A 57671-nucleotide genomic window follows, 5' to 3' on the forward strand; every position below is an offset into this window, starting at 1 on the left:
TTGACTTTTAGGTGCTTGCATCTTAAATGGAAACCAAAGTTCATTAGCCGTTGAATAACCATTGGATAGTTTGAAACGTTCTTGATTTGATGTGCCAATCCAAGTAACTGGTGGCTGCCAACAAAAGTCAGCATATTCAAGCAAGTCAGTTTTACGTAATTGGTCAATTGGTTTTTTCTTTTCAATAAACGACCATAAAATAAAACGTTCTACGTCATTTCTAAATCTGTCATAGGTATGGTTAGATTTATTTCTACCGATATAAGTAAGGAATATTTTACCCCAGTTAAATTGCTCAAGCCACCAAGGCTCATTTGCAGAAAATATTTTATCTAGCTGTGGATAATCTTCAAGATCGAAATCACACAAATCAAGGTATGGTGGATATAAAGGTACCGGTTTAGAAAAGGTGCTGGTCGAGGTTTTAGTTAATGACATTTATTTGAATACCAAAATTTTAATTCTAACGAGGGAAACATAGGTTAAAGCCAGTTTAAACCACTATACCCACTATGTCCAATACTGAAGAGTATCGGACATAGTGGGTATCTATATCTGTGCTCTGCTGCTATTTACTTTATTACATGCTTTGTTCTAGCCTTGGTATTCTAGGCTTACTACTGAATTGCTCCAGCTATGACTTTAGTTATGTTTGTTAATATAGTTACTAATTTTATTACTGTTCGTTTTAGATATCTTCATTATTGTTTACTGTTTTCACTTTCAACAATATGTTTTACATCTCTCACTTTACAACTAATACTTTCAACCAGCACTTTTAATATAAAATTATAAATCAACTTATGTCTGACACTCTGTTTTTATCAGCTATTGAAAATGTTAAGTCATGACCATTGCCATTTTAATAACCGTGCAGATGGCTGAAATTATTTTTACTTAACGTAGCCTAACTGATTTTAGCTAGCTTCAGCTTTGTTTATTTTACTGAATGTTATTTGTCATTTATTTTTAATAAAGCTAACTCAAGTTTATGTTTGAGCATGTGCTCTTGCTTAAGCGTCTTTTTATGATGCTGTAGTATGTCAAAGCTATATTGCCATGGCTGTTTTTCTTCATTAGTCTTTTCTTGCTTTAGTAAAAAATCAATGGCAGATTTTTGTTTATACCATTCTTGTTCACTACCTAGTAATGCCATAGCAACTTCATGGGTATTTTTAAGGGTTAACCAAAAATCAGCCTGGCTAGTGAGCGCAATTTCGATGCCTTTAGGATCGAGATCACTAAAACAGATTAGTGGAATTTTCCCCTTAAAGCGTCGAAAAAATTGATAACTGGTATTGGTAGTTTGTTGCGGCTTAACATCACCACGATAAAGCCAAAGTGCTTTAGTTAAATCAATCGGCAAATCAATTTCATCACATAGTGCTGTTAAATTTATCAGCTTGAGATTCGCCATCACGGCAAGGTTCTCAACTAAAACAATGACACTATGTTCAACCGATTGAATTTCATCTGCCTTTATATAGTTACCTAATGAAGTAAACGGCGATGATTTATAAATTGTTTTATTAATTTTCAGATCAGATAAGCTATTAATCAAGATGAAATCTTTGCTAACCGCATAGCTGTTTTCTTTTTCACTTCGATTAACACCCGCATTAGTTACTCTGCTGGTTTTATTAGGATATGAATCATTTCTAATCTCAACACCAAGCGTTCTTTGTATTTCTTTGCTTAGTGCCAAAATATCAGTCAGGTTAAACGTTAAGTGTTTTTTACTCAAATCAAATTGGCCAAAATGATAATCTTTATGCAACCTTATTGCTAAGGCGCTATTTTTTATCTGACCGCCCTGCCTATTTTTTTGCAGTTTATCTTGAGTGAAATTATAAAGTTGTTTGTTCATAATACTGTTTTATATATTATACCTATGACTTTATGTTTAGTTAGGCACTAGCTTTGATTTCAGGTTTAAGTTCGATAACGACATCACTATAACTATAGTTATGGGTAGTGCCGGTAACTACAATACCTTTCATTTTGATATTAAGGGCATTTTGCTGTGCGTTGGTTAATTTGCAGTAGCAACTAAACACTAATTCTATCCATTCTTTTGGCGCGATAACGTGTGATTTTTCCAGCCAAATATTTTGGAATTCTTGATAAAAACCTAAAGCGGAAACCGCACAGTTATTGATGATCACCCGTTCAAACAACAGTTCTGTTTGATCTTCAAAAAAATCTTCTTCGGCGGCAATTTTTTCAATTGGCTCGAAACTGACCTCGCTGGTTGTTCTTACTTTAATGGGGCTAACGACGGCTTGTTTACGTAATGACTGTACCAACTCAAGTAAGGCTTGTTCAATGTCGGTTTGCTTGGTATCGACATAGCTGCGCAGTGGCATTGGTGGCGAATATTTCAGCTGTTCAGGTAAATTTGGTAGCTCAAATAACTGCTCATCAAGGTCAAATTCAGGATGTTTCCGTAAAAAACGCGCCATATTTCGTAATTGGCTGGCCTGTTTTTCATCTCGACGTAAGCGAAACAAACTAATACGCATGTTATCAATAATCAAACGTAGCTTGGGCAATATTTGGTTATACCAGTAAACAAAGTTAGAAATTTTACGGGCAAACTCATTAGGACAGAGCCAATCTAGCCACTCGTAACAATCTTGCGGATCAATTTGCTGCAACTCATTCAGTAGCTTTTGCGCATGGGATAAGTAACGTTCATTTTGGCGTATCTTGTTAGACAAGCTACTAACAAAACCAAATTGACTAACAATAGCAAAGTGCATATTCTCTAAATTGTTGTTTAAACTGTCTTTAGTTTCATAAAGTAAATCATCGAGTTGATCTAAATAATACTCGGCATCTTCTTGCTCTTTGGCTATGGTTGCCAGTTGATAATCTTTTACTACTTCTTCAATCGCTTCAATCACTTTACCCATGTCGGTAAGTTGCCGATAGCTGGTTTGCTTACGCATTAAGCGGTTTAACATGCGTTTAAGATCGGTAGTTACTCTATACTCACCTGGAGAATCATCAGGTCTGATCAAGCCAGATTTATGCAACAAATTCAAGGTGTTGACATCTTGTTCATCACTCGCTATCGAGCCATAAACATAGGCATTGGCGAGTAAGTCATTGTAGGCACCAATTTGTCTTAGTAACGTTGCGACTTGCGAAGAATCAAAACCAGCCATTAGAAAAGCAACTCATCTTGTTGGCTTTTTTCTTGCTCGGGTAACGTTACTAGCTCGGCATCATTCAAAAACTCTATCAGTAAGTAAATTAGGTCAAAACGCGCCGTGGCATAATATCTACTGCTGCCAGCATTTTTACGGACAAAATAATGCATTTCTTCCAGCTTTTGAAATACCATCACCAGTTGCTCACGCGTTTCAGTTTTATTTGTTTTGAAAGGCTTGATGGTGGTTAAGCGCCGTAATTGCTCACTCAAGGTTTGATCATGTTCAAAGGGCTCGAATAATTCATTGATATTCAACACCGATTTAGCACGTATAGGTAAATCTGCTTGCGTTGCCGTTAACAGTAAATCTAAAAACTCTACCAGTGGTCTAAAAGTGCTACGCATATCACTAAATAAAACACTGAGCTCAGCATGGTTACTGTCATCAACCTGATTAAAGGTACAGTAATAGGCATCGGCGCTTTCAAGGTAGGTCAATTTTCTATCTAAATTAGCTAAAAAATCATTCACTTTATCGCTATGACTTTCTGCTTTTAAATACAAATATTCGGCTTCATAAGCCGTTTGACAAATAACAGTGCCACAAAGCAGCTTTTGAATACTTTCTTTAAACATTATTTACCACCTCGGCTTTCTTTTTCTCTGTACTGGCCTCTGCTGTGACTTCAGTACTTTCGTCAGCTGTTATTGCTGTATTATCCTCAGCTATTACCTTGGTACTTTCATCAGTAATATCCGGTACTTTATTACGTTGTGCCAGTAATTCATCCAATCGAGATTGCGGGATTTCGGCATGATAAATCTTATTATCTTTTAATTTATAATGGCGGTTATACAAGGATAAAATATGACGGTCAGTTGAGGGTGATGCTGATAACATACTGATATTATTGTCGTTAAACATTTGTAATAACAGATCGATATTTTCTGCAGCCAGTTCACCTAGTTCATCAACCGGTAAAATTATTTGGCTGGCATGTTTACTATCACCACGTAACATGCCTAAAAGACCGGCAAATAATGACAACATGGCTAAATAAGATAAACCGGTTGAACTGACTTTTTTCAGCTGCTTGGCATTACGGGCGTATTTTATTTGGCCTTTTTCTACAATGGTAAATTCTAAATCAAACAAATTATTGTGTACTAAGACAAAGCCTTCACTGGGCAAATAATTAGCCAATTTTTGCATAGCGAAAACCAAATCATCGGGTACCTCACCAATACCATCACGTAATTGATCTTTATGTAGTTCAAACACTTCGGCAAAACTTTTCAAAGGTCCCCAGTACTCTAGCTCTTCTTGCTTCATTACCGTAGTCACATTGATGTCGGCTAAGGCTTCAAAGTGTGCCAAAGCGGTAACCTTAGCGGATAAAAGTTTACCTATGCGCTTTATATTCCGACCAAAATTTTCGATGTGCTGATAAAATTCGTTGATCATGGTGGCGTTAACGGTAACCAGTTGATAAGTACTTTGCTGCTTTTGCTCGGCACTATTTAATAACGCGCTAATGGGCTCACGATATTTAAACAGTGCTTGAGCGCCAGAGTAGTTATCGTTTTCAACTAATAGATTTTGCCAGTTTTCATAAAGCTCACTGCCAGAGTGATCTTTTCTAAAACGCTCACTAAAGGTATTCAGCTGACTAGCCAAGCGTTTCTCAATGGTTTTAAATTGTTGGTAAAAGTCATGACAAAAGCTAACGGTTAAATCGGCTTGGTTGGCCGGCTCTTGCTCAGCAAGTTTACTGTCAATGGCAGACATTTCACACAAACGCTTATTATCATTCAGTTGTATTAATAAATCATCGGTGGCCTGTTTTTCTAGATTGGTTTTCTTAATTAGCTGTCTTAATTCACTAATTTTAGTTGTCAGTTCAATGCTAATATCTTCATGATTTGACTCTAGATTACGCTTGGTGATTTTTCTGTTCTGGTTTTCTTCAACCAAAGCATCACGGTGACAATAACGTTCATTAAGAAAACTTTGATAGTCACGCGCCTTTTGGGCGAACAGCGAACATTGCTGTAAGTCTTGCTCTAGCGTCACGCGCTTAGCAATGCGTTTGTCTACTTCCCCTTCGGGGTCAAGGTGTTTAATATCACTGGCTTGTTGTTTTTTAAGCTCGGTAGAGCGCTGCTTGGCATTAGTTTTTAAGGTGATAAGTTGCTCGGCTAATAGTGTTAACTGATTATCTCTATCACTTTCAACTACCATGCATTTTTCTAATTTATCATTGGTTAAATCATGCAATTGCTCGGTTTTATCTTCTTCAAAGCTGTGTTGCTTTTTATCCAGCATTTTTATTTGCTGATTGAAACTTTGTAATTGTGTCTCGATGCTTTGACGGTGTGCCTTAATGGCCAACTGTTTTTTAATCACTAGGCTTTCTTGCTGCGTTTGCAATTGTCCTAAGGTTAATTTTTGTTGGTTTAAGTTCTGTGTCTGCTCCGTCACATTGACTTTAAGCTGATTAAGCGCTTTGACTAAGCCTTTTAAATGCTCATCAAGCTGGCTAATTTTATCAGTTTGGTTTTGTAACTTAGTTTCGATAACTTGACGTTTTTCACGCAGTTGCGCTTCATCTAAAAATAATGAATCGTCACAAGGCAGTTGTTGTAAATCTATGGATAAGCCATAAAGACTGGCTGTGGCACTATCGCTTGCTAGCCACTGTGGATTTAAATCAGACCGTGATAATTGCTCGCTAGTAAGTAAGCGGCCAATATCATTTTGCCAATTACCCGCTTGTGGCTCGTTAATAAGGTAATGATGTAAAGAGCCTGCTTGTGGCAGCAGTTGTAATTCTACTTGCTGATAATCTTGACGTAACTGTTCCAGATAGCGATTAGCGTCACTACGTTGCGCTAATTGTTGGTCTTGTTGTTTCTCTAATTGATATTGCTGCTTTTGCAACTCTGACTCTTGCTGCAGTAGTTGATTATAACTTTGCTGAGCGAGAGTTAACGCTTGCATGTTATCGTCAATATCGCGAGTTAATTGCTGCGGTATTATTGGCTGGGTTAACTGTTGGTTAGCATGGTCTAATTGATATTGGATTTGTTGCCGATCTTTTTGCAGCTTAAGCTCTTCTTTATGTAGTTGAGCATTAAGAGCGTACTCTTGTTGATGAAAAACATCATTTATATGGGTTAACTGCTCATTGGTCGTGGCAGTAATAAGCGCCGATTTTTCATTATTACTACTGACTGCTTTAAGTTTTTCAACTTCAATTTTTTGAATCAGTTTATCAAATTTTTGCCCTATTTTAGTGATATTACCTTCAAAGGCATCAATAACGGCAATCACTTCATTTAATTCTTGCTGAATGTGTGGCGCTTGCTCGGCCTTAATTTGATAACTACTGGCATCATCATCTTCATAGTTAAGTTTGTCTGCATCAAGTAAGTCTATTTTACTTAAATCGGCATCAATCTTAGCGTTTAAATCAAATAAGGCTTTTTGATAGTGCTCTGTGGCATTGGCTAACTCGGTATCGAGTGTATTGCGTGTTACGATACTGGTTTTTTTAAGCTCGTCTCTATCTTGCTGCTTTATTTCAAGGCGCTGTTGATGCGCGATCACTTCAGCATGTAGATGTTGTAACTTATTTAATAAACTGGCAAAGGCACTAAAGTCGTTTTGCCAAACAGAGATTTTATCGGCAACTTTTTTAATGGCGCGACTGGCCTGAATATCAGCCAACCAGCCAGTAATATCGGCTTTATTTAAACTTAGCTGCTCTTTTTCTTCGTTGGTATCACGGGCAAGATGATCACTGGCAATAGCCACTAACATACGTTTGACCGCTTCAAAATCTAGATTTTTTTCTATGGTGCCGTTAATCACTTTATCAATATGTGGGCAGGGTTGTTCACTAAAAGAAAAGCGATTTTGCAGCAGTCTTATTTCTTTGTGTTGACGACCGCTGCGCAAATTTTGAATCACTTGCCGGTATTTATCTATGCCGAGGAATTTTGAACTTTCTGCATTGATACTACGGTAGTTTTTTTCTATTTCACTGATGGTAAAAGGCTTGGCTTTGCTGCCTTGGTTATTGGCGATAAAGTGTTGTGCGTCGTAAGGGGCATCAATAAATTTAAATTGCACACCTCTACCATCACTGGTCGCTAACACCTGGCATATTTGTCCATAGGGTCGGCAGTATTCGTACACTAAAATACTGGATTCACGAGGTAAGTAAAAATCGGCAAAGTTTTTCGCCTGATCAACCTTGCTAACAATATCACTGGGTCGCATGCCATAAAAAAGTGGCAACAGTCGCATTAATGACGTTTTGCCTGCGCCGTTGGTGCCTTCAAGTTGCGTGTGACCCGTCAAATCAAGTTCGTTGACTTGACCCTGCCAAAAACTATCGATAATAATAATGCGGAGCAGCGAATAGCCGTGTTCTGCCATAGTGTGACCTTAAGGGAAAATTAATGAAGAGGTTGTAATTTCAATACTAGCGCGGGGTCAATTTTTACACCGAACCAGTTAATGCGCCAGTCTAAATGAGGGCCGGTTGCTCTGCCGCTTTTACCTACTGCGGCGACTACCTGCCCTTGTTTAACTTTATCACCTTGTTTTACATAAGAATGACTTAAATGTAAAAAGGTAGAGCTGACGCCTTGACCATGATCAATAATCATGGTGCCACCAGAGTAAAACATATCAGGAACCCAAAGTAATACCGTACCCGAAGCTGGAGCTTTGACCGGATCGCCGGTTTTACCGGCGTAATCTAAACCAAAATGTGGGTTTTTAGGCACGCCGTTATAAACACGTTGGCTACCATAAACACCGGTAATGCGGCCTTTTATTGGCGCAATAAAGCCTTGAGCAAAATAATTAAGGCTACTGGCAACTTTTCGGGCAGTTTTTACCTGTTTGCTATCTTGTTGCGCTCGGGCAACCGACTTAGGATTTGGCTGCATGATGCTTTTCTTAATGCCTTCAATACGCTGAATATTATAACTACGTATTGAAGGTGTTAGGGTTTTTGTTGCCCGATCACCATTAATTGAGGTAATGACTAATTGATAACTTTTCTTGTCATCACGGGAAAAACCAAAGGTGTAATCCCCCTGACTAGAAACTGTGATTACCTTGCCATTTAAGCTGACGGTATTGTCCGGCCGTGTTTTACCGACAATTAAACCGCCTTGCTTGATTTCACCGCTTAACACTATTTTTGGGCTGGTAATATTAACCGCGCTAACAGAAAAGCTAGCGGCAAGTGCAAAAGCAACTAAGCTTTTGCTTAAGGTATTAGGTAATATTTTAGCTAAGCCATGAGTTAAAGCGCTAACCATGAACAATTGCCCCTTTAGCGACACCTTCGTAAGCAACAACTTTCACCTCATTATTAGCGAGTTCCGCATGTTCAGCTTTTATTTGTCTTAAAATAAAATCGGCTAATAACTCTACCGTAGAATCACAATCAACCACATCAAGTACCTTGCTATCAACGGCGATATCAAATCGACCTTGTGGTGCATGGTAACTAAAATATTGATGATCGGGGGTTAAATTGTTCATTGCGTGAGCAGATAACTCGATATCATCGCGTGAAATTCTATCGGCTTCACTGGCAATATAGATGTCTTGCCAACGCTGACACCAAGCGGCTTCTAACTTAGCGTCTCTTTTATCATCAACATACACTTTAATTTTTGAGCGGTGACCATGGGCAATACGCTGACAATTGCCATCGTGTAACTTCAAACCATGAGTGTAATGATAATAATCGCTCGAAATAACTTCCGGGCGCAATACTAAGGACAAACCTTGCACATTATCGGGCAAATGCGCCAAAATAATAGCCGTTAAATGTGTCGTTACCGCGGCTACTGTAATGCTTAAACAGTCTATAGTCGCAAAAGCACAGGCAGGAGATTGTAAATAGTAATCTGCTACATCGCTATTAAAGTCAATGGTTTGATGACCTTGGTTATGTGGTGAGTCTGCCAAGGTTATTGCTTGCTCTTGCGCAGGTAATAACAGTTTATGGTCAACGGCATCATCAATAATGGCCTTGATTTGCTTTTTCACAATAGCAAAATCCAATACCATACTTTGCTCGTTTAACGAGCCATCGAGTAAGACGTCAACAATCCAGCTCTCACCGACAATACCGCGCTGTTTACACAGGTATGAAAAATCAATAACGGTAAGATTATCTACAAATAATTGCATTTTTTTCCTTAATTTACTTAGGGCTCTCTACTTTTTATTCGGGCTTAACTCGTTCAGCCAGCGTTATCTACTTTAAACTTCGTTAGATAAAGCTGCGTTTAGCTTAAGTTAGTCTGCTACTGTCCACAAAATTTCTTCATTGGCACGCACTGGTACCACAACATCGCCGCCAAAAGTCATGGTTGCTGGTACTTGCCAGGCCTTTTTAACTAGGGTGATGGTGTCGGTATTTACTGGTAATTGGTAAAAATTGGCGCCGTTAATGCTGGCAAAGGCTTCTAATTTATCTAAAGCATTTTCTTGTTCAAACACTTCCGCATACAACTCAATGGCAGCAAAAGAGGAATACACACCAGCACAACCACATGCTGACTCTTTAGCATGTTGTGCATGTGGTGCAGAATCAGTGCCTAAGAAGAACTTTGTACTGCCACTTGTTGCGGCAGCCCTTAACGCTTGTTGATGAGTATTGCGTTTTAAAATAGGTAAACAGTAATAATGTGGTTTGATACCACCCACTAACATGTCGTTACGGTTATAGAGTAAATGATGCGCAGTAATAGTAGCGGCAACATTATCACCAGCTGCACTAACAAAATCTACCGCATTTTTAGTGGTGATATGTTCTAACACTATTTTAAGGTTAGGATAGTTAGCTACCAAGGGCTGTAAAATGGTATCAATGAATACTTGCTCTCTATCGAAAATATCGATATCAGCGGTTGTTACTTCACCGTGTACTAATAGTGGCATATCAACTGCTTGCATGGCGGCAAAAACGTCCGTTAAATTGGCAACATCCGTTACACCCGATGAAGAATTGGTTGTTGCGCCAGCAGGATATAATTTTGCCGCATACACCACACCAGATTCTTTCGCATCAATAATATCTTGAGCCGTGGTTTTATCGGTTAAATATAAAGTCATTAGTGGTTTAAAGTGGCTATTTTTCACCTCGGCCAAAATGCGTTTGTGATAACTTTTTGCTAACGCTGCAGTGGTTATTGGTGGTACTAAATTTGGCATGACTATGGCGCGGCCAATATAACGACTAATGTCGGCAACGGTATTTTTTAAGACTTCACCGTCACGTAAATGTACGTGCCAATCATCAGGGCGAGAGATGGTTAAGGTGTTATTTGAGTGATTAGTTGCGCTATTGCGTTCATTTGTCATGTTCATTTCCAATTTTTTGATGATTACAGTCAATTTATTACATGTAGTTGTAACTGGCTGATTTTTAATATTTACTTTGGTAAAAACACCTTTTATAAATGGTAACGCGGTACCTTTGTGGTTATGCGTTACCGATATTTCGGCGGTATCGTTACTCTTCTGGGACTTTTTCAGCCTCGACTTTTTCACTATCCAGAAGTGCCATTAATTGTTCTTTTAAATTCGGTGGCACTTTATATATGGTTATTGAATCATTATGTGGATTATAAATCACGTCTTCGCCAAAGTGACTACGTTCAAAACTCAAGCTTATACCATTACCATAGCCTGAATATTTAGTGATTTTATTAACCACTGCTTGCTCGTGTGGAAACGATTCTTCCATAGCATACGATTGTGTTTGGCAGAACTGATAAAAGTCTTGTTCTGCACCGGCACTTTCAATTACTTTACCAATCTCTTGCAGTGACACATCTTGAGAACTCGCTTTTTGCTCTTTACAGTAGCTCAGTAAATCTTTACGTGTTTTTTGCTTTTCACTTGGGTCTAGTTGATTAACGGCAACATAATCTTCAACCGCTTGTACCAGTGTTTGCGTTTGTTCTTTGGCGTTTAAGCCTTCTTCACAACCTAAAAAGTCTAAAAAGAAGTCTGATACCTTACGGCCCGCTCTACCCTTAATAAAAGAAATATAGCGATTGCCCTGGGCATTGTCTTTATAATCGAATAAATCAATACGCGCTGCTAGTTGTATTTTATTGATATCTAGATGCTGCGCGGCTGAAATATTCAACTCACCATCAACGCTGTAATGCTCTGACACCGGTATAACCGCTATTATTAAGTAACGTCCACCCATGTATTCATAATGACAGATAACAAAATAGCCAGTCTCGTCTATGTCATATTTTTCAATTTCATTTTTTAATACATTGGCCGCTTGGGTACTAAAGTCATAGAAACTTTGCTGTTCTGTTAAATAGCTTGCCATCAAATCAACAAAGCGCGCGGCATCCCCTTCACTGGGCATGTCGGAAAAGCTGCCATACGCTTTATTACCTTTGGCATTATAAATGGTGTGTAAACCATCAACAAAGTTAGTTGTTTTGGCACTTTCTTGGGTAAAATCAATATTTTCCGGACCAAGGCGTAAGACAACTTCACCGGTGTCTTCTTTTTTAGACAGGTAATGTAGTGCTATGTTTGTAATTATTAAGCTCATAGGATTTTAGGTTCAGTTACTAATGTAAGTTAATGTTGGTGTTTTATATCTGCTATATATTAAATTGTGCAGGCATTTGATAAACTAGAGAAATTAAATTTATCATTAACGAAAACACTTATTATGCCTATTGTATCTAAATATTCGAACGAACGTGTAGAAAAAATTATCCAAGATTTACTTGATGTACTTATAAAAGAAGAAACAACCCCTGATTTAGCCTTAATGTGTTTAGGCAATGCCGTGACACACGTTGTTAGCCAAGTACCCGAAAGCAAACGTACTGCCGTGGTAGACAACTTTACCAGCGCATTAAAAAAATCAGTTTAAAGACGCGACATTAATTTCACCTGCAAGAAGAATTATTATCAATGGTTTCTTTTGATACAAAAAGCTACAGCAAAAAACTATTACATTTGATCAGTTGGAGCCATTGGTTCACCTTTTTCAATATTTTAGCAGCAATTGCCCTCTCCTCTTACTATTTATTTAGTGATCCTGCACCAACAACCCTCTTTGGCCAAGTCTACTTAATAACGACCTGGGTCAGTCATATTGCCTTTTTGACTTTTATGAGTTTTGTCTTGGTGTTGTTTCCTTTAACACTAGTTTTTCCTAATACCAAGTTCATCAGAACCATTGGCTCCATTATTTTTACCCTGGGTTTATTACTACTGGTATTAGATGCCTTTATCTATAGTCGCTTGGGTTATCATTTAAATGCCTCTTCAAGTACGCAAATTATTAGCTTGTTACAAGACATCGCCAAGGAAAATAGCCTGTTTTATAGCCTCAGTGGTGCCTTGGCTATCGTTATTTTAGCGTTTGAATTTACCGTAAGTAACTATGCTTGGAAGCACTTAAAGAAATTGCAAAAAACAATCTTTGCCCGTTTTGTTATTTTCGCCTTGGTTTTATCATTTTTCTTTAGTCATGTAAGCCATATTTGGGCCGATGCCAATCTTAATTATGATATTTTACGCCAAGACACTGTTTTACCTTTGTCTTATCCAGCCACGGCAAAAACGCTGTTAACCAAATATGGCTTATTTAACATAGAAGATTATATCGAGCGTAAAAATAGCCCGCTATCGTTTAGTCAGGCTATTCCCAATTACCCAACTATTACGGCAGAGCTTTGTCCTAGTGAAACAGCAAATAAAACTCCGACTAACTCGGTATTTTTAATTCTTACCGAGCAACAAGTATCAATCAGTCAGCTGAATCAATTTAGCCGCCGAGCAAGTGTTAGCAGCTTACTTTTAACCAATAATATTGATACCGGTATAAGTGATGATGCGTGGTTTAACCTGCTTTATGCTCTACCGAGCATTTATCAACAAGATATTTTAAAGCAAGGTATTAAACCGCTACTGTTTCAACGTATCGACCAACAAGCCCTGGCAACGAGCTTAACGGTTATCTCTGCTGAGTTTACCGTTAACTCAGTGACAGGTCATGGTGCAGATGAAAATATCGACATCACTGAACCTCGCTGGTTTGAAGCGCTATTCAGTAAAAAAACTGAACTGAGCAATGTCTCAAGTTTATTGTTTGCAGAGAAGTTAAATAATAAAACCCCGGGGTTGCATATTATTTACTTTAAAAATAGCCATGGCATTAAGGCCAATAAAGCCGAACAAAACAATAACCAATATCAATTTGAATTATTTGTTGATGCACTACTGTTAGCACAAAAGCAAAAATCCGCTAAAGATATCATTTGGATCAGCTCTATCGGCAATCAAAGTAATGAAACACGTTTAAACACTAAACCGGCGTTATTTATATATCCTCAGGGCACAGCAGTAAGCCATAAGGATGTAAGCTTTAATACCAGTAACATGGACTTACAACCAACGCTAATGAGTCAGTGGTTAGGCTGTAAGGTGAGCAAGCACAGTAATGGTACTGATTTACCGAGATTAAATAAAGACCGAGTTATTGCTAATACGACCGATAAAGGCATTATTATCTTTAATAAAGATAAATCAGTGTTTGTCGATCAAAATGGCAACTTTCAAAGTTACTCACGTAAATTTTCATCGCCAATTACCGTCAATGAGGATTTCCCCTTAATGATTGATGGTGTGCACTTTATTAAGCAGTTTACTCAGCAGGAAAAACAGTAAGCGCCCTTTATTTAGGCAAAGGTGAGTGGAATTGCGCATAAGTTAGCCACTTAGGCACTATGAAGCAAGTATTACGCGAATTGTCATTGCAATACGTTGATAAATCATTATGATACAGGCGGTAAACTCGTGAAGCCCAAGAGTTTACCTTGTCGGGGTATAGCGCAGCTTGGTAGCGCGTGCGTCTGGGGGACGTGAGGTCGCAAGTTCGAATCTTGCTACTCCGACCACATTTAGTACAATAAAAAAGCCACTTAAAAAGTTGATTAAACTGTTCAAGTGGCTTTTTTGTGTCTGGGTAACTCATAGGTAGCAGTCAACCTCAATACAATATTAGCTCCCTAACTATTAAGCTAAGAGTACGGGCAAACATTCTTCATGATTACCCGTTAATATCGCCGCCATCATTGCCGTCATACTAAGCAAACCATTCGATGACTTTACGATGTCTATTACTAACTTCTCGGGATAACCTACGGCATGACGCTGTAATGCATGAACACCAGCATGAACGTAGAATTAAACTTAAATAATAAAAATGAAAGCAACAATAACAATCTTGTTAATAACAAACTTCATCACCACGACAACCTTAGCGGCCAACCAAGAAGTTCAATCGTTTAGTAAAGCTAAAAAACTCTTAGAAAAGCAGGTTTACAACAATCACCGTAAAACACTTTATTGCGGAGCGACGTTTGACGCTAAGAAAAAGGTAACGCCACCAAAAGGCTTCACTACGACTAAATATGTCAAACGCGCTAAAAAGATAGAGTGGGAACATGTTGTACCGGCAGAGAATTTCGGTCGTACCTTTATTGAATGGCGTGATGGCCATAAGCAGTGTGTAAGTAGTAAAGGAAAAGTATTTAAAGGCCGTAGGTGCGCTGAGAAAGTAAATACAGAATATCGTTACATGCAAGCTGACATGTTTAACCTATTCCCTGCCATTGGCGCTGTGAACGCCCTAAGAAGTAATTACAACTTCACTATGTTACCTGCCGTGAAAAGTGACTTTGGTAGTTGTGCCATGAAAATTGATAATCGTAAAGCAGAGCCACCTGAAATTGCTAGAGGTCAAATAGCTCGAACATACCTCTACATGGTTGGGGCTTACCAGCGCTATAGCATGAGTAAATCACAGCGCCAGCTTATGAGTGCTTGGGATAAGATGTACCCCGTAGATGCTTGGGAGTGCTCGAGAGCGAAGAAGATTACTAGCTTGCAGCAAAGCGAGAATGAGATTGTTAAAAGTCGCTGTCAGTCTGCTGGTGTTTGGTAATGAACCGCCCCTGATAGCACTTAATATAAGCTATTACAGTCACTAGCTAAAGGCTAGTGATACCACAATAATGGATGGATATTCAAAGTAGCAATTGCCTACGCAGCCACTTTGCACGCCAGTGGCGAAAAAGAAAAAGCTATGCCACTCACCCAGCGTATACTAAAAATATTACCATTTAAAAGCCGTTATCGTTGGGACGGTATTGAATATTTAGATGCCTGGCTGTACCTGTCAATGGGAGCGGAAACTAAGGCTATGAGCGCGTTATATCAATGGCGCGAACTTGGTGGCTGTGTCGATCTCACTAAAAACCCTGTGTTGGCTCCGCTGTTCAACAACCCAGAATTTAAAGCCTTGAATAACGGCATTTTGCAGCAACTTGCCGAGCAGCGAGCTAATTTAGTCCGTATGGAAGCCAACGGTGAACTCTCACCTATCCCTGTTATCCCCTAGGTGATAGCAATCGTAAGATTCACCTAGGCAGTTTTATCGTCAAAAGAAGGGTTAGCAATGGACATTAATACACCTAGAGAACCGCTAATTTAAACGATTGCTATCAATTGATCGTCCATAAGACCATACTAGTGTTATTACGCATCGCCATGGAAGTTTGAATGGAAGTCACTGCGTTGCCATAGTCATTAGGTTGGCTCAAACTGACTTTAGTTTTAAGACAATACCTCAAGAGGAAAGTATCATGAGTAAAGGACAAGACAGTAAAAAAAATACCAAAAAGAAACCACTTTTAACAGCAAAAGAGAAAAAAGCCGCAAAGGCAGCCAAGAAAACCACAACCAATGCTTTAGGTAATTAAGCACGGAATGGTCATCGAGTTTTTAGATGGCCTATATTTTTGTGAGTCAAAATAGCGCTAGAATCACTTTAGTCAAACCGCAATGCACGCCAAGGTAGTAAAACGGAATCAGTAACAGAATGGCATTTGAATAGCGACTTTTACAATGTACATGACAACACTGCTGAATCTGTATTCAGCAACTTATATGCTGCCAATACGCTTCCAAATTGATCACTCAGCTCAACAATTTCAAACTGCTTTCCTTCAAGGTCTTCGTACGTTACTCATCAATAAATAGCACCAAATGGCTGTGGTTACTCCCGCTCAAATAGACAAAACATACCCACAGACATTAATCGCAACAACATCACTTAACGGATGTGATTTATCTGCACCCCCACCACGCCAATGCTCATAACTGTGAGCTTATCTTCACCATAAAGAAAGGCAGGTCTAACGCATCGTGAGATGAGGTGATATTTGTCGTCTAGCTGAAAACCTTTAGTTGGCTAATTTATGCCTGTCTTTATCTGTTTTTTGTTTTTGTTCTTGCTCTTGGTCTATTTGTTTTTTTAACCTTTTTCTTGACTTGTGTAGGCGTTTTTGAAAACTCTTTATGAAAAGGCTGTTCTGTAACAACAGCAATGATTTGCCCTATGCTATTTTCAATATTATTTAATTGCCTTATATCATTTTCTACCACAAATGAAATGGCCATGCCACTTTTCCCGGCACGAGCAGTTCGTCCTATACGGTGTATGTAGTTTCTTGGATCTTCAGGAAGGTTATAATTAATGACTAAACTAATATTATCAACATCAATGCCACGAGCAGCAACATCAGTGGCAACTAATACTCTTAAATTAGAATCTTTAAAGTTTTGTAACGCTTCCTCTCTTACGGCTTGTGTTTTACCACTGTGCAGGCTAGCGGCAGTTATTGATGCTTTTTCTAGTGCTTTAACAATGATGTCAGTGCCATACTTTGTTTTACAAAAGATGAGAACTTTTTCATAGTCAGGTTTTTGCAGGATATTAAAGAGCAAAGGTACTTTATCCGATTTTTCAAGATGGTATACACTTTGATTAACCAAGTCGATAGTAACCGTTTCAGCCGTAATTTGAACTTTTGTTGGCTCCGTTAATATTGCTTCTGCAAGTATCTCTATTTCAGCAGGCATAGTAGCTGAAAACAATAGTGTTTGTCGGTTCTTTGGCAGTTTAGATATGATGTTTTGCACATCATTAAAGAAGCCCATATCAAGCATTGTATCGGCTTCATCTAATACAAATACCTCTAACGCCTTAAAATTTATATCGCCCGTTTCAATTAAATCCAATAACCTTCCAGGGGTGGCCACTAAAATATCGAGTCCAAGTGCGATAGAGTCAACTTGAGCTTGTCTTCCGACACCACCATAAACAACCTTAGTTTTAAGCTCTAAACCATCCGCGTAGTCATCAATGCTTTGCATTATTTGCGAGGCAAGCTCTCTCGTGGGCGTTAGTATGAGCGAACGTGTACTCTTCGCTTTGATCTCTATTTTATTTCGTGCAAAATTATTAATAATAGGCAATGAAAAGGCCGCCGTTTTTCCTGTTCCCGTTTGCGCTATACCAAGAAGATCCTTGCCATTAATAAGCGCGGGGATGCATTCTTTTTGGATCGGTGTCGGCTGTTTATAGCCTTTAAGACTAATGCGGTCAATAATTGACTCTAAAAGTGAAAATGCTTGGAATTCTGACATGTTACCTCGGTATTCTTTAATCAATAGCCTATTATTCTAACAGAATGCTTTAACATATTTAAGATGTATTCAGGATGGCTGTTGCTGACAAATTTCCACAAAACAGAGTTCAGTAATCAAGTGTTCTGACCCCTTGATTTTAATCTTCGAGATTACTCATAAACTTCCTTGTAAATATAACAGCTTGTTATGTGTTGATTAGCACAAAAGCAACTACGAAACATAATGTTGAGAGTAGAATGCCTAAAAATGGAATTTTAAACCAGTAATTTTTTGCTAAAAGTAAATATGAAATACCAACAATAGAAGGCAACACTGCAAACCAGCTATTATTAGCAATAAATTGAATGTGTGAGAAAGCTAAAGGAATGTAAATGGCTGCAAAAAGTATTGCGCCTAGACTATGACTAGCATTGAAACCTATCCAAGCACGCCAAACAGTTGTTTCTTTAGTGAGGATAGGAGAAGTACTTTTCATTGCTTCGATTACATCAGAGTTATACGGATTAAACTTGTCAGTAAAGAAAGTATAAACAAGATGTACAAAGCCAAGTAAGCCGAATATTGAAGCACCTATTATGAATAGTATTTGTGAAATCACGTCTAACTCCTTTTAAACACATAACGAGCTTGTAGAATAACTCGTTTATTATGAATTACCCCCTAAAATTGGGGTGGTAAATGCATTACCTATATCGAGTTAATCATCTACAGTTCGATACAGGAGCAAAAAATTTTAGTAGTTTTGGCGGAATTAGTTATTCTACAGCCTCAACGCCCAAATAACGGGCTAAGTAATGCTTGCTAAAATGTGCAGCGTAGCGGAACCGAGCAAGCGTTACGTGTCCTTGTTGATTTTCTTATGTTTTGGTTTACACCCAGACTTGTATTCCAACCAATGTACAGTATTACCTATAACTACAATGCTACCAGACACAACTATAGTTGCAGTAGCTATAACACCATTAAACACCATACATACTATAGGGTCATCAAGAAACTCTTTACCACTGCATAATGAATACTCTTTTCTTACTTTAGGCTTCAAAGTTAGCTTTTTAGTAAGCATCTCACATTTATTATAATAATTTTGTGTTTCAGAGGTTGTTGGTACAAAGACACATGCACTAATTGAAAAATATAAAATGATAAATAATATACTACGTGGCAAGACAAAATCCTTTTAAAAACATAACGAGCTTGTAGAATAACTCGTTTATTATGAGTTACCCCCTAAAATCGGGGTGGTAAATGCATTACCTATATCGAGTTAATCGTCTACAGTTCGATATAGGAGCACAAAATTTTAGTAGTTTTGGCTGAATTAGTTATTCTACAGCCTCAACGCCCAAATAATGGGCAAATAATAGTTGGTTAAAATAAGCGACGCAGGAGCAAAAACCAACTGTTATTTGTCCTGATTAATTTGCTTATAAAGCCGGATTACATAAACCATACGCATAATCATCTCTGTATTGATTATTCATTAAGGTGTTTTGTTTTAAACAGCTCTCACGGGAAAAGTCTTCTTTCTCTAGCAAGCTATATGAGCCAACATTATGTACAGAACAAAAAGCAACGAGCTTATTTAGCATTAATGTATCGAATGCATACTGCTTCATAAGTTTAAGCGCTTTACTACCTAGCCCCTTACCCTGAGCACTAGCCTTAATCATGAAACCTACTTCAGCAATTTTAGCTTCATGATTGACTATTCTAAGAGATATATACCCCAACTTATCACCATTTATAATTTCAGTGATAATAAAAGAACGCCAGTTATCACTTTCAAATTTCCATGGTGGTAATCTTCCTTCAAAAGAAGATTTAGCCTCATCATAAGTCAAAGGATCATAAACATGCTCCATCATCTGTGGACAAGTAATAATTTTTTGAAAAAACTCAAAATCAGAATCTTTAAATGGTACAAGTTCGATTCTTTCATCTGCAAGTTGCATGACAATTCCTTAGGCTTTATAACGCCCTGTTAAAAGCCAACTGTATTTTGTCCTTGTTTAACAGCTTGTTATGCATTACCACTGATAAGCAAGCTTCAGAGCTACACCACTTGAACTTTCTTCAAATATATATTCATTTTTTGAAGTTACACCACTATAAATAGAACCACCGATAACAAATGAACTGTTATTAAACCCGGAAAAGTAATAATTGTAAGTTCCGGATAATCCGTGATACAAAGCGACCTTTCCATGACTGATTTGAGCTGATACAGCTCCAGCGAAAAGACCTAAGGAGTGGTTATTACCTCCTATTTTATGATCCCAACCTACGCCATAGCCAAATCCTGTGCCACCATCACTTGAATGTACACGAACACCTAAAGAAGCATAATATTTTGAATCGTTGCTATTAATTGAATATTTTGCGCCAATACCACCATGGTCGGTTCCTAAACCTAAAGAAAAATTTGAATCATCCGCAGCAAAACAAAATGATGACGCAGACATGGCTAAAAAAGATAATATATATTTCATGCGAAACTCGACTTAAATGCATAACAGCTTATTATGGATACGGCTCAGTAATGTCCGCTCCATAGCTTTAATTTAATACATATTAATATCCCATATTTTCAGTACCTTATAAACTAAAAGTATAGGTTTTGGTTAAGACTTGGATATTACTTAGATTTCTCAGTAATATCCAACAAAGAACTAAATACTATTTAATATAATATCAACGACTTAGTGTTTATATAGATTGGTTTGGGCTTATTACTGAGAAGTATCAGTAATAAGCCCGCAATAATTCATTACAAAATATATCGCAAATACTTTGAAGCTACCTTCCGCTTAGCGCACCTCAATGTCATTAACTTACATGCCTATGCACTTGGATCAGGATTGTCATCCCCGTGGTGTTTTAATCGGGGATCCAGTGTATAAAGAACAATAGATCTTCGATCAGAAACTTCGAAGATGACGTTTACAAAGAGTTCCTGAGTAAACTACATAGGCATGTTAACTTAAGGATTTAGCACATACGTTTATAATTCATAGGATATTTACTTGTCTTGTTTCTACGGTCTTGTCGAACAAACTTACGATTGGGTCGAATCACACTTAAACTCTTTGATATTTTACTTATCAGTAGTTCGTATAACTCAAGCTCAGCTAGCTTCATTGTGAACCGAACAATATTGTCGTTAAGCTGATTTCTCGCAAAGGTGAAATTGATTTTATAATCATAGAGTCTCTTGTTTTTAGGCTTCTTTATTTTTCGTTTTGCATCATGGATTGCAGAAGCTGCAAGGTTTTTAGTCAATAGCTTAGCGTGTAAGTCTTGTAAAATACCTTCAACAGAAGCACTAGAGTAATTCTCAATATTGAGACGACTTTTCAATACTTTGTAATCTTCTTCAACTCCCCAACGTTGGTGATATAAATCAGCGAAAAGAGCAGTAGGATAAGCTTTTAAGTCTGTTAATGATGAAACCAAAATCTCTGGCTCACCTGATGGCAGGTCAACTCGCACTAACCTTAAACGTAGTGATTCAGTCGATATTTTATCTTTTCTACATCATTGAAGAGACTTCTCAATACAAGGGAAATCGACGATATCACTATATTTCCCACTTGCTAAGAAGGCTTTAACAACATTCGAGCTTTTAACAATGCGCATGCAAAAATCAACATTCTTTAGCCTATGGTATTTATAAAACCAAACAGCAGGATAGCCTCTGTCAAAAATTATTAAGTCACCTGCTTGGGTTTTATTTAAGTACCTTAGTACCATTTCACGCTCTTCTGTTGAATGGCTTTCACCCTGTAAGTCTAGGGTAATATTATTCTTAACATCATAAAGTTGAGAAAGACGAACATGAGGCATAGCGGCATGTGGACGATCTTTTCCAAAATGCTCAAGTAGTTCGTTAGCGAGTGATAATTGTGTGACTGACCCATCAACAGCTAACAGCCTGAATTGAACCATTGAGCGCATTCAACATAAACTCATTAAACGAGGCAAAGTAAGGGTGCGATTTCGAGTGAAATCAGTAGATTTTTCCCGGTGAATTTCTAAAAATTCAGTTGAGTGAATTTTGTTGGTTAACTTTTGTACTATTTGAATTAAATACTGAACAGCTCATTGGTAATTTCTCTATATTTTTAATTCATAGCTAGGTTATCAACTAGGTAACTTATTGTAAACGTGTAAATTAACCTTACTAGTACCAATCCAGCAAGGTATCGTTTATTAATGCGCTAAGTGCTCGAGCAAATCAGTAAGTGGCGAATACCATTTATAAGGGATAAGTTCTTCGTCCGAGGCTTTAACCTCATTAGCATCCAAAGTTTCAAGTTTTACCTGGTCATTGCTGACTTTCAGTGCTGAAATACTTGTATCGTCACAGATAACAATGGATTGATTTTCTTCACGTCCTTGAATTAACATTGTTTGTCCTTATTTTGATTGCGTCATATAAAGATAGTACAAAAATCTTTATATGGGCAATTACTCAATAACATTTTATTATGGTGTTATTCAGACTAAAATCACTATATAGCGGACAACATGGTCCTGGGGGCTAAACAAGCAACTATTATTCAACTTAAGAGTTGTTAACTACTCCGAGCAACTTTTAAATCAAAAAGTTCTTGAGACTCAAGCGTTTATTTATGACTGCTATTTAACAAACCTTGCTAAGCGCACCAACAATGACATTACTGGCGCATTTACATGGCGATTAGCTTTGGCTTACCCGCACGTCTCTCACTGTATCTGTCGAGAAAAAAGTCACTTTTATCTCTGGTTAAATAAGTGAAACGCATCAACTCTTCCATAACATCAACAATTCGGTCTCTATAGGGTGAAGCTTTCATGATGTCATGGTCATCAAACTCGTTATAAGCTTTTGCCACAGAGGATTGATTGGGGATTGTTAACATTCTCATCCAACGGCCTAGAATCCTCATGTTGTTGATTGCGTTAAAACTTTGTGAGCCGCCAGTGACTTGCATAACCGCTAAGACTTTTCCTTGTGTTGGCCTAACTGCGCCCATTGACAAAGGGATCCAGTCTACTTGGGTCTTCATTACACCGGACATATTGCCGTGTATCTCCGGTGACGACCAAACTTGTGCTTCGGACCATTGTACCAACTCTCTAAGCTCTATTACCTTAAGATGGTCAGCTGAGTCATTGTTATCAAATAATGGCAGTCCTTTAGGATTAAAGAATTTAACTTCAGCGCCCATTGCTGTCAAAATACGCCCTGCTTCTTCAGCGGTTAATCTACTATATGAAGTTGCGCGCAAAGAGCCATATAACATTAATACTCTTGGCTTATGCATACTGACTTTGTTAACGCTAGGCTTTAGCTTAAATTGTTCGTTTTGTAAGAAGTTCATAAAACTCTCTAGTTAGTTCATTTACCCATAAGACGCTTGGCCGTACAAAAAGACGAAAAATCAAGGTGAAATCGTAAATATAATAATGTTTATGTGTTTTTTTCGTCTTTTCAACTTGCTGTTCGTCTAATATAGAAACAGAGTTATATTGAATAGAGCTTCTCCGCTTGCAAGCCTAGTCGGAGTACTGGAGATGGTTAGTCCAATGAATATAGAAGATATATGGTTAGCATACCGAGCAGAGTTAAAGCGGTTCTTACATGCTAAGATCTCAAATGAAGCGGATGTAGAAGATTTGTTGCAAGACATTTTGATAAAAATCTATAACAAGTTGAGTGCAGTAAAAACACAAAAAAGCGTTAAGTCTTGGTTGTTTCAAATAGCCAATAATACCATCATTGATTACTATCGGAAGAAAGGCCGTGCCCAAGAAAATAAGCTCGAGGGCCACTGGCCCCTAGAAGAATCTCAAGAGAGCAATATTGACTTATTAAACTGTATCTCACCCTTTATTAATGCCCTGCCAGATGAGCATGCAAACTTACTTATCGCTATTGATATGAATAATCAATCACAAAAAGAATATGCTGAGCAATTAGGGGTAAGTTATTCAACACTTAAATCCCGTGTACAAAAAAGTCGCGGCTTACTTAAAAAGGTATTTGACGATTGTTGCCATTTTAAAATTGATAAAATCGGCAATGTTTATGATTATGAAGTGAAGACCAAGAGATAAGAGAGTTGTGCCTAATTGTTATTATCCTCGGTTTGTGATGGTTAAGGTGTTGAATGTAATAACACCTTCACTTTCACCTTCATTCACCATCACAATAAATAGCTTAGGTAAACTGAGCCTACCTCAATAAGGTAATCAAATCATTAGGCATTGGTGCTTCAATGGTTAGTCGATCACCTTTTGGTCGAGTAATGGTTAAGCGTTGTGCATGAAGTCCCATACGAGCTCCGTCATTACCATAACGCGGATCACCGACGATGGGATAACCTAACCAAGATAAATGCGCACGTATTTGATGTTGACGACCAGTATCAAGTTTAACTTCCAATAAAGAGCGCTGATTAACACTGCGCACCGTACTAAAATGAGTGATGGCATTTTTAGCGTCTTCATGGGCGCCAACATGCATCTTATATTGTTTATCGTCTAGGCGAAGCGGTTGGTTTATCGTACCGCTCTTAGGCTCTGGCACACCTTCTACCACGGCCAGGTACACTTTATCGGCTTCGGCCCACTTGGCATTAATAGCCTCGCGCATTTCCCGTGAAGTAGCAAACATCAATACGCCGGAGGTATCTCGGTCGAGTCGGTGTACAGGCCACAATTTAACTGCCTTCTTCGCCTTTGATAGCTGATTACGTAAAATTGCCAGTGCAGTCACTTTATTCTCCTGCGCCGTGGCAACAGACAATAAACCCGCTGGTTTATTAATGACAATGAGATCATGGTCACTAAACAGTATTTCTAATTTTGCACTAGCAGACTTAGTTTTACTGGCGTCAAAACGTTTACCTTGTGCCAATACCTCAACATCATCACCGGCATTCAGTGGATGATCATGTTTAACAACAGACTCACCATTTACTAGCACGCAACCTAGTTGCAGGCGCTGTTTAATTTTCTTTTTAGACCAACCTTGCAACTTGGCATTTAGAAAAATCAACAGGCTGCCGGCCTCGCTTACTCGTAATTTGTCTGACATTAAGGGTATATCCTCATAACAATTCTGCTATTAACCGGGAATAATCGCACGGTTAGCACTATTTACAATATTGGCAGGCAGTGTACCTCTGAATAGGGCGACTAGCTAGATTACTAACCGCTTTGGCGTTTTTTATTTTATCCATTGCTGTTAATATGTGGCTTTCATAAAAGTTCAACCAAACACCGCCTCTTTAGCGAAGCTGTAATGAGATACCAAACGGATTAATAAATTAGTCCGATTGGTATAAGTGTTTTGGTCGACAACAGTATTAAAGGGTTAAACCGTGGACGCTTTTACCGCCAAGCAAACCGAACACACCGAGGGTCGATCTCATCCTTGGACGTCGATGACAACAGACGAAACCAGTATTTATATGGATTTTAAGAAAAATCCTAAATTGATACGTAGTTCACTGGAAGATTTTCAGCCCTTTAATCATTGGCCTTTTGCCGATACTTTCTATTCGTTGGTAGAATGGCTCAATAGCCCATCGTCATTACTAGAAAGTAATGACTGCACCTTTAATGCCGCAGAAGAAAATCCCGATGAGCAATATCCCTATGCAATAAAATGCAGTGCCCGGTTAATGATACTGTTCCGCGATATTGAAGAAAACTGTCAGCAGCGCAGCATCGACTGGTTAATGCAAAATATCCTGCAAAACGTTAGCAGTACCAAACTAGGCTTTCGTGCTGGCGCCATTTGTTTATCTCAATCGGCCACTTGTTATCTTGCGCTTGGCGATAAAGAAGATACCGGCGGCATGGGCCAGCAAGTGGTACTGACCTTTTTTGCCTACGGAAAAAACCAACGTCGTTGCTATGAAAACATGCAGCAAGTGATCAGCCATGCACACCAGTGTTTAAAAACAGTGAATAAAAAACTTAAAAATGGCGAGTTGGATGATATTTATCGTTAAAAAAACAGCGAACGATAGGTATTATAATGGTAACCGATGATGGTAATAATAAAGTGATATCGTCTGATAAAGTAGCAAATAAACAGCTGTACACATATACTGAAAAGTTACGCGTTGCGCATTGAGAGTTATGCGTTACGTGCTAAGCTATTGTTAATTTGATAGATATAGTTTATATGGTCCATTTTTACACCCTCGTATCGAATAGGCGGATTTTGCTACCCGCCCCATGAAGACTTGATAAAAACCTTAACAAATATAAGTCATACTAGAAAATCCTGTAGTGAATTCTACAGGATTTTCTATTTTCTAAAAACAGACTTGCATAGCAGCAATAAAAGTAAACATGCCTATCTAGTTTACTCAGCAACTCGTTGTAAACGTCATCCCCGATTAAAACACTTCGGGGATGACGATCTTATGCACTTGGCTTAGGCATGAAAGCTAATGATATTCACTCTGAATATTAAAAAATCATGCAGCTACAGGTTTACCTAAGCTCTGACAAACTTCGCATTAAATTCCCGGCTTCATCTAAGACGAAAGAATGACTGTTCAGATGAAAGTTTTCATTGTATGTTACTTAGGTAACAAAAATTTGCGCTTTATTACCTAAAAGCAATAATTAATAACAAATAAAATCAAAGTAGTAGTGTTACCGCATAGCTAATTTAATAATTATAATTATGGAATTTACAATATGAAAAGACGCTTTAATTACAGTACTATCGCTTTATCTGTTTGCTTATCACTAGCCAGCACTTCAAGTTTTTCCGCAGAAACAAAGAGCTCTGACAGCGCTAAATACTCCGACATTGAGCGAATTATCAGTATAGGCACACGAATATCTAACCGAACTGTTGCTGATAGCCCTTCACCCATTGATATTATCTCGTCAGAAGCAATTAAAAACTCAGGTGCAACCAGTATACCTGATATGTTACGAAAACTAGCGCCCTCCTTTAACATGAATAATACTACTACCTCAGATGGCCAAGATTTAATGCGTCCGGCAACATTACGTAGTTTAGGTCCAGATCAAGTCTTAGTACTAATCAATGGTAAACGTCGCCATCAACAAGCGGTAGTTGCCGTACAAGAAAATGTTGGTCGAGGAAGTGCGGGTACTGATTTAAGCTCAATCCCAATGACCGCTATTTCACATATTGAAATACTACGCGATGGTGCTGCTGCCCAATATGGCTCTGACGCAATTGCGGGTGTTATTAATATCGTTTTAAAAGGCGATGAAGGCGGCACTGTTTGGGCACAATATGGTCAAACTAGTGAAGGTGATGGCGAATCAACTGAATTTGGTGGTAATTATGGTTTAGCCCTTGGTACTAAAGGTATGTTAAACCTAACCTTCGAATATTCAGATAGTGGTGAGATAAATAGAGCAACACCTACAGATTGGTTTGGCTCTATTGATGAACCGCGCCAACTGTTACTTGTTGGTGAAGCCGCCACTGAAATGACCAGTCTTTGGGCTAACTTTTCTTATGATATAGGTGAGAGTAGTGAGTTCTATGCATTTGGTGGCTATACCACCAAAGAGGGTGAATCATTAGGTTTTTATCGCCCCGCTGCGGATGACCGTGTATGGAGCGCGTTATTTCCACAAGGCATTACCCCAAGACTTGGCTCAAAATCAGAAGATTTTTCTTTAGCCGCTGGTTTTAAAACACAAATCGGTAAATGGGACTTTGATGCTAGCCTAGTAACGGGTGAAAATAGGTTTGAATTCAGTAATTTAGACTCTTTAAACGCCAGTTATGGCCCAGACAGCCCAACATCCGCTTATGATGGCGCGCTAGTTTACAGTCAAACTACCTTTAATGTTGATGCGGTAACAGAAGTAGATTTAGGTTTTTATTATGATACCTCTATTGCTTTTGGTTTTGAATATCGCATTGATGGTTTCGCCCAAGAAGCGGGTGATATGGTCACCTATGCTCGTGGAGATACTTTATGTGCGGAGTCGGTCAACCCAATGGGTGATCCAGCCATGACAAATTGTACTGGCGATGACATTACCGTTCCTGGCATGCAAGGTTTCCAAGGATATAGCCCCGCAATGGAGATAGATACCGACAGAGATAGCTTTGCTTTCTATTTTGATACCGAAACATCAGTGACCGAAGATTGGTTAATTACGGGTGCGGTTCGTTATGAAAACTACGATGATTTTGGTAGTACGGTTATTGGTAAGCTATCAACCAATTTAAGTTTGACCGATAGTTTAGCCATAAGGGCTTCTGCCTCTACCGGTTATAGAGCGCCTGGCATGCAGCAAGCTAATTTCACCCAACGTTCGATTTCTTTAGATAATGGTGAACTTGCTGATTTAGTGACTTTACGCCCGAATGAAGCACTAGCAGGTGAACTCGGCTTTAGTGACTTACAAGAAGAAAACTCAACCAATATATCTTTTGGTGTGATTTATAATGCCGGTAATTACTCTTCAACACTTGATATTTACCAAATCAATATTGATGATCGTATTGTTTACTCTGGTAATATTTCCCGTGGTATTAATGCTGACATCGATGCGTTTTTTGACCGCCATTCTGGTGCAAACCAGGCTTTAGACGGAGTGAAAAATGTTTCCATTTTCACTAATGCTATTGATACTGAAACCTTTGGTCTTGATTGGGTTAACCAATATACACAAACGCTAAGTAATATGGATGTAGTCTATGAGCTTTCTTATCACCATAATAATACCCAAGTAAGTAACATCAACACCTCTTCTGCTATGGTGCCTGATGAAATTATTTTCAATCATGCCCAAGAATTGTTAGTGGAGAAAGCACAACCACAAGACAAAGCGGCCTTATCAGCCATGTTTGATATGGATAACTGGTCGGTAACAGCCCGAATGACCTATTATGGTGAAGTTACTTCAGCATCTTATGGCACAGAAGAAACGACATGGGGTGCAAAAAGTTTATTTGATGTTACCGCGCAATGGCATGTCACCGATAACGTCAGCATCAGCGGCGGTATCTTAAACTTAACCGATGAGTACCCTGATGAATGGGGCGATAACGGCGGAATTTTCCCTCAAATTGGTTTTAAATATGGCTGGACAAGTTTCCCCTTCTCTCTTTCCGGACGGGAATATTATATGAGAGCCTCGTATAACTTCTAATCAAGTAATCTTTAGCTGATAAATAGTCCAATAACGATTAAGTTTTTTGGCGGTATTTATAAAAAAAGCACCAGTTTTTAGCTGGTGCTTTTTATTAGAGCTAACATTTTACCCAATTCAAAGCAGATATAAGCTGAATGCTCTGACACTGCGATAAAACTTCGTCAGTCTAATCTTTATTAACGAAGGTGATTTTATGCGAATACATCTGCAAAAAATAATGAATACGGTTAGAACGTCTTTTCGATAACATCACTCTGATATTGCCAGCAAGCAATGCCTCACTGCGCTTGACCTTAATTAATGGCACAAAAGGTTTATTATCAATGCTGATGGTAGTCATATGATTACATACAGCTTTTATTCTCGCTTGTTCGATATCCAATGAGCCAATCCTAATATAAGTTATGTGCGCATATCATAGCGGGCAAAAAAACTATAAATGCTATAAGTTGTGCTAAAAATGTGTTCAATTGTTTTTAGTTACCAAATAGAGCATATCCATAACGATACGTTAACAAGCTATTTACACCAGACTTTACCACCGATCATTTTAAAAGCGGGCGTGCCTCGAATTAAACATTCTCGGGCAAATACTTTATCGCATTGCGGGCAGGTACAAGCTACATCGGTAAAATCTTTACTGATACGTTCTTTAAAACATTTGAGTAAAGCACCCTTACCGGCTTTCCTATATTTGAATAGGAGAAAGTTACAGCCCTTGCAATAGATATCGACTGTTTTACTTGGACCTTTTTTATTGGGTTTTGCCATAAAGTATTATCTTCAGTCTAGTTTTGGTATAGCAAAGCTTTAAACTCATCCTAAATAGATTCTTGCTAAGGCCGATTGTATAGGCTACTTCTTATCTATATTTAGTGCTGCTAGGTTATTAGCAATATCTTGCGCGGCAGACTTGGGGGTAATATCGTCATCTATTTTTAAAATCTTGCCTTCTTTAGAAATATAAAATGTTACCCGACTAGCCACCCTAAACATATTTAGCACTTGATAGGCTTTTGCGGTGGCTTTAGTGGGATCACTTAGCATAGGAAAATCAGCACCCGTTTTCTCGGCAAAGGCGCGATTGTCATCAATAGGGTCAACACTTGCCATGACATAGCTGACATCATATTCACGAATAAGATGGCCTTGCTCAGTTAACGATTTACATTCAATAGTACAGCCTCGTGTGTTTGCCATGGGATACCAAGCCAAGACTACGGCTTGTTTACCTTGATAATCACTCAGTTGGTAAAAGCCACCTGTGGTTGCTTGTAAGTTAAAGTTTGGCGCGCTATCGCCAACCTTTAGATCGGAGGCAAAAGCTGAGCAGCCGACAAAAGTCACTAGGCTACAAAGTAAACGTATAGATTTTTTGATATTTCTTTTCATATTAGTACTCAATATTGAGGGGAAAGGTAAGTAAGCTTTTCTGACATTGTATGGGGTTAATACCGTGATTAACAGAGCTTAACCTACCTTCTTAAAAAGATGACGGTAATAAAAGCCCTGGACAAAATCACAGTTAAGCTGTTGGGCAAGCTTTAAATCCTCTGCGGTCTCTACCCCTTCTAGTATTATTTTTTTATTTGTACTGTGAGCGTAATCGATAATCGATTTAACCAGTAACATAAAGTTACGATTCTTTTTGTTTTTTATGACGAACTTATCAAGTTTGATGTAATCAACCAGTTGAATAACAGAGGTGGATATCATGGATTGCGGATTACAAACATCATCTATCGCGGTAGCAATATTGTTTTGAGCTAGGTCATCGATCATGGCCAAACTCATAATGGCATCATTAAGTTCCGAGTTTTCTATTAACTCGACCACAACCTTAGACTTTTGGAATTCTTTAAACAACTTAAGAAAGGGATTTTTTTGACCAATGACACCACAGGAAAAGTAAGAGTCTTGATCTAAATTTACAAAAATATCATGGCCATTGACGGCATAAGATAATTGTAATTTCTTTTGTTGGTATTCAATTTGAAACAAACTTAATGGGCTACTGTGCAGCGATTCGAAAACAAGGTCAGGCCGAATTGAATCGTTATTGGCAGTGTAGAATCTTGCGAGGGATTCATAAGCAAAAATCTCTTGGTTTTTACAACTAATTATTGGTTGGTATTCAACGCCAAAGCGCCTGTTTTCCAAGAGATCAATTAAACACTCTGCGTTGAGTAATTTCTTATCTTTCATTAACTACAGCTGATAATTACTTAGTCAGCAATTCCTACAACATATATGGAAACATAACTGTAAATAAGAATGATTATCATGTAAAGAAGTGTTTCGCAAATCGTGCTTGATTGCCATTAATTTGCGCAATATGGCTAAAATAGCAGTAATACTCGTGCCTCAATAAATAAAACTAAGCTCATCATGTCTTTATTCGGGCAACTTTATGACCATGTTTTCCTGCATTTATCTCGCTCACCTGCAATTTAATTACTTACTATAACGACTAATAATAGTGGCTAATATTACCGGTGCTATGGCATTTTATTATCCTTTTGGCTGAGCTAGGTATTGCTGAGCCATGATAAATAATAACTCTAGCCACCTAGCTTAATCATTAAGTCCTGCTTGCTAATTTTCAACTAGCGCAGATAAAAAATCTCTTATCAAAATAAACTAACTTACCGATAATTAATTTATGCTCTGATTATTAAGTAGCGCTAATCATAGTAAACATTCACCTACAGAAAGGTTACGGGGTTATCAGGGTTGTCGATATTATTACTACATAGGGTTACTGGGGTTGTTTGTATGGGTTTGGTGGGGTTAGAGGGGTTATCAACCTATTGCAAGTATGAGTTATCAGAGTTACTATGATTAATGGATTTTTTTACTGTTGTTGGGAGTTCAAAATGAAGTATGCTGTGGTGTTTACTCAAGCTGAAAAAAGCACAGATTATCAGGTGTCAGTACCTGATCTTCCTGGCTGTCAAATTACCGAGAAGACCATTGATTTAGGCATGGAAGAAGTGACAAAAGCAATACAATCACATCTGGCTATTTTGGCGGAATACGGGGAAAAGATCCCAAATGCACAAGGCTTAGAGCAACATAGAAAAAACCATATTCTAGCAAATCCACATACTTTTGCCCACGCTTTTTGGGCGATAGTCAGTATTGATATTACCCCCTACCTTGGTAAGAGCCATAAAATAAATGTTACCCTACCTGAATTACTTATTGCTCAAATAGATGACAAAGTAAGTAAGTCATCGGATTACAAAACTCGCTCAGGATTTATTGCCAGTGCTTGCTTTGCTGAATTACAAAAATAGTTCTGCCAATCAGTAAGCAAAAATTTATGTTACTAAGGGTGCTAAATTAATTTTCTGAGCCGCAAGGTGAATTTTATCATGAAAAGTGATTGCTTTACCTTGGCTATCAAGATCGCTATAGAAATCAAACTGGGCAATTTTTGGCATAGGTAATAATTGTTCTAGCTCGCTGATATTTTCTGACAAATTATTCATTGGCTCACTTGCCGCACAATTGGCAATCCAAGCTATACAATGTAGACCATCTGCTTTTATCGTTTCATACGTTAATAAGGCATGATTTAAACAGCCCAACTTCATATTAACAATGAGAATAACGTCAAGCTCTGCCACTTTAACAAAGTCTGACAAAAATTGGTAAGCCGGTTTTATCTTATCCGCATTACTTTCAGTATTTATCTCAGTGTGAGTATTGGCATTTACCGAATTGGCTATAAGTGGTAAAGGTCCAAGGGGTAATCGCCAACCGCCCGCCCCTTCCACTAAAATAACATCGGCATTAAGTGATTTTACTTGTTGATAATGATCATTTATTTGTGCAACGCTAAGTCGTTTGTTTTGTATTTTTGCCGCTATGTGTGGCGCAATCGCTTGCTCAAAGGCAATTGGATTGATATCAGCAATACTTTGCTGGCAATTAGCAAATTCACTGAGTCGCTTAGCATCTTCATTTATTAACTGGCCATCGACTAATTCACAACCGGCGGCAATGGGTTTAAAGGCGGCAACGCTTAAGGTTTTATTGGTGGAGTGATTGTTATGGTGAGTTAAAGGCTGAGTGAAGGCCTTAATTAAAGCGCAACTGACAAACGTTTTACCGGCATCAGTATCTGTGGCGGTGATAAAAAATTGTTTCATAAAAATTGCTTAAATAGGCTTTCTATACGGAGATGATAGCTTGGCGGATATTTTGCTCATTATTTTTTTCATGGTAACACCTTAGTGTTTATTAATACTAAGGTGAATAGTAGAAGAATTTAACTTATTATTGTTAGTGTTATTGTTAGTGTTATTGTTAGTGTTAGTTATTTAACTTAACAACCAAACCAGAAAACAAACGATACGTGGCGGGGTAAATACCGCTGGGTTCAAGAAAATCTTTATAATGCTCGGTCATTTTAAACCACTTATCTTTACCTGATAGGCCTCTATTTTTTTTCTGCGCCAGGTGATTAGCCCCTAAACCTTTTAACTCACGCGCTAAATGAATAACATTTTGATATTCTAAAATAATATCTTGGCATTTTTGCTCGACCAATTTACCGTTATCATTATTGAATAAAGTATTTAGCTCAGTGACGGTTTTAAAATCAATGACGTGTTGATCATCATCCACTTGTCGCCAAGAAGATTTTAATTCATGTAAGGTGCCATCCACTAAGGTGGTGAAGATAAGTAAACCGCCGGGTTTTAATACTCTTAACATTTCCGTAATGGCTTCATCGAGTGGCTCGAACCATTGAATCACTAAATTTGAGTAAATAAAATCGATACTGTTATCTTTAAGCGGAATGTCATGGGCATCAGCTTCAAGCCATATTATTTTTTTATTACGATGTTCTTTGGCAAAATTGAGCATCTTAGTTGAAATGTCTAAACCAATAACTTGCTCATAAGACCCGGCTAACAAGTCGGTAAAAAATCCTGTGCCTGAGCCTAAATCTAACACGGTTAGATCATGGCGATTAGGTAACCAAGGCATAAGATGTTTACCGGAAAATCGTTGTAATCTTGCCGATACATCATAGGATTTACTGGCAGAGCCAAAACTTTTGGCAATCTTTACTCGGTCTGCATTTGTTTGTTCTGTTTGAACCATTAAGCGATAGCCTTATTAATACATTCTGCTAAATACTTGATATTTTTGGTATTATGATTGGCGCAAATGGTAACACGTAACCTAGAGCTATTGACTGCCACCGTGGGTGGACGAATAGCAGTTAACCAAATACCCTGACCTTTTAGTTTTTCACTGACCATAAGCGCTTTTTTTTCATCGCCAATTATTATGGCATGAATTGAAGATTGTGTGGTGACTAACTCAATATTGTCTGCCAGTAAGGCACTAAATAATGCACTTAGTTCACTAATTTTTTCTCGACGCCAATGCTCCGCTTGGATAAGCGCAATACTTTTTTTTGTTGCCCAAGCGATAGCGGGTGACATTGCTGTCGAGTAAATGTAGTGCCGAGAGAAATTGACCAAGTACTCATGTAAATTTTCATCACAGGCTAAAAAGGCGCCACTCGTTGCCACGGCCTTGCCAAACGTGGCCATGGTAATATCAATATTAGCAAAGCTATTACTGCCCTGACCTTTATTACCAATGACACCAATACTGTGGGCATCATCTAAATAAAGCCAAGCATGGTGCGCTTTTGCTAGCTGAGCAAGTTGCAACACTTTCGCTTGGCAACCATCCATACTAAACACCCCTTCTGAGGCAATCAGTTTATTGCTACTAGCCAGTGCACTGTGGTCAGTACGTGTGAGTAGTCGAGCAAGCTGGTCAATATCATTATGGTTAAAGCGTTTTACTTTTGCTTTGCTTTGATAAGCACCATCGATCATTGACGCGTGACTTAGCTTATCCAGATAAAAGTGGCTGTGCTCATTTTTACCTAAGGCATGAAATAGTGCTAAGTTAGCGCTAAAACCACTGGTAAAAAGCAAGCACTTTGGTTTATTTAACCACTGACAAATATCCTCTTCTAATGCTTGATGAGCATAATGATAGCCAGTGACCAAACTTGAGCTGCTTGCACAAGTACCAAACTTATCTACGCCTTCTTGTAGCGCTTTATTTATTTGCGCATGACCGTTTAGGCCTAAATAATCATTGGAAGAAAAATTTAAGTAAGACTTGCCTTTAATAACGATTTCATTGCCTTGGCTAGCCATACTATTGCAAACCAATTGACGATAGCGAGACTTGGTTTTTTGCTCTTCAACGTCGGTGCGAATAAAATCAAAGGTCATAAATGAATATTTTCCTGAAAGGATAAATTCAACAATGAGCTAGCGAAGTTTATCGTTAGCTCAAAGACTGTTGTTATGCCGATGCGTTGTAAAACTGATCGCTATGTTGTTGATCAACAATGGCGGTATTAAGTATCTGCTCTGTTGAAGCGCTATCATCAACCACCGTTTCGGTATTGATGCCTAACTTTTTAAACAATGCCATATCCTGATTTGTTTCAGGGTTATCGGCAGTCAGTAACTTACAACCATAAAAGATTGAGTTAGCGCCGGCAAGGAAACACATTGCTTGCATTTGTTCATTCATAGCGGTACGCCCAGCTGATAATCGTACATGGCTTTTCGGCATCATAATACGAGCAACGGCAATACAGCGAATAAAATCAAAACTGTCTAAATCTTCAACATTGGCTAAAGGTGTACCTTCAACCTTTACTAACATATTAATAGGCACACTTTCTGGTTGTGGGCTTAGGTTAGCGAGTTGTATTAATAAAGAGGCACGATCGGTGGCTTTTTCACCTAAACCGACAATGCCACCACTACAAACTTTCATACCGGCACTGCGGACATTGCCTAAAGTATCGAGTCTATCTTGAAACGTACGGGTGGTAATTATCTGATTATAATGCTCAGGTGAAGTGTCTAGGTTATGGTTATAGTAATCTAAACCGGCATCATTTAATCGGCCTGCTTGTTCAACAGATAACATGCCTAAAGTCATGCATGTTTCCATACCAATGGCTTTAACACGTTTAACCATCTCAAGTACATAAGGCATGTCACGTTCTTTCGGGTTACGCCAGGCAGCGCCCATGCAAAAACGAGTTGAGCCCATGTCTTTAGCGCGTTGTGCCGCTTCTAATACTTTATCAACGGCTAATAAACTTTCTTTTTCTAAGTTGGTTTTATTGCGTGCGCTTTGAGAACAGTATTTACAATCTTCCGGACAAGCACCGGTTTTAATCGATAATAAAGTACTCACTTGTACTTCATTGGGATTAAAGTTTTCTCTGTGTATCGTTTGCGCTTTAAACATTAAGTCACTAAAAGGCATAGCAAATAATGCTTGGACTTCTTTTAAATTCCAATTGTGACGAACGATTGAATTTAGTGACTGTGTTGGTGCTGATACGGGTGGTGTTACTTGCGGTTTTAATACTGCTTCGGACATATTTAAATCTGACATAGAACTCAATTGCATCTAGTTAACTTAACGGGTAGTCTAGCCAGCCTAAGCATGATGTCAACGATTAATAAGATTTTTAGTTAACAAATGAACAATAAACATACAGCCATAACCCCATCGGAACAAAATTCCTTGCTGCGCCTTGATAAAGAACATGTCTGGCATCCATACACTTCAATGTCTGAGCCACTGCCAAGCTATTTGGTTGACAGTGCCGAAGGGGTAACCATCAATTTAGCCAGCGGTGAACAACTTATTGATGGCATGTCTTCGTGGTGGTCTGTTTTACATGGTTATAATCATCCTAAGTTAAATGCCGCCCTGCAACAGCAAGCGGCAAAAATGTCGCATGTGATGTTTGGCGGTTTAACACATATCAGTGCTATCAGCTTATGTGAGAAGTTGGTGAAGTTAACTCCGCCAGGTCTGGAAAAAGTATTTTTATCTGATTCCGGCTCGGTCAGTGTTGAAATAGCGATGAAAATGGCTTTGCAATATCAACATGCTAGGGCCGAAAAAAGCCAGCATAAGTTAACTAAAACCAAATTATTGACGGTTAAAAATGGTTATCACGGTGATACCTTTGCGGCCATGTCGGTTTGTGATCCTGTTACCGGCATGCATCAAATATTTGAACAAGTATTAATGCAGCATTATTTTGCCCCAGCGCCGAAAGTTAAATTTGGTCAAGTATGGGACAGTAATGATGTCACTGAACTCTCGGCTTTATTCGCTCAGCATCATGCTGAGATAGCCGCCTTTATTATTGAGCCCATAGTACAAGGCACGGGTGGCATGCGTTTTTATCACCCTGAGTATTTAAAGGCCTGTCGAAACTTATGTGATCAGTATGATGTCTTGCTTATCGTTGATGAAATAGCCACGGGTTTTGGCCGTACAGGTAAATTATTTGCCTGTGAATGGGCAGGCATTAGCCCAGATATCATGTGTTTAGGTAAAACCTTAACCGGTGGTTATATCACCCTAGCGGCAACATTATGTACCACACACATTGCCCAAACCATTAGTGAGGGTGTTGCAGGTTGTTTTATGCATGGTCCAACGTTTATGGGTAATGCCCTCGCCTGCGCCGTTGCTAATGCTAGCATTGATTTATTATTTGAAAATGATTGGCAAGCTCAAGTACAAGCAATTGAAAGTACGCTTATTAATCTGCTAAAACCTTTGCATGACCACCCAAGGGTTATCGATACACGTGTGTTAGGCAGTATTGCTGCCATAGAATGTCGACAAGTAGTTAACGTGGCTAAGATACAAAAACGCTTTGTTGAATTAGGTGTATGGATCAGACCTTTTGGCACTTTAATTTATATTATTCCGCCGCTGATCATTAATACTGAGCAGTTAACAACATTAGTACATGCCATCGCTACTGTCCTCGATGAAGATGATTGTTTTAGTTAGCGAGTGATAGCAAGTATATAAAGTGAATTGCCACTCATCGAGATTTAAATGGCATAGAGGCATCTGCCTTAAAGCCATTGGCACAAGACAAGGATAGTCATTTGGCCTTACCTGCAGTGCCTTAGTTCTTCTTCCTAGGTTAAGGCGCCTCAACTAAGATATACACTAACCAAATAAGATTGACGACAATTAAGAACATCAAGTGGTAATGAGGGTTATCAATGTACCGGCGACAGCGATATTTATCTGTCATTAGCGCTATATAACTGCCCAAGGAACTCAGCCATAACAGTATATATAAATAGCCCGTTAGTGGCGTTAACCAAAATTGTCGAATTTCAATATCGTAATAGCGTAACATGCCATAATATTGATCGGGTGCCGCATAATATGACATGATCAGTGCGACCAAAAAAAATATCCAACTGAGCAGGGCCAAGATTTTTTGCAGGTAAATCCAAAAGTCGGTGCTTTTTCTGCGCTCTTCTCTTTGCGCCACTTTACTTCCTCCATCACTCTTTTGTGTCATCATTGCTGTAATTCAGCTTGTTTGCCGCCATTTATGCACTTTTTATTGCCATCAAGCACTATTTGTTATTGTTCATTGCCTTACTTGGGTATTGTTCATTGCATTTATGCCTTGCCAATGAGATACATGGTAATTTTTTCTAGTTTATTGCCTCGCTGCGGCTTAGATAACAATAGTAGCTGAGCGGGAAAGACAGTAAACTGCTCAAATTTTACCCTCATCCTTACTGTTGTTTTAACTATTTCCCACCCTTTTAGTGTTAACTGGCACTATTTGTTATTGTTCATTGCCTTACTTGGGTATTGCTCATTGCATTTATGCCTTGCCAATGCGACACATGGTAATTTTTTCTAGTTTATTGTCTCGCTGCGGCTTAGATAACAATAGTAGCTGAGGGGGAAAGACAGTAAGCTGCTCAAATTTTACCCTCATACTTACTGTTGTTTTAACTATTTTCCACCCTTTTAGTGTTAACTGGCACTATTTGTTATTGTTCATTGCCTTACTTGGGTATTGTTCATTGCATTTATGCCTTGCCAATGAGACATATGGTAATTTTTTATAGTTTATTGCCTCGCTGCGGCTTAGATAACAATAGTAGCTGAGGGGGAAAGACAGTAAGCTGCTCAAATTTTACCCTCATCCTTGCTGTTGTTTTAACTATTTTCCACCCTTTTAGTGTTAACTAGCACTATTTGTTATTGTTCATTGCCTTACTTGGGTATTGTTCATTGCATTTATGCCTTGCCAATGAGACATATGGTAATTTTTTCTAGTTTATTGCCTCGCTGCGGCTTAGATAACAAAGTAGCTGAGGGGGGAAGACAGTAAGCTGCTCAAATTTTACCCTCATACTTACTGTTGTTTTAACTATTTTCCACCCTTTTAGTGTTAACTAGCACTATTTGTTATTGTTCATTGCAATTAAGCATTGCATTTATGCCTTGTCACGGTAACATATCACCCCATTTTTAGCATAATACCAATTTAGTTTAAATTTATCCCTCACTTAGCGTGAATGGCAAATAATAGCGTCAACTTGGTATAAGCAATTTCAATCAATTAGATAAGAATAAGAGGTCATTAAATGTCAGTTATAGCAATTACTGATGTGTTAGCGGGTAACTTCCCTGTTAATGAAAGCATTACCGTCCACGGTTGGATTAGAACACGCCGTGATTCGAAAGCTGGTATTTCATTTTTAGCAATACATGACGGTTCATGTTTTGATGCTATTCAAGCCATAGTGCCATGTGAACTCGACAATTATGACAGCGACATTCTTAAATTAACTACGGGCTGCTCAGTTAAAGTAACCGGTATTTTGGTTGAATCTCCTGGTAAAGGCCAAGCTTTTGAAATCCAAGCAACAGAAGTAGAAGTATTGGGTTTTGTTGAAGACCCTGATACTTACCCAATGGCAGCTAAACGACATAGCATGGAGTTTTTACGCGAACAAGCACATTTACGTGCCCGTACTAACATTGGCGGCGCAGTAACCCGTGTACGTAACTGTTTAGCCCAAGCTATCCATAGATTTTTGCATAGCAAAGGTTATTTCTGGATCAGCACGCCACTGATCACTGGCAGTGATTGTGAAGGCGCTGGTGAGATGTTCAGGGTAAGTACCTTAGATATGGAAAACTTACCCCGTAATGACGAAGGTAAAGTGGATTACAAACAAGACTTCTTTGGTAAAGAGACCTTTTTAACGGTCTCAGGTCAATTAAATGTAGAAACTTATTGTAGCGCCTTATCTAAAGTTTATACCTTTGGTCCTACTTTTAGAGCAGAAAACTCAAATACCAGCCGCCATTTAGCTGAGTTTTGGATGATTGAGCCGGAAATCGCTTTTGCTAATTTATCGGATGCGGCTGATTTGGCAGAAGAAATGCTTAAATATGTGTTAAAAGCCGTACTTGAAGAGCGCGCTGATGATATGGCTTTCTTCCAACAACGTGTTGATAAAACAGTAATTGAGCGATTAAATTCTGTCATTAATACTGACTTTGTCCGTCTTGAATACACTGACGCTATCACTATTTTAGAGAACTGCGGTAAGAAATTTGAAAACCCAGTCGCTTGGGGCATAGATTTAAACTCTGAACATGAACGTTACCTTGCTGAAGAGCACTTTAACGGCCCGGTAATTTTACAAAACTACCCGAAAGATATTAAATCTTTCTATATGCGTTTAAATGACGATGGTAAAACGGTTGCTGCCATGGATATTCTGGCCCCTGGCATTGGTGAAATTATTGGTGGTAGTCAACGTGAAGAACGTCTTGACGTATTAGATAGCCGCTTAGAAGAAATGGGCTTAGATATTGCTGATTACGGTTGGTACCGTGATCTTCGTCGTTACGGCACTGTGCCTCACGCCGGTTTTGGTCTAGGTTTTGAGCGTTTAGTGGCGTATGCCACAGGTATGCAAAACGTTCGTGACGTGATCCCATTCCCAAGAACACCGAATAGCGCAACGTTTTAACGTAACGTTAAAACAGAAAAAGGCGACTTATGTCGCCTTTTTTATTGCCAAATTTTTAATTGTATACTGTCGGTTATACCAGTTTCATTAAGTTTGTGATCTTGTTGTGCATAGGAAAAATAGATTAAAACAAGGCGCTCGATTGACCAATAGCAGGCTATTGGCATTGAGAGCAACGCCGCCTTGGTGTATTTTAACCCGGACAAGTGGGCAATAATTTAACATGCCTATGTAGTTTACTCAGGAACTTTTTGTATACGTCATCTTCGAAGTCTTTGATCGAAGATCCATTGCTCTTTATACACTGGATTCAGGACAATAAGCTCCATGCATTGTCTAATAAGTGCCATCCATGGCACGTCCGATTAAAACACCACGGGGATGACGATCCTGAGCCAAGTGCACAGGCATGTAATTTAATGATATTGGTATTAGTTCCAATAAGTAACATTCGCTTGGAAATCTTTAGCCGGTTTACTGTGTGGCGCTTTTGTTGGCGTGCCTAGATATAAGAAACCGGCGATATCATTGCCCGCAGCCAGCCCTAAACCGGTTTTCACTGTTTCATTATAAGCTAAGTCACCGGTACGCCACATAGCACCATAGCCCAACGAAAAAGCGGCCATTTGCATGGCTTGTGCACAACAACCTGCGGCAATCAATTGTTCTTGTTGAGGAACTTTATTATGCTCAACATATTGAGTTGAGATAACAATCATCATTGGCGCTCTAAATGGCATTTTCGCTACTTTCGCTATTTTTTCATTAAAGGCATCTTCATCTATACTAGTACCCTCAAGGAGACCTGCTTTAGTGGTTAGGTCAATGGTGGTAGCTGCAACGTAAAGGTCGCTTAATCGTTGTAAACCTGCTCCGCTAATAACATGGAAATGCCAAGGTTTTAAGCCCGCGTGATCGGGGACTCGCATGCCCGCAGACAATAATGTTGATAAGTCGGCTTTATTTGGCGCGGGATCAGTTAACATCGGTGTCGACTGGCGTTGCAATAGTAATTCAATAGCGTCCATAAAATACTTCTAACAAGGGTTATTGTAGAAGTTTATCGTTAAGCTGAGACCAAATCAATTAAGTTTATTCTCATCCAAGACTGGTCACACGGCTAACGTATTACATTGCCTTGGTACTCCTTGGACACGCTAATCTCAATGACAGAGTTAAAATAAATTTTATACCGCAAAGGCGTTATTTATACTTGACTTCATTTTGCTCTAGCGCCACTATTCGAGCTAACAGAACTGTACCTATGTAACCTAGATTCAAACTCTAGCTTAGCCATAAGATAACTTAATATAACTTACTATAAAGAAAAGCAATGCCAAGCAACTTACTCGCCATGATCAGTATTCGAAACCCCAAAGCAATAGCGATAAGCTATCTGCTTGTGGTCAATCGACTGTGGCAAGTTAAGCGCCAGTTAAATTGGCCAGTCACTGCGGAACATTGAAGAATTATAGTTAATCGAGTCATTAATTAGTTCACTTTTAAAGCCGCAGCAACCACCTCTTGCGGCTTTTTGTTTTACCCCCTTCCCGACAAAAAACCGTAATAGTCTGCTTTCGCTTTAAAACAAAAAATTTAAACGCAACAAAGGAGAGTAAAATGTCAGTGCCAATTGCCTATTTGGCGGTACTATTAATATGGTCTACCACCCCATTGGGTATAGTGTGGAGTAGCGAGACAATTAACCCCAGTTTAGCGGTATTACTTAGAATGCTTATTGCTTTAGTGCTTGGCGCCTTAGTGATTAAAATAGGTAAAATCAATCTCCCGTGGCATAAACAAGCATTAAGGCTATACAGCTTTTCAGCACTTGGCATCTTTGGCGGCATGCTCTGTTCATACTTAGCAGCACCCTATTTATCCTCAGGCATTATTTCGCTAGTCTTTGGTTTGTCCCCTGTTATCTCGGCGGTACTAGCAAAGAGAATATTAGCCGAGCCCAATATCAGTGGTATTCGTAAATTTTCTATGGTTATTTCATTGCTTGGTTTAGGCGTGGTGTGCTCTGATAATTTCACTTTAGCGGACAATGGTATTTATGGCATTATTTTTATTTTATTGGCGGTATTTTTCTTTAGCTTAAGTGGTGTGTTGGTGAAAAGTGTCTCCATAGCTATTCATCCCTTAGCAACCACGGTTGGTGCGTTAACCCTAGCCACACCTATGTTCTTATTAACCTGGTTGGTTTTGGATGGCACCTTACCCGTTGAACTGTGGCAAGCAAGGTCTATTTGGTCAACGCTATATTTAGGTGTATTTGGTTCATTGATTGCTTTTTATGCTTATTTTACCATATTGCAAAAGTTATCAGCCAGTAGTGTTACCTTAATAACCCTAATTACTCCGGTAGTTGCCTTGAGTTTAGGTGCGATGTTAAACGGTGAAGTGATTACCGACAAGCTGATAATAGGTGCTGTGATGGTATTATTAGGTTTATCTATTTATCACTTTGGCCATTTAATTCCTGGAATTAAAAAGAAACCTATCCGTAGTTAACGGCAAATAAACAATGCCGATAATATAGTGACAATGAAGATAAAAAACTGAACAGAGCGTAGTTAAATTGATATCTGTTCAGCGTTTTTCGACCATTAAAAATCGCTGCGCTAGGTAATGGTCAACACTGGTATAACGGCCAGCGCCAATAAAAAACAAGGCGAGTAGCATAATAAAATACGTGGTTGAAAATTCTATACCATTATTTAACACCACTATATTGCCCTTTTCATACAGCCAATCAGTATTACCATGCTCAGCTAACAGCTCACGCATTTTTTCCAGTCGTATGGCTGTTTGTTCGCTGTTTGCTAAACTCCCTTGCGCACTTTCCAGCCCTAACCAGCTGGCAACTCTCGCTGGGCTGATCTCACTATTGGTTGGCGTGATAGCAAACCAGCCGTTATCAACATGAACCGTTGTTGCGGCAACTATCATGGTAAACATCAGCGGTATGCTAATTAAACGCGTTAAGGCGCCAATTAATAATAACCAGCCACCAAAAAACTCAACTAAAATAACCAAGTTTGCTAGTAAAGCCGGAAATGGCAAGCCCAAGCCCCAATCACTGTTGCCAAACCAAGCAATAATACTAGCATCGGCCAAGATGGCGCTAAAACCGGTAACGTCTTCATTGAGTAATTGCGTTTTACTAAAGCCAGCCATGATAAAAACCGGGGCAAGATAAAGCCGTAATAATAACGCCGGTATGCCATCAAAGTGTTTAAGCTGGCTTAAAAATCTCTGGTAGTAATGTTGTAGTGTTTGCATAGTGACGGTCTTATCAAGAAATAAAGCGATTAATAATAAGAACGCTTTAGTTGCTAAAGACTTTCAACTTACTCATTAATTAATAAAAACAACCGTTTAACCCTGAGTCGCCATAAATAGTTACAATCTAGCTAAAGCCATATGTTAAGTTTTGGTTAACATTAAGGTAGTATAGAGGTGAGAATTTTTAATTTAATCAATTTAAGATATATATATGAATAATAAACCCGGCATTATAAAACGGATCTTTTCTTCCCTCTGGCGCGTATTAAGCTTTACTCGCTCAATAGTGGTAAACCTAGTATTTTTTATACTGTTATTCGGCTTCATTGGCGTCATTTCAAGTGGTGATGAACAAGTACAAGTCCCAGACAAAACGGCCTTAGTGTTAAACCTTGTTGGTGATGTGGTAGAGCAAAAGCGTGAAGTTGACCCGATGGAGGCTTTTTTAGTAGAAGCACTGGAGCAACAAGAAGATCAACCAGAAATTTTACTTGCCGATATCTTAGACGTTATTGCTAAAGCGAAAAATGATGATCGGGTAGAAATATTAGTTTTACAACTGCAAGGCTTAAACAGAGCCGGTTTAACTAAGTTGCAAGATATTGCTAAAGCGCTAGAGGACTTTAAAAGTAGCGGCAAGACCATTATTGCCCTTGGTGACCAATTTTCACAAGACCAATACTATTTAGCCAGTACGGCGAATAACATTTGGTTAAACCCACAAGGTTTTATGTTACTTGACGGTTATGGTCGCTATAAAATGTACTTTAAGTCGGCATTAGATAAATTAGCCATCAATCAACACATCTTCCGTGTTGGTACCTTTAAATCAGCAGTTGAACCCTTTATTCGTGATGACATGTCTGCTGCGGCAAAAGAAGCCAACAAACTTTGGCTTACTGACTTATGGCAGCAATACAAAGAAGATGTGGCCGAGCGTCGTGGCTTTGCTATCGATAACTTTGATGAAAACATTGATACTCTAGTGGCTAAATTTAGTGCGGCTAACAGTAGTTTTGCTCAGTATGCCCTTGATAATAACTGGGTTGATCAACTCAAATCCCGCCAAGAAATGCGCACCGAGCTTATTGATTTAGTGGGCAAGAACAAAAAAGGCGATAGCTACAGTCATATCGGCTACCAAGATTATATTGCTGCCACGAATTCATTGTTAGATGAAAGCGCAGCGGATGCTGATAGCGGTAGCGATAAGGTTGCCATTATTGTTGCTAAAGGGACTATTTTAGATGGTACACAAAAACCCGGTACTATCGGTGGTGACAGCACCGCGAAGTTATTGCGCCAAGCACGATTGAATGATGATGTTAAAGCCGTAGTATTACGCGTTGATAGCCCAGGTGGTAGTGCCTACGCCTCAGAAATTATTCGCCAAGAAGTTGAATTATTGAAAAAGGCGGGTAAACCTGTTGTCGCTTCAATGGGCACCTATGCTGCCTCGGGTGGTTACTGGATTTCAGCACCAGCAGATCTCATTTATGCAGCGCCATCAACTATCACAGGTTCAATTGGTATTTTTGGCATGATGATGACTTTTGAAGATTCATTAAGCAAAATGGGTATCCATACCGATGGTGTTGGTACCACCGATATGGCCGGCTTTGGCCCCACCCAAGCCCTGACACCAGGCATGGCGAAATTATTTCAATTATCGATAAACAAAGGTTACCAAGATTTTATTCAATTGGTTGCCAACAATCGTAATATGACCCTTGCTGAAGTTGATAGTATTGCCCAAGGTCGAGTGTGGTCCGGTAAAAAAGCCAAAGAGCTTGGCTTAGTTGATGAACTAGGTAGCTTAACCGACGCGGTTGTTGCGGCAGCAAACCTAGCTAAACTTGAACACTATGACACCCTGCTTATTGAAAAAGAGCAATCTTCGCGCAGTAAAATAATGCAACAAATACTGGGTAAGTCATCAGCTGTGATCAGCTTTTTTGCAACCAGCCAAGAGCATAGCTCAATTGATTTAACCAGCAATGCGGTGAATAATAAACCTATATCACAATTCATTAAGATGATGAAAGCTGAGTTAACACAAATGAACCAGTTTAATGACCCACAAGGTCGCTATACTTTATGTATCGCTTGTAGTGCCAACTAAGCGCGACAGTAAAAGCTTTTAATGTGTAGAGGTAGTTATGAAAATAACTACCTCTTTTTTTTAACATGCCTATGCACTTGGCTCAGGATCGTCATCCCCGTGGTATTTTAATCGGACGTGCCATGGATGGCACTTATTAGACAATGCATGGAGCTTATTGTCCTGAATCCAGTGTATAAAGAGCAATGGATCTTCGATTAGAAACTTCGAAGATGACGTTTACAAAGAGTTCCTAAGTAAACTACATAGGCATGTTTTTTTATTAACTTCCTGCCAAAGTCTACTTAAACCATTTTCATTAAGTTTGTGATCTTGTTGTGCTCAGGAAAAACATTTCAGGACAAGGCGTTCGATTGAGCAATAGCGGGCTATTGGGATTGAGAGCAACGTAGTCTTGGGGTGTTTTAACCAGCACAAGTGGGCAATAACTTACTGAGATTGGTATTTAACACCCCGGTTATCACCTATCCGCTAAAGAATTGTTGTCGAGACTGAAATCATTCAGCAAGTGCTATAGCAAGTATCCTGCATGCTAAGATATAATACTAAGTCTATTAATTAATTTGCCACTCAGCGATAATTATCAGGCTTAGAGGTAAGGTATAATTACTCGTTTATAAAATCTACAACATAGCATTAACAATTATGATAAAAAAAAGAATTTATGTTGCCTACACTGGCGGTACTATTGGTATGAAGCAAAGCACTCAAGGCTTTGTACCGGCTAAAGGCCATCTGAGTGAATCAATCAAGGCACTGCCTGAATTTCATCGCAGTGAAATGCCAGATTTCACCATCAGTGAATATCAGCCGTTAATTGATTCCTCCAATATGACGCCAAGAGATTGGCAACGTATCGCCGATGATATTAAAGCCAATTATGATGATTATGATGGTTTTGTGGTGTTACATGGTACCGATACCATGGCTTATACCAGCTCAGCTTTGTCTTTTATGTTTGAGAATTTAAGCAAACCCGTCATTGTTACCGGCTCACAAATACCCTTTAGTCAACTGCGCTCTGATGGCCAAGTTAATGTGTTAAATGCCTTATACATAGCGGCTAATTACCCCATTAGTGAAGTTGGTTTGTTTTTCAATAACAAACTCTACCGTGGTAATCGGTGTATAAAAGCCTATGCCGATGGCTTTAACGCCTTCGATTCCCCTAATATGCCAGTATTACTTGAAGCCGGTATCAATATTCAATTAGTGGCGGGAAAGATAGCGCCAAGCATTGAAAAAGTGCCGCCACTGCAACTTGCAAAAATCACTCCCCAGCCCATCGGTGTAGTGCACTTATACCCAGGTATAAGCAGTGCCGTCATTGAAAATACCATAAAACAGCCGGTGAAAGCCCTTATTTTACGCAGCTACGGTGTTGGTAATGCGCCACAAGATAAAGCCTTACTCGCTTGTTTAAGCAAAGCGAAAGAGCAAGGTATCGTGGTGGTTAACTGTAGCCAGTGTATCAAAGGCACGGTCAATATGTCTGGCTATGCCACAGGCAATGCCTTGAGCGAGGTCGGTGTCATCAGTGGTCATGATATGACCCTAGAGGCAACGTTAACTAAACTACATTACTTATTAAGTAAAAACTTAAGCTATGACGAAATGTGCCAGCAAATGCAATTAAGTTTACGTGGTGAACTTACCTAAGCATTTAATTACTCAAGTAAAAACTTAAGCTATGACGAAATGTGCCAACAAATGCAATTGAGTTTACGTGGTGAACTTACCTAAGCATTTAATTACTCAAGTAAAAACTTAAGCTATGACGAAATGTGCCAGCAAATGCAATTAAGTTTACGTGGTGAACTTACCTAAGCATTTAATTACTCAAGTAAAAACTTAAGCTATGACGAAATGTGCCAGCAAATGCAATTGAGTTTACGTGGTGAACTTACCTAAGCATTTAATTACTCAAGTAAAAACTTAAGCTATGACGAAATGTGCCAACAAATGCAATTGAGTTTACGTGGTGAACTTACCTAAGCATTTAATTACTCAAGTAAAAACTTAAGCTATGACGAAATGTGCCAGCAAATGCAATTAAGTTTACGTGGTGAACTTACCTAAGCATTTAATTACTCAAGTAAAAACTTAAGCTATGACGAAATGTGCCAGCAAATGCAATTGAGTTTACGTGGTGAACTTACCTAAGCATTTAATTACTCAAGTAAAAACTTAAGCTATGACGAAATGTGCCAACAAATGCAATTGAGTTTACGTGGTGAACTTACCTAAGCATTAATTACTCAAGTAAAATGATAAAACACCATTACTCAGCCGGTAGTCCTTGCTGAAAGTTGGTGTTTTTCGATATATTGAGGCAAGGTTAATAAACTTAACTGCTATCGTGCTCATCATGTAATTCAATATTGAGCTCTAACACGTTTAAATCACCATCTTTATTATCAAGTTTTATCGAAAAACTCTCATCCGATACTTTGATGTACTTACGCAATACCACTAGAATATCTGCGGTAAGTTGCGGTAAATAATCTGGCTGCTTATTGCGGCTATTGCGTTCATGAGCAACGATGATTTGCAGACGTTCTTTCGCCCTGGATGCTGTGGTTACCTGCTTTTCTTTTTTGCGTAAAAAATAATCCAGTAATGCCATGTTATCCTCCAAACATCCGACTAAAGATGCCTTTTTTCTCAGCGAGTAAAAACCTAAACTCAATGGTTTCACCTAACAGGCGATCAATGACATCTTGGTAAGCTTGACCGGCATCACTGTCGGTATCTAAAATAACTGGCTCGCCCGCATTTGATGCTTTAAGCACAGCTTGTGACTCAGGAATAACACCTAACAACGGTATCGACAGAATATCTTCTACATCCTCGACACTCAGCATTTCACCTTCAGCAACACGTTTAGGGCAATAACGTGTTAATAATAAATGCTCTTTTATCGGTTCTAAGCCAAGTTCAGCTCTACGTGAACGACTTGCTAACATGCCTAAAATTCGATCAGAGTCACGTACCGATGATACTTCCGGATTGGTGGTTACTATAGCCTCATCGGCATAATAAAGCGCCATCATGGCTCCAGCCTCAATACCTGCTGGCGAATCACAAATGATAAAGTCAAAAAGTTTACCCAGATCATCGAGCACCTTACCAACATTTTCTTTATTCAAGGCATCTTTATCACGTGTTTGTGAGGCGGGTAATATAGATAAACTGCTGACACGTTTATCTTTAATTAAGGCCTGATTCAAGGTGGCTTCACCATTAATCACATTGACAAAATCATATACCACACGACGTTCACAGCCCATTATCAGGTCTAGATTTCGTAAGCCTATATCAAAATCAATTAATACTACTTTATGTCCTTTTAACGCTAAACCAAGGCCAATTGCAGCACTAGATGTCGTTTTGCCAACACCGCCCTTTCCTGAGGTAACTACTATTATTCGTGCCATAGACAGAATATCCTTTATAAGTTAAAAATTAAATGAGTTTTGATGACGTTAGCTCGTTGTCGGTCAAATGAATATATACCGGTGAGTCCCAGTGTTGCTCCATGGACTCACTTAGCCAATAGTGACCATTAATAGAAACCAACTCAGCCTGAAGATTTTGACAATATATTTGCGCGCTATGATGGCCGGTTGCGCCGGCAATGGCGCGACCACGTAAAGAGCCATAGACATGAATATTACCATCGGCAATGACTTCAGCGCCCGCTGAAACTGAGCCGATAATGACTAAATTTTGCTCTTTAGCATACACTTGCTGACCAGAACGAACCTGGCCTCGGTGTATTTTATCCGTGTATAAATGACGTTGCGTTGTCGCCGCTACGCTTTCAGTCTTGGCAACTACGCTCTCTTTGCTAATCTTGGCTTTTGTCGTGGTATTGGCTTTCGCTGAATTAACAAATGAAAAACCAAGATCCCGAATTTGCTGACGTTGCGCTTTAGCGATAACGCCAGTGAAGCCAACAAAGGTAAAATTGAATTCTTCTATTAATGTTTTTACCCCTTGATAATCAATGGAACCGTTGAGTTTTTCAACATTTACCACGACGGGAACTCGGTAAAAAAAATCGGGAGCTTGCGCTACTTTGTTGGTTAAATCAGCACGAATATCTGCTAATTCTGACGACTTTAAATGTAAAACAGACAGGGTAAAACTTGACCCTTTAAATTCAATGCTGGCATCAGCCATAAAGAAGGTTTCCCTAAATAAGACAAGTGACGGTATCTAGCTAATCATCAACTCGCTAATATTACCGCCACAATAACAAGCAGAGAGTAATAATATTGAAAAGTTGAAAGTGTTTATAAAGCGCTCTTTAAGGTGGAAATTAAAGCATCTTGTGCAAGTTGATAACGTTCAATTTTATTATTCGCCATCAATAATGAATGACTTAAATTCATGGCCGCCACCAATAAAACACGCTCGCGGCTGCCAATACCCGTTTGTTGCTTGATGTCTATACACATATTAGCGAGGCTACGTGCGGCTTGAGTTAAATCCTCTGCTTGCTCAGCTGAGCAAGCAAACTGATGTGGCTTGCCCAAAATGTTAATGCTGATGCCTGTAGAGTCTTCAGTAATCATTAATTATGCTCTTATGCACTTATGCACTTTGTAATTTACCTAGTAAATTTGTTAAAACGTCATTGGTCTGTTTTTGTTTTTCTTCACCTTCAAGGGCTTCAAGTTGCAAGGTTTCATTTTCATCAATAAGCACGGTTTTTTGCTGCTCTAGTTCAGCCACTTGATTTTTTAGCTGGTTATTTTTTTCAATGATGTCTTCAATCAGTTGTTCGAGTTGAGGGAGAGTATTTTCTAACATAAGGCGCTCTTATTAACTGTAGTAAATTTAAGGTTGCAAATTTAATCTAAAGTGAGGCAGAATACTACCTTTAAGCACGATTATCGGCTTAAATTATGTAACAAATTTTAATGTTTGGTGGGATTAGTTGATTATGCTCAAAAAATATACTTAAAGAGTAAAAAATAACCGATAACTCGTTAGTTACCGTTATGGGCTTTCATGCTACTTTATTGACCATACGCTAGACCATGCTGGGTCAACAGCCAAGGGTAGTAAATTTTTCTCAAATTCTAACCGTGGGAACTAATAGACTGTTTCGCCAGCAAGTGCACGATGTCATGGCGGCTTATATTGATGGCAATTATTTAAGCTAAGACTAGTCAAAAGTTACTTACAGATTGTTAGCCAACAATTGCGTAGCAGTCACTTAAATAAAGGCATGGATAATAAGAATTTTGTTAGCCGCAACACTTTTTATATTTTTTGCCACTGCCACATGAACAAGGATCATTACGCTTCGGTGTTTGGTCGAATCGAGTCGTGGTGGGTTTGTTGAGTATGGCGTTAAGTTCAATGATATTTTCATCGCTGGTGCTGTCTACAGTAATATCAGCAAAAAGTTCATTCTCGGCAACTAAGCTCGCTACTTCGAGTTTTCTTTCATCACTACTAACCACTAGCGTTAATGGTTTTTTTTCAGTACCAAGTTTTACCGCACGTTTATTGTTATAACCTGTGGTGACATGGTTATGTCTGATGTGGATACGTCCTTTGTAATAAAGATCGTGCATGATTTTCTCCGCTAATTTAAATGCTTGCTTTAAGCGCGGCAGTATAACGTAAAGTGGTAAATAGTCGACCGTTGAATTGACTCTCTGGCTTTTATTTTATCATTTACCCCAAAGCTCAGATATATAATGTCCCTATATAGCCATATTATACCAATTTCACTAAATTATGGCCCACTTGTGGGGGTAAAATAGGCCAAAACTACAATCCCAATAGGCCACTATTTGGCCAATCGAGCGCCTTGTCCTGAAATGTTTTTTGCTGAGCACAACAAGATCACAAACTTAATGAAAATGATATTACTAATAAAAATTCATGTTTAGAGTGCTTGAGTAACATCAATGATACAATAAGGCTTGGTATACCTACTCACTAGTGAACTATGAAAGATTGTAATCAATGCGGGAAATGTTGTATCAAATACGGCGGCGGTGATCTGGCAGCAAGCAAAGAAGAGATTGACCTATGGGAAATATTTAACCCTGAAATCTTCGCATTTGTTAAAAACAATGAGTTATGGTTCGACCCTAAATCTGGTTTACGACTAAAAAGTTGCCCTTTTCTAGCAATAGCGGCAAAAAAAGACCCACTCGCGCCGGATCTTTATACTTGCAGCATTTATTTAGATAGACCGGAAGACTGTCGTCATTATCCTAGCCTGATTGCTGAAATGATCAGAGATGAATGTGAGATGATTGAAGTAATAGACTTAGAAAATCACAAAAAAGCGCAAATAAAATTAGATGTATTGATGCAAGATAGCCGCCCGCCAAGCTACTCCTAGGGTAATCTATCTTGGCAGACAAGCTAGATTAATCGGCTACTGCTGGTTTGCTAACCTTATTGAATAATTGCAACACCGCTAACTTCTAACACTGTTTTTGCGTCTGCCCGCTCAATAACCTTCCATAATGTCGTTTGAATAGTTTCATCGGTTCTAACATCACCCTGACAGGAAAACTTCTGCTCTTGTATCTCAGCACCTTCTTCTGAGGTGTAAGCAACAACAACTTGTGTTGCACAAGTTGTCGATTCACCAAAATAAGCCAGTGATATTTGTGGGTAACCTTGAAAGCCTTTTTTAACTCGTTTTGCTATACGTTTTGTTGATTTATCTAAATTCATAATAGATATCCAGAAGTAATGTCGCGCCCTACTATAGGACTTTTACTTAGTTTGCTAAAATGTCTCACACATTGCAAGTCATTGTCAGCTGGTAAGATTTAATCCCTTAGTGAAGCGTTTGATTTATGAAAGGATATAATCGTTTTAGTTGCTGGTATAGATGCTCAATATTGGAAATTTAAACACGCCAAAGGACACGGTAATGGACTGTGTTTCTTTGCCTTTGAAGTTTAATTTATACTCTAGTGGCTTGTTACGACTGCCATCAGCAAATAGCGCCATTAAATGATCTTGATCTAACTCGCGGTTACCCGAGGATAAATTCGTTAGTGTTATAACCCCCCAGCGTTCACCTATGTCATTACTCATTAGTACATAGTTTACTATTTCAAAGTCACCCGCTTTGGGCTTAACATTATTATCATTAGGGAAAGACAAAATAATTGTGTTTGTTACCGAACGATCGATGTTCAATACCTCGGTATCTTCGGCTTGACTAGCCGACACAAAAGATAATAAAGCTAACAATATAAATAAAGATTTTCTCACTGTAACTGCTCCAGAAATTAAACACCCATTTATTTAACGGGCTGATACTAGTGTACAAAAATGAGTAGCGCTTGTGACACAGCCAACCTGGCACTCATCAATACACCTTGGTGATATAGGTTCAAGTAAAGCTTAATTATCAAGACGCTTATTATCTGTTAACAGCTTGTCAGCAGATCCTGAAAAATCAAAATGTTTGAAAAAAGCATCATAAATCGTTTTTATAACCTCTGTGCCATAACAACGTGTATGTTTAAACTCACCATTTTCTTCATAAACACTTGAGTTGTAGATAATATATTTCAGTTCCTCTTTCCCTTGTACCTTTGCCGGGTAATTTTTCAACTTTTCCATACGGCCTAACCGCGCCATCATGTCAGATAAACAACACTTGTCTTGTTGAAATTCTGACACATGATGACCTATATACTCATCCTTGGTATACCCTAACACCTCCAGTTCACATTCGTTGGCATAAACAATAATACCTTCTGCAGAGACAACATGGATGCCTATTGATGAGTTATAAATAAAATCTTCTGGTTGCTCAGTAAACATAAATCACCTTTCCTACTGGTTAATGGGCAAAGCTTAGATAATTAGATAAAATTATAGCTGAACGAAACACAGCAAACTGAATTTTGTGCTTTATTATAGCTGCCAGCCATCGTATGGCTTTATTTTTAAAGATTCAAGCGACTGTGTTAGGGTTGCCCACGAGCATTGCCAATTTATGGTCATGGGGAGCTAATCGATAGCTTAATTAACGTGTCTAAGCTTTGATGGCGTTTCCCCAGTCCACTTTTTAAATGCAGCTCTGAAATTTGACACATCATTAAAGCCAATAGCACAGCCTATGTCTTCAATGGTCAATTGCGTCTCGGTTATTAATTTCTTAGCGGCGCTGCAGCGTAAATCTTTGACAATTTCGGTAAAACTTGTGCCCTGCTCTGATAACTTTCTGCGTAACGTCCTTGGGGTGAGATAGAGGGCACTCGCCAGTTTTTTAGCACAAAGCTCCTGTTGCATATTAGCAGCTATCCAATTATTGATGGTGATTAAAAATTCATTTTTTATCGCCACTGAATTTAACACCACATCACATTGGCTAAGTAAGATCGGCATGGCAAAAGGATTACTGCTTGGTGTATTTAATGACCACTTGTCGTTATTAAATAGAAATTCACTATGTTGATTACCATAACTTATTGGGCAACGGAAAAATTCTTGATAAAGTTGATGGTGTTTAGGTTTGGCAAAGCTAAACCTTAAGGCATCAAAAGAAAAATTTTCGCTGTTTAAACAATCTCGTACCAAAGATAAAACAATGACGCACTGTAGCTCGATATTAAATTCTTCTAAATCACGGGTAAACAACAGATCTTCAAAACGAAAGCACGATTGCCCAGATTCATCATCATGCAGTGACATATTAACGGTTTTAGTGACTAAATTATGATAACGAATAGCAAACTCTAGGGTGGAACGTAGACCTTTACAGCATAATAACGTGCAACCATATAGCCCGTAGTCCTTAGGTTTTATTGCGGCTCCCAACAATAAACTAATCGCGGGCATGTCCAGTGCTAAAACATTTCGATAAAAAGTGACTATTTGTTCTTTATGGATTTTATATTCACGATCTTTTAAGCCATGTGGTTCAATATCAGTACCCTTTAACAAACGCGATAAATGAATACCTTTTTTAGCTAAGGTGGACGCAATAAAGTTAAGCTTATGCGCAAATACTTGACCGGAAAAGTTAGCCGGCATGCTGTTTTTTGAAACCATATCGTTATTCAACTTATTGCTATTTGACACCAGTTAACCATCAAATAGCCCGTATATCACCTCAAATTGACCGCTATTCACCTTATTTTCACTATAACTCCTCTTTATATTATTAGTGATAACGATGATTAAAAATTATAATAAGAGAGTGAGATAACATGAAAAATCTAGCATTAAAAAGCATCTTCGCCTTGAGTGGCTGTGCTGTAGCCATTAACGCGGCCACCGCACAAGATCTAGTCACATTAGAAGTAATTCAGGTAACGGCACAAAAAAGATCGGAAAATGCGCAAGACACCCCGATATCAATGAACGTATTGAGCGCCGATGATATCAAAGAAAAAAGCATTGAAAAAATTGATGACTTACAATATTCAGTACCTAATTTGCATATGACAGAAACCGGCATTAGTACACAAATGTTTATTCGCGGTATAGGTACTGGTAATAACCAAGGTTTTGAACAATCCGTCGGTCAGTATATCGACGGTATCCATTATGGCCGACAACAACTACTGCGCATGCCCTTTCTAGATTTAGAAAGAATTGAAGTGCTAAAAGGTCCGCAATCGATAATGTTTGGTAAAAACTCCGTTGCTGGTGCACTGAATTTATCTTCGGCTAAACCAAGCCAAGACACCGAAATTCATCTTGGCTTGCAGTATCAACCGACCATTGGCGCCACTGAATTAACTGCAATGGTTTCTGGTGCACTGACGGATACTTTATCGGCAAGGTTAGCCGTTCGCCATTATTCTGAAGATGGCTATATTGACAACACCTTTAAAGAACGAGATGAGACCATTCGTGATGAAGGCGCTGTGCGTTTGAGTCTTTTATGGGAGCCGAGCGATACCATGAACTTCTTATTTAAAGTCGAACGAGATGAGTTTAATGGCACTGGTCGACAAATAGAAGTAATTCAAGATGAGCCGGCTCTTGACGGTTACCCTATTCCTGGCGCAACATTCAGCCAAATATTAGGAATTTTAGGCCACCCTCAGGCAATAGCCGACAGTACATTGAATTATCAGCGCCAAGCTGATGCCGAAGAAAGTAATACTAACAATTTAAATAATGCCACGTTAACCGCTAACTTCATCTTCGGCGACTACACCCTCACCTCGGTATCGGGCTTCGTTTCATATGACTTTGTTGAAACCTGTGATTGTGATTACACCGCCGCGCCTATCTTTTCAGTATTTATTGATGAAGAGTATCAGCAGTTCAGTCAAGAGATTAGATTAGTCTCGCCGGTAGGAGAAAAATTTGATTGGCTAGGCGGGCTATTTTATCAAACCAGTGAACTTGCCTTTGATGATAATATCATTATACCTAGCAACAGTATTTTAGGTTTAATCTCGGGTGGTGCTCTCGCACCTATGACCGGACAAGCTGCGGGTCGAAACTATCAGTTAGATAGCGATATGTGGTCGGCATTTTTCCAAGGTCGTTATCATTTCACCGATGCCTTAACACTTACCTTAGGTGCTCGTTTTACCAGTGAAGAGAAAACATCTTCTCGCGTGATGAATATTACCGACTTAAGTACCGGTGATATTACTGAAGATCCCATGGCACCGGCTTTATTTGATGCTGTTTTTGGTATTCAAAGCGAGCAAAGCCCTTTATCACCCCAAGGTCATAACTTAACCGGTCAACGTGATGAGAACTCTTTTACTCCGCTGATTAATGTCAGTTATAAAATTGATGATAAAATTATGCTCTACGCTTCTGCCACCACAGGTTTTAAGGCAGGTGGCTTTGATGCCAGAGCCAATAACGTCAATTCGTGGGAATTTGGCGAAGAAGAAGCAACGGCTTATGAATTGGGGGTAAAGTCATTAATACTCGATGATACTTTAGAGATAAACTTAGCGTTTTACCGCACCGAATACGACAACTTACAAGTCAGCCAATTTGATGGTGTACTTGGTTTTAATGTCGGTAATGCCAAAGAGACCGTGGTGCAAGGTGTTGAAATTGAAGGTCGTTGGATATTGTTCGATGGTTTATCAATGCAATATGGTATCGCTTATTTAGACCATGAATATACCGACTTCACTAATGGCAACTGTCATAGCAGACAAGTACCCGATGGTGATATGGGCGCTGATGGCAATCAACTTTGTGATTACACTGGCAAGTCTGGGCAATTTACCCCTAAAGTCACTGCCAGTATCGGTTTTGACTATTTCACTGATATTTCATTCTTGGGTTTTGAATATTTTCGAACTACGCTTGGGCTTTACCACTCGGCAAAACAGAATGTTGATGTTAACTTAAATCCACTTTATGAAATTGACGCTTACAACAAAGTCGATATGCGTATTGCCCTTGAAAGTGAACAGTGGAACATTGCACTATTTGCTAAAAACATGACCAATGCAGAAG

At 38.8% G+C, this 57671-nt stretch carries 56 protein-coding genes, 1 tRNA gene and 1 pseudogene (2 of these 58 only partly in view); 17 read left to right on the forward strand and 41 right to left on the reverse strand.

Annotated elements, in window-relative coordinates:
• The 9 genes from CMT41_RS08890 to yejK form a co-directional block, all read right to left on the reverse strand.
• On the reverse strand, positions 1 to 438 hold the beginning of the coding sequence (locus CMT41_RS08890; protein ID WP_058027071.1) for a tyrosine-type recombinase/integrase. It extends 828 nt beyond the left edge of the window; 438 of the gene's 1266 nt are visible here — the first part of the coding sequence; the start codon lies at positions 436 to 438; the stop codon falls past the left edge of the window.
• A 514-nt stretch (positions 439 to 952) separates the two neighbouring features.
• On the reverse strand, positions 953 to 1867 hold the full coding sequence (locus CMT41_RS08895) for a DUF7281 domain-containing protein (protein WP_058027072.1): 915 nt from the start codon (positions 1865 to 1867) through the stop codon (positions 953 to 955).
• Between the two features lie 40 nt (positions 1868 to 1907).
• On the reverse strand, positions 1908 to 3170 hold the full coding sequence (locus CMT41_RS08900; protein WP_057180970.1) for a hypothetical protein: 1263 nt from the start codon (positions 3168 to 3170) through the stop codon (positions 1908 to 1910).
• Entirely contained in the window at positions 3170 to 3793 is a 624-nt protein-coding gene (locus CMT41_RS08905; RefSeq protein ID WP_057180971.1) for a hypothetical protein, read from the reverse strand. The genes CMT41_RS08900 and CMT41_RS08905 overlap by 1 nt, the downstream gene beginning before the upstream one ends.
• Positions 3786 to 7601, reverse strand: a complete 3816-nt coding sequence (locus tag CMT41_RS08910) for an ATP-binding protein (RefSeq protein WP_058027073.1) — start codon at positions 7599 to 7601, stop codon at positions 3786 to 3788. The genes CMT41_RS08905 and CMT41_RS08910 overlap by 8 nt, the downstream gene beginning before the upstream one ends.
• A gap of 20 nt (positions 7602 to 7621) precedes the next feature.
• Positions 7622 to 8497, reverse strand: a complete 876-nt coding sequence (locus tag CMT41_RS08915) for a M23 family metallopeptidase (RefSeq protein ID WP_058027074.1) — start codon at positions 8495 to 8497, stop codon at positions 7622 to 7624.
• On the reverse strand, positions 8490 to 9380 hold the full coding sequence (locus tag CMT41_RS08920) for a 6-carboxytetrahydropterin synthase (RefSeq protein WP_058027075.1): 891 nt from the start codon (positions 9378 to 9380) through the stop codon (positions 8490 to 8492). Before CMT41_RS08920 ends, CMT41_RS08915 begins: the two co-directional genes overlap by 8 nt.
• Before the next feature lie 108 nt (positions 9381 to 9488).
• A complete protein-coding gene (pyrC, locus tag CMT41_RS08925; RefSeq protein WP_058027076.1) occupies positions 9489 to 10556 on the reverse strand; it encodes a dihydroorotase in 1068 nt (355 codons plus the stop codon).
• A 151-nt stretch (positions 10557 to 10707) separates the two neighbouring features.
• On the reverse strand, positions 10708 to 11778 hold the full coding sequence (gene yejK / locus CMT41_RS08930) for a nucleoid-associated protein YejK (protein ID WP_058027077.1): 1071 nt from the start codon (positions 11776 to 11778) through the stop codon (positions 10708 to 10710).
• Between the two features lie 123 nt (positions 11779 to 11901).
• Between yejK and CMT41_RS08935 the strand changes: the two genes are divergently transcribed.
• The 3 genes from CMT41_RS08935 (at position 11902) to CMT41_RS08945 (ending at position 14140) form a co-directional block, all read left to right on the forward strand.
• Positions 11902 to 12108: a DUF1414 domain-containing protein gene (locus CMT41_RS08935; RefSeq protein WP_057181043.1), complete on the forward strand. Its 207-nt coding sequence runs from the start codon at positions 11902 to 11904 to the stop codon at positions 12106 to 12108.
• Between the two features lie 41 nt (positions 12109 to 12149).
• Positions 12150 to 13910 carry a DUF3413 domain-containing protein gene (locus CMT41_RS08940; RefSeq protein WP_057180977.1) on the forward strand — a complete coding sequence of 587 codons (1761 nt, stop codon included), beginning with the start codon at positions 12150 to 12152 and terminating at the stop codon, positions 13908 to 13910.
• A gap of 153 nt (positions 13911 to 14063) precedes the next feature.
• Positions 14064 to 14140 (forward strand) — tRNA-Pro (locus CMT41_RS08945).
• A 118-nt stretch (positions 14141 to 14258) separates the two neighbouring features.
• Here CMT41_RS08945 and CMT41_RS19900 read toward each other — a convergent pair.
• Positions 14259 to 14414 (reverse strand): annotated as a pseudogene (locus CMT41_RS19900) (DUF6988 family protein); the annotation flags it as partial.
• A 34-nt stretch (positions 14415 to 14448) separates the two neighbouring features.
• Here CMT41_RS19900 and CMT41_RS08950 point away from each other — a divergent pair.
• On the forward strand, positions 14449 to 15189 hold the full coding sequence (locus CMT41_RS08950) for an endonuclease (RefSeq protein ID WP_157466333.1): 741 nt from the start codon (positions 14449 to 14451) through the stop codon (positions 15187 to 15189).
• Between the two features lie 111 nt (positions 15190 to 15300).
• Positions 15301 to 15645: a hypothetical protein gene (locus CMT41_RS08955; RefSeq protein WP_058027079.1), complete on the forward strand. Its 345-nt coding sequence runs from the start codon at positions 15301 to 15303 to the stop codon at positions 15643 to 15645.
• Positions 15646 to 16514: 869 nt separating this feature from the next.
• Here CMT41_RS08955 and CMT41_RS08960 read toward each other — a convergent pair.
• From CMT41_RS08960 to arsH, 9 genes are all read right to left on the reverse strand, one after another.
• Complete coding sequence (locus CMT41_RS08960) at positions 16515 to 17735, reverse strand: DEAD/DEAH box helicase (protein WP_058027080.1); 1221 nt, start codon at positions 17733 to 17735, stop codon at positions 16515 to 16517.
• 187 nt (positions 17736 to 17922) lie between these two features.
• The gene (locus CMT41_RS19375) at positions 17923 to 18336 is read right to left on the reverse strand and encodes an LIC_13387 family protein (RefSeq protein ID WP_057180982.1); all 414 of its coding nucleotides are present in this window, start codon (positions 18334 to 18336) and stop codon (positions 17923 to 17925) included.
• 237 nt (positions 18337 to 18573) lie between these two features.
• Positions 18574 to 18906 (reverse strand): hypothetical protein, encoded by a 333-nt coding sequence (locus CMT41_RS08970; protein ID WP_057180983.1) that lies wholly within the window; start codon positions 18904 to 18906, stop codon positions 18574 to 18576.
• 259 nt (positions 18907 to 19165) lie between these two features.
• Entirely contained in the window at positions 19166 to 19693 is a 528-nt protein-coding gene (locus CMT41_RS08975) for a GNAT family N-acetyltransferase (RefSeq protein WP_058027081.1), read from the reverse strand.
• Positions 19694 to 19768: 75 nt separating this feature from the next.
• The gene (locus tag CMT41_RS08980) at positions 19769 to 20230 is read right to left on the reverse strand and encodes a hypothetical protein (protein ID WP_057180985.1); all 462 of its coding nucleotides are present in this window, start codon (positions 20228 to 20230) and stop codon (positions 19769 to 19771) included.
• Between the two features lie 499 nt (positions 20231 to 20729).
• Positions 20730 to 21194 (reverse strand): transposase, encoded by a 465-nt coding sequence (locus CMT41_RS19530; protein ID WP_232300049.1) that lies wholly within the window; start codon positions 21192 to 21194, stop codon positions 20730 to 20732.
• 81 nt (positions 21195 to 21275) lie between these two features.
• Entirely contained in the window at positions 21276 to 21695 is a 420-nt protein-coding gene (locus tag CMT41_RS19535; protein WP_232300050.1) for a hypothetical protein, read from the reverse strand.
• Between the two features lie 255 nt (positions 21696 to 21950).
• Complete coding sequence (locus CMT41_RS08990; protein ID WP_057180986.1) at positions 21951 to 22148, reverse strand: carbon storage regulator; 198 nt, start codon at positions 22146 to 22148, stop codon at positions 21951 to 21953.
• 281 nt (positions 22149 to 22429) lie between these two features.
• Positions 22430 to 23104 (reverse strand): arsenical resistance protein ArsH, encoded by a 675-nt coding sequence (arsH, locus tag CMT41_RS08995; protein WP_057180987.1) that lies wholly within the window; start codon positions 23102 to 23104, stop codon positions 22430 to 22432.
• Positions 23105 to 23309: 205 nt separating this feature from the next.
• Here arsH and sigZ point away from each other — a divergent pair, with 205 nt between their 5' ends.
• Positions 23310 to 23840 carry an RNA polymerase sigma factor SigZ gene (sigZ, locus tag CMT41_RS09000; RefSeq protein ID WP_058028186.1) on the forward strand — a complete coding sequence of 177 codons (531 nt, stop codon included), beginning with the start codon at positions 23310 to 23312 and terminating at the stop codon, positions 23838 to 23840.
• Positions 23841 to 23958: 118 nt separating this feature from the next.
• Here sigZ and CMT41_RS09005 read toward each other — a convergent pair whose 3' ends face one another.
• Positions 23959 to 24822, reverse strand: a complete 864-nt coding sequence (locus CMT41_RS09005; protein WP_057180988.1) for an RluA family pseudouridine synthase — start codon at positions 24820 to 24822, stop codon at positions 23959 to 23961.
• A gap of 286 nt (positions 24823 to 25108) precedes the next feature.
• Between CMT41_RS09005 and CMT41_RS09010 the strand changes: the two genes are divergently transcribed.
• Together CMT41_RS09010 and CMT41_RS09015 are read left to right on the forward strand one after the other, a co-directional pair.
• A complete protein-coding gene (locus CMT41_RS09010) occupies positions 25109 to 25744 on the forward strand; it encodes a hypothetical protein (protein WP_058027082.1) in 636 nt (211 codons plus the stop codon).
• 700 nt (positions 25745 to 26444) lie between these two features.
• Complete coding sequence (locus tag CMT41_RS09015) at positions 26445 to 28898, forward strand: TonB-dependent receptor plug domain-containing protein (RefSeq protein WP_057180990.1); 2454 nt, start codon at positions 26445 to 26447, stop codon at positions 28896 to 28898.
• A 169-nt stretch (positions 28899 to 29067) separates the two neighbouring features.
• Here the strand turns inward: CMT41_RS09015 and CMT41_RS09020 are convergent, their stop codons facing one another.
• From CMT41_RS09020 to CMT41_RS09035, 4 genes are all read right to left on the reverse strand, one after another.
• Positions 29068 to 29241: a hypothetical protein gene (locus CMT41_RS09020; RefSeq protein ID WP_231733022.1), complete on the reverse strand. Its 174-nt coding sequence runs from the start codon at positions 29239 to 29241 to the stop codon at positions 29068 to 29070.
• 179 nt (positions 29242 to 29420) lie between these two features.
• Positions 29421 to 29672 (reverse strand): hypothetical protein, encoded by a 252-nt coding sequence (locus CMT41_RS09025; RefSeq protein WP_057831311.1) that lies wholly within the window; start codon positions 29670 to 29672, stop codon positions 29421 to 29423.
• An 84-nt stretch (positions 29673 to 29756) separates the two neighbouring features.
• Complete coding sequence (locus CMT41_RS09030; RefSeq protein WP_057180993.1) at positions 29757 to 30293, reverse strand: peroxiredoxin family protein; 537 nt, start codon at positions 30291 to 30293, stop codon at positions 29757 to 29759.
• A gap of 78 nt (positions 30294 to 30371) precedes the next feature.
• Positions 30372 to 31106, reverse strand: coding sequence for an EAL domain-containing protein (locus tag CMT41_RS09035; protein ID WP_057180994.1), 735 nt, complete (start codon positions 31104 to 31106; stop codon positions 30372 to 30374).
• 671 nt (positions 31107 to 31777) lie between these two features.
• Between CMT41_RS09035 and CMT41_RS09040 the strand changes: the two genes are divergently transcribed.
• Complete coding sequence (locus tag CMT41_RS09040) at positions 31778 to 32200, forward strand: type II toxin-antitoxin system HicB family antitoxin (protein WP_057180995.1); 423 nt, start codon at positions 31778 to 31780, stop codon at positions 32198 to 32200.
• A gap of 24 nt (positions 32201 to 32224) precedes the next feature.
• Here CMT41_RS09040 and bioD read toward each other — a convergent pair whose 3' ends face one another.
• The 4 genes from bioD to bioB all read right to left on the reverse strand — a co-directional run bounded on the left by bioD (position 32225) and on the right by bioB (position 36368).
• Complete coding sequence (bioD, locus tag CMT41_RS09045; RefSeq protein WP_057180996.1) at positions 32225 to 33058, reverse strand: dethiobiotin synthase; 834 nt, start codon at positions 33056 to 33058, stop codon at positions 32225 to 32227.
• A gap of 163 nt (positions 33059 to 33221) precedes the next feature.
• Positions 33222 to 34019: a malonyl-ACP O-methyltransferase BioC gene (gene bioC, locus CMT41_RS09050; protein ID WP_057180997.1), complete on the reverse strand. Its 798-nt coding sequence runs from the start codon at positions 34017 to 34019 to the stop codon at positions 33222 to 33224.
• On the reverse strand, positions 34019 to 35179 hold the full coding sequence (locus CMT41_RS09055) for an aminotransferase class I/II-fold pyridoxal phosphate-dependent enzyme (protein ID WP_058027083.1): 1161 nt from the start codon (positions 35177 to 35179) through the stop codon (positions 34019 to 34021). Before CMT41_RS09055 ends, bioC begins: the two co-directional genes overlap by 1 nt.
• 73 nt (positions 35180 to 35252) lie before the next feature.
• On the reverse strand, positions 35253 to 36368 hold the full coding sequence (gene bioB, locus CMT41_RS09060; protein WP_232300051.1) for a biotin synthase BioB: 1116 nt from the start codon (positions 36366 to 36368) through the stop codon (positions 35253 to 35255).
• An 87-nt stretch (positions 36369 to 36455) separates the two neighbouring features.
• On the opposite strand from bioB, the gene bioA reads away from it, so the two are divergent.
• Positions 36456 to 37793, forward strand: a complete 1338-nt coding sequence (bioA, locus tag CMT41_RS09065) for an adenosylmethionine--8-amino-7-oxononanoate transaminase (protein ID WP_083494250.1) — start codon at positions 36456 to 36458, stop codon at positions 37791 to 37793.
• Positions 37794 to 37932: 139 nt separating this feature from the next.
• Here bioA and CMT41_RS09070 read toward each other — a convergent pair whose 3' ends face one another.
• Positions 37933 to 38325: a hypothetical protein gene (locus tag CMT41_RS09070; RefSeq protein ID WP_232300052.1), complete on the reverse strand. Its 393-nt coding sequence runs from the start codon at positions 38323 to 38325 to the stop codon at positions 37933 to 37935.
• Positions 38326 to 39409: 1084 nt separating this feature from the next.
• On the opposite strand from CMT41_RS09070, the gene asnS reads away from it, so the two are divergent.
• On the forward strand, positions 39410 to 40810 hold the full coding sequence (gene asnS, locus CMT41_RS09075) for an asparagine--tRNA ligase (protein ID WP_057180999.1): 1401 nt from the start codon (positions 39410 to 39412) through the stop codon (positions 40808 to 40810).
• Between the two features lie 431 nt (positions 40811 to 41241).
• On the opposite strand, the gene CMT41_RS09080 is transcribed toward asnS, so the two are convergent.
• The gene (locus CMT41_RS09080; RefSeq protein WP_057181000.1) at positions 41242 to 41838 is read right to left on the reverse strand and encodes a nitroreductase family protein; all 597 of its coding nucleotides are present in this window, start codon (positions 41836 to 41838) and stop codon (positions 41242 to 41244) included.
• Positions 41839 to 42143: 305 nt separating this feature from the next.
• Between CMT41_RS09080 and CMT41_RS19720 the strand changes: the two genes are divergently transcribed.
• Both CMT41_RS19720 and CMT41_RS09085 read left to right on the forward strand, forming a co-directional pair.
• On the forward strand, positions 42144 to 42275 hold the full coding sequence (locus tag CMT41_RS19720; protein WP_257721037.1) for a hypothetical protein: 132 nt from the start codon (positions 42144 to 42146) through the stop codon (positions 42273 to 42275).
• Positions 42276 to 42430: 155 nt separating this feature from the next.
• Complete coding sequence (locus CMT41_RS09085) at positions 42431 to 43327, forward strand: DMT family transporter (RefSeq protein WP_058027084.1); 897 nt, start codon at positions 42431 to 42433, stop codon at positions 43325 to 43327.
• 78 nt (positions 43328 to 43405) lie between these two features.
• Here the strand turns inward: CMT41_RS09085 and CMT41_RS09090 are convergent, their stop codons facing one another.
• Entirely contained in the window at positions 43406 to 44098 is a 693-nt protein-coding gene (locus CMT41_RS09090) for an HvfX family Cu-binding RiPP maturation protein (RefSeq protein WP_057181002.1), read from the reverse strand.
• 214 nt (positions 44099 to 44312) lie between these two features.
• Between CMT41_RS09090 and sppA the strand changes: the two genes are divergently transcribed.
• Both sppA and ansA read left to right on the forward strand, forming a co-directional pair.
• Positions 44313 to 46223 (forward strand): signal peptide peptidase SppA, encoded by a 1911-nt coding sequence (gene sppA / locus CMT41_RS09095; RefSeq protein WP_058027085.1) that lies wholly within the window; start codon positions 44313 to 44315, stop codon positions 46221 to 46223.
• A gap of 645 nt (positions 46224 to 46868) precedes the next feature.
• Positions 46869 to 47882, forward strand: coding sequence for an asparaginase (gene ansA / locus CMT41_RS09100; protein WP_057831375.1), 1014 nt, complete (start codon positions 46869 to 46871; stop codon positions 47880 to 47882).
• Between the two features lie 688 nt (positions 47883 to 48570).
• On the opposite strand, the gene minE is transcribed toward ansA, so the two are convergent.
• From minE to CMT41_RS09130, 6 genes are all read right to left on the reverse strand, one after another.
• The gene (minE, locus tag CMT41_RS09105) at positions 48571 to 48849 is read right to left on the reverse strand and encodes a cell division topological specificity factor MinE (protein WP_057181005.1); all 279 of its coding nucleotides are present in this window, start codon (positions 48847 to 48849) and stop codon (positions 48571 to 48573) included.
• 1 nt (position 48850) lies between these two features.
• Complete coding sequence (minD, locus tag CMT41_RS09110) at positions 48851 to 49660, reverse strand: septum site-determining protein MinD (protein ID WP_057181006.1); 810 nt, start codon at positions 49658 to 49660, stop codon at positions 48851 to 48853.
• Between the two features lie 28 nt (positions 49661 to 49688).
• Positions 49689 to 50408, reverse strand: a complete 720-nt coding sequence (gene minC / locus CMT41_RS09115) for a septum site-determining protein MinC (protein WP_057181007.1) — start codon at positions 50406 to 50408, stop codon at positions 49689 to 49691.
• Positions 50409 to 50521: 113 nt separating this feature from the next.
• A complete protein-coding gene (locus tag CMT41_RS09120) occupies positions 50522 to 50803 on the reverse strand; it encodes a cell division protein ZapA (protein ID WP_057181008.1) in 282 nt (93 codons plus the stop codon).
• 19 nt (positions 50804 to 50822) lie between these two features.
• Positions 50823 to 51041, reverse strand: coding sequence for a hypothetical protein (locus tag CMT41_RS09125; protein WP_057181009.1), 219 nt, complete (start codon positions 51039 to 51041; stop codon positions 50823 to 50825).
• A gap of 440 nt (positions 51042 to 51481) precedes the next feature.
• Positions 51482 to 51814, reverse strand: a complete 333-nt coding sequence (locus tag CMT41_RS09130; RefSeq protein WP_057181010.1) for a PBPRA1643 family SWIM/SEC-C metal-binding motif protein — start codon at positions 51812 to 51814, stop codon at positions 51482 to 51484.
• Between the two features lie 380 nt (positions 51815 to 52194).
• Between CMT41_RS09130 and CMT41_RS09135 the strand changes: the two genes are divergently transcribed.
• Entirely contained in the window at positions 52195 to 52596 is a 402-nt protein-coding gene (locus CMT41_RS09135) for a YkgJ family cysteine cluster protein (protein WP_058027086.1), read from the forward strand.
• A gap of 56 nt (positions 52597 to 52652) precedes the next feature.
• Here the strand turns inward: CMT41_RS09135 and CMT41_RS09140 are convergent, their stop codons facing one another.
• The 4 genes from CMT41_RS09140 to CMT41_RS09155 form a co-directional block, all read right to left on the reverse strand.
• On the reverse strand, positions 52653 to 52937 hold the full coding sequence (locus CMT41_RS09140) for a hypothetical protein (protein ID WP_057181012.1): 285 nt from the start codon (positions 52935 to 52937) through the stop codon (positions 52653 to 52655).
• Between the two features lie 144 nt (positions 52938 to 53081).
• Positions 53082 to 53486 (reverse strand): hypothetical protein, encoded by a 405-nt coding sequence (locus CMT41_RS09145; RefSeq protein ID WP_057831384.1) that lies wholly within the window; start codon positions 53484 to 53486, stop codon positions 53082 to 53084.
• A 132-nt stretch (positions 53487 to 53618) separates the two neighbouring features.
• Positions 53619 to 54044, reverse strand: a complete 426-nt coding sequence (locus CMT41_RS09150) for a PAS domain-containing protein (protein WP_058027087.1) — start codon at positions 54042 to 54044, stop codon at positions 53619 to 53621.
• 201 nt (positions 54045 to 54245) lie between these two features.
• Positions 54246 to 55307 (reverse strand): AraC family transcriptional regulator, encoded by a 1062-nt coding sequence (locus tag CMT41_RS09155; RefSeq protein WP_058027088.1) that lies wholly within the window; start codon positions 55305 to 55307, stop codon positions 54246 to 54248.
• A gap of 128 nt (positions 55308 to 55435) precedes the next feature.
• Between CMT41_RS09155 and CMT41_RS09160 the strand changes: the two genes are divergently transcribed.
• On the forward strand, positions 55436 to 57671 hold the 5' portion of the coding sequence (locus tag CMT41_RS09160; protein ID WP_057181016.1) for a TonB-dependent receptor. It continues 116 nt past the right edge of the window; only the first 2236 of its 2352 coding nucleotides appear in the window; it begins with the start codon at positions 55436 to 55438; its stop codon lies beyond the right edge, outside the window.

This window comes from Colwellia sp. MT41, assembly GCF_001444365.1.
GTDB classification, from domain to species: domain Bacteria; phylum Pseudomonadota; class Gammaproteobacteria; order Enterobacterales; family Alteromonadaceae; genus Colwellia; species Colwellia marinimaniae.

Excerpts from the sequence above, each read along its gene's own strand:
- CMT41_RS08895 (WP_058027072.1), bottom strand. The coding sequence starts at position 1,867 with ATGAACAAACAACTTTATAATTTCACTCAAGATAAACTGCAAAAAAAT.
- CMT41_RS08900 (WP_057180970.1), bottom strand. The coding sequence starts at position 3,170 with ATGGCTGGTTTTGATTCTTCGCAAGTCGCAACGTTACTAAGACAAATT.
- CMT41_RS08905 (WP_057180971.1), bottom strand. The coding sequence starts at position 3,793 with ATGTTTAAAGAAAGTATTCAAAAGCTGCTTTGTGGCACTGTTATTTGT.
- CMT41_RS08910 (WP_058027073.1), bottom strand. The coding sequence starts at position 7,601 with ATGGCAGAACACGGCTATTCGCTGCTCCGCATTATTATTATCGATAGT.
- CMT41_RS08915 (WP_058027074.1), bottom strand. The coding sequence starts at position 8,497 with ATGGTTAGCGCTTTAACTCATGGCTTAGCTAAAATATTACCTAATACC.
- CMT41_RS08920 (WP_058027075.1), bottom strand. The coding sequence starts at position 9,380 with ATGCAATTATTTGTAGATAATCTTACCGTTATTGATTTTTCATACCTG.
- pyrC (WP_058027076.1), bottom strand. The coding sequence starts at position 10,556 with ATGACAAATGAACGCAATAGCGCAACTAATCACTCAAATAACACCTTA.
- yejK (WP_058027077.1), bottom strand. The coding sequence starts at position 11,778 with ATGAGCTTAATAATTACAAACATAGCACTACATTACCTGTCTAAAAAA.
- CMT41_RS08935 (WP_057181043.1), top strand. The coding sequence starts at position 11,902 with ATGCCTATTGTATCTAAATATTCGAACGAACGTGTAGAAAAAATTATC.
- CMT41_RS08940 (WP_057180977.1), top strand. The coding sequence starts at position 12,150 with ATGGTTTCTTTTGATACAAAAAGCTACAGCAAAAAACTATTACATTTG.
- CMT41_RS08950 (WP_157466333.1), top strand. The coding sequence starts at position 14,449 with ATGAAAGCAACAATAACAATCTTGTTAATAACAAACTTCATCACCACG.
- CMT41_RS08960 (WP_058027080.1), bottom strand. The coding sequence starts at position 17,735 with ATGTCAGAATTCCAAGCATTTTCACTTTTAGAGTCAATTATTGACCGC.
- CMT41_RS08975 (WP_058027081.1), bottom strand. The coding sequence starts at position 19,693 with ATGCAACTTGCAGATGAAAGAATCGAACTTGTACCATTTAAAGATTCT.
- CMT41_RS08980 (WP_057180985.1), bottom strand. The coding sequence starts at position 20,230 with ATGAAATATATATTATCTTTTTTAGCCATGTCTGCGTCATCATTTTGT.
- CMT41_RS19535 (WP_232300050.1), bottom strand. The coding sequence starts at position 21,695 with ATGCGCTCAATGGTTCAATTCAGGCTGTTAGCTGTTGATGGGTCAGTC.
- CMT41_RS08990 (WP_057180986.1), bottom strand. The coding sequence starts at position 22,148 with ATGTTAATTCAAGGACGTGAAGAAAATCAATCCATTGTTATCTGTGAC.
- arsH (WP_057180987.1), bottom strand. The coding sequence starts at position 23,104 with ATGAACTTCTTACAAAACGAACAATTTAAGCTAAAGCCTAGCGTTAAC.
- sigZ (WP_058028186.1), top strand. The coding sequence starts at position 23,310 with ATGAATATAGAAGATATATGGTTAGCATACCGAGCAGAGTTAAAGCGG.
- CMT41_RS09005 (WP_057180988.1), bottom strand. The coding sequence starts at position 24,822 with ATGTCAGACAAATTACGAGTAAGCGAGGCCGGCAGCCTGTTGATTTTT.
- CMT41_RS09015 (WP_057180990.1), top strand. The coding sequence starts at position 26,445 with ATGAAAAGACGCTTTAATTACAGTACTATCGCTTTATCTGTTTGCTTA.
- CMT41_RS09020 (WP_231733022.1), bottom strand. The coding sequence starts at position 29,241 with ATGACTACCATCAGCATTGATAATAAACCTTTTGTGCCATTAATTAAG.
- CMT41_RS09025 (WP_057831311.1), bottom strand. The coding sequence starts at position 29,672 with ATGGCAAAACCCAATAAAAAAGGTCCAAGTAAAACAGTCGATATCTAT.
- CMT41_RS09030 (WP_057180993.1), bottom strand. The coding sequence starts at position 30,293 with ATGAAAAGAAATATCAAAAAATCTATACGTTTACTTTGTAGCCTAGTG.
- CMT41_RS09035 (WP_057180994.1), bottom strand. The coding sequence starts at position 31,106 with ATGAAAGATAAGAAATTACTCAACGCAGAGTGTTTAATTGATCTCTTG.
- CMT41_RS09040 (WP_057180995.1), top strand. The coding sequence starts at position 31,778 with ATGAAGTATGCTGTGGTGTTTACTCAAGCTGAAAAAAGCACAGATTAT.
- bioD (WP_057180996.1), bottom strand. The coding sequence starts at position 33,058 with ATGAAACAATTTTTTATCACCGCCACAGATACTGATGCCGGTAAAACG.
- bioC (WP_057180997.1), bottom strand. The coding sequence starts at position 34,019 with ATGGTTCAAACAGAACAAACAAATGCAGACCGAGTAAAGATTGCCAAA.
- CMT41_RS09055 (WP_058027083.1), bottom strand. The coding sequence starts at position 35,179 with ATGACCTTTGATTTTATTCGCACCGACGTTGAAGAGCAAAAAACCAAG.
- bioB (WP_232300051.1), bottom strand. The coding sequence starts at position 36,368 with ATGTCAGATTTAAATATGTCCGAAGCAGTATTAAAACCGCAAGTAACA.
- bioA (WP_083494250.1), top strand. The coding sequence starts at position 36,456 with ATGAACAATAAACATACAGCCATAACCCCATCGGAACAAAATTCCTTG.
- CMT41_RS09070 (WP_232300052.1), bottom strand. The coding sequence starts at position 38,325 with ATGATGACACAAAAGAGTGATGGAGGAAGTAAAGTGGCGCAAAGAGAA.
- asnS (WP_057180999.1), top strand. The coding sequence starts at position 39,410 with ATGTCAGTTATAGCAATTACTGATGTGTTAGCGGGTAACTTCCCTGTT.
- CMT41_RS09080 (WP_057181000.1), bottom strand. The coding sequence starts at position 41,838 with ATGGACGCTATTGAATTACTATTGCAACGCCAGTCGACACCGATGTTA.
- CMT41_RS19720 (WP_257721037.1), top strand. The coding sequence starts at position 42,144 with ATGCCAAGCAACTTACTCGCCATGATCAGTATTCGAAACCCCAAAGCA.
- CMT41_RS09085 (WP_058027084.1), top strand. The coding sequence starts at position 42,431 with ATGTCAGTGCCAATTGCCTATTTGGCGGTACTATTAATATGGTCTACC.
- CMT41_RS09090 (WP_057181002.1), bottom strand. The coding sequence starts at position 44,098 with ATGCAAACACTACAACATTACTACCAGAGATTTTTAAGCCAGCTTAAA.
- sppA (WP_058027085.1), top strand. The coding sequence starts at position 44,313 with ATGAATAATAAACCCGGCATTATAAAACGGATCTTTTCTTCCCTCTGG.
- ansA (WP_057831375.1), top strand. The coding sequence starts at position 46,869 with ATGATAAAAAAAAGAATTTATGTTGCCTACACTGGCGGTACTATTGGT.
- minE (WP_057181005.1), bottom strand. The coding sequence starts at position 48,849 with ATGGCATTACTGGATTATTTTTTACGCAAAAAAGAAAAGCAGGTAACC.
- minD (WP_057181006.1), bottom strand. The coding sequence starts at position 49,660 with ATGGCACGAATAATAGTAGTTACCTCAGGAAAGGGCGGTGTTGGCAAA.
- minC (WP_057181007.1), bottom strand. The coding sequence starts at position 50,408 with ATGGCTGATGCCAGCATTGAATTTAAAGGGTCAAGTTTTACCCTGTCT.
- CMT41_RS09120 (WP_057181008.1), bottom strand. The coding sequence starts at position 50,803 with ATGATTACTGAAGACTCTACAGGCATCAGCATTAACATTTTGGGCAAG.
- CMT41_RS09125 (WP_057181009.1), bottom strand. The coding sequence starts at position 51,041 with ATGTTAGAAAATACTCTCCCTCAACTCGAACAACTGATTGAAGACATC.
- CMT41_RS09130 (WP_057181010.1), bottom strand. The coding sequence starts at position 51,814 with ATGCACGATCTTTATTACAAAGGACGTATCCACATCAGACATAACCAT.
- CMT41_RS09135 (WP_058027086.1), top strand. The coding sequence starts at position 52,195 with ATGAAAGATTGTAATCAATGCGGGAAATGTTGTATCAAATACGGCGGC.
- CMT41_RS09140 (WP_057181012.1), bottom strand. The coding sequence starts at position 52,937 with ATGAATTTAGATAAATCAACAAAACGTATAGCAAAACGAGTTAAAAAA.
- CMT41_RS09150 (WP_058027087.1), bottom strand. The coding sequence starts at position 54,044 with ATGTTTACTGAGCAACCAGAAGATTTTATTTATAACTCATCAATAGGC.